Origin of the sequence: Streptomyces sp. CA-243310 (genome assembly GCF_050936775.1) — a bacterium.
Lineage (GTDB): Bacteria > Actinomycetota > Actinomycetes > Streptomycetales > Streptomycetaceae > Streptomyces.
Genome location: NZ_JBNJMF010000002.1, coordinates 1 through 57,671, shown reverse-complemented (window position 1 = coordinate 57,671; position 57,671 = coordinate 1). Strand labels below are relative to the sequence as shown.

The following is a 57,671-nucleotide window of genomic DNA, read 5'->3' as shown; positions in this document are numbered from 1 at the left end:
GCGCAAGAACAAGGAGCAGGAAACGGACAACGAAAGGGAAGCAGGGCGATGAGCAGTCGCGAGACCATCCTCGGTCGCATCCGTGCGGCGCTCGCCGACGTACCGGCCGACGAGACCCCGGACGACGTCGCCGTCCCACGCGACTACCGCCGCAGCCACACCGAGCCCGGCGAGGACACCATCGCCCTGTTCTCGGAACGGGTCGCCGACTACCGCGCCACCGTCACCCGCACCCACCCCGGCGGCCTGCCCGAGGCCATCGCCACCGCCCTCACCGCGCGCGGCGCCGCACACCTGGCGCTGCCGGACGGCTTCCCCGCCGAGACGCTTCCGCCCGGCACCTGGCAGTGGCATCCGGCACCACTCGACGTCCCGACCCTGGACACCCTGGACGGAACGATCACCCTCGCCGCTGCCGGCATCGCCGTCACCGGCACGATCGTGCTCGACACCGGACCCGGCCAGGGCAGGCGAGCCCTCACCCTCGTCCCCGACTACCACCTATGCGTCATCCGCGCCGAACAGATCGCCGACGACGTGCCCGACGCTCTCGCACGTCTCGATCCGACCCGGCCGCTGACTTTCGTCTCCGGCCCGTCCGCCACCAGCGACATCGAACTGGACAGAGTGGAGGGCGTGCACGGCCCTCGCACCCTGGAAGTCATCATCGTCGACCCGGAGCAGCCATGAGGATCGCCCTGCACACCCGAGTCCACGCGGACCGGATCGACGCATACGAGGTCGCCCACCGCGCGGTCCCCGCCGAACTCGCCGCCGCCATCCGGGCCGCCGGAGTGCGCTCCTGGACCATCTGGCGCAGCCATCGCGAGCTGTTCCACGTCCTGGAGTGCGAGGACTACGCCCGCCTGCTCGCCGAGCTGAAACACCTGCCCGTCAACATCGCCTGGCAGACGCGGATGGCCGACCTCCTCGACGTCGTCCACGACTACTCCGAGGCAGGTTCCGCCGCCGGACTCCCGGTGGTGTGGGACCTGTGACCGCCCGCCGGATCATCGACGCGCACCACCACGTCTGGGACCTGACGGTTCGCCCACAGCCCTGGATCACCGGCGAGGCCCTGGCCCCACTGGCCCGAACCTTCTCCGCAGACGAACTCACCGCCGAGGCACGGGCCGTCGGCGTCGTCGGCACCATCCTCGTACAGACCGTCTGCCTGCCGGAGGAGACCCCGGAGATGCTGGCCCTCGCGGCCGGCAGCGACCTCATCGCCGGCGTCGTCGGCTGGGTCGACCTTTCCGCCCCGGACGTCGCCGGCACGATCGCCGCCCTGCGCGAGCGGCTCGGCGGGGACCGCCTCGTCGGCATCCGCCACCAGGTCCAGGAGGAGCCCGACGCGAACTGGCTGCTCCGTCCCGACGTGCAACGAGGCCTGACCGCCGTGTCCGCCGCCGGTCTCGCTTACGACCTCGTCGTCACGCCACGCCAGATCGCCGCGGCGGTCACCGCAGCCGCCAGGCTCACCGGCCTGACCTTCGTCCTCGACCACCTCGGCAAGCCTCCGCTCGCCACCGGCGCGCTCGCCCCCTGGTCTGACGACCTGCGGCGACTTGCAGCCCTGCCGAACACGGTGTGCAAACTCTCCGGCCTGGTCACCGAAGCCGCCCCCGGCACATGGAGGATCGAGGACCTCAAACCGTACGCCGACACCGTCCTGGCCGCTTTCGGCCCGCATCGTCTGCTGTTCGGCTCCGACTGGCCGGTGTGCACCCTGCAGGCCGACTACGCGACGGTCGTACGGACGGCCGAGGTACTCACGGACTCGCTCGTCCCGGGAGAACAGGACGCGGTGTTCCGCCGCAACGCGATCCGCGTCTACGGACTGCGAGGCCACCAGCCGCGTCCGCCCGCGGCGCACTCTCACTGACGGACGCGCGATCGGGGCCTGCCGACCGCGGTCGAGGGCACCTCAGCGCGCGCCGGGCGCAGACTATGCTGCACAGACCAGAGCCACAGGAGGCGTAGCAGTGCCAGTCACCGACGAGGCGATCGAGAAGATCAAGGCCATGATCGTCAGCGGTGAACTCCGCCCCGGCTCGAAGCTCCCCCGGGAAGCCGACCTCGCGGAACGACTGGGGCTGTCGCGCAACTCCCTGCGCGAGGCGGTCAAAGCGCTCTCGCTCATCCGCGTACTCGACGTACGCCAGGGCGACGGCACCTACGTGACCAGCCTGGAGCCCCACCTGCTCCTGGACGCCCTCGGCTTCGTCGTCGACTTCCACCAGGACGACACCGTCCTGGAGTTCCTTGAGGTCCGCCGCATCCTGGAACCCGCCGCCGCGGCCATGGCTGCCCGGGTCATGTCCGACGAGGACATCGTCGCCCTCGGCGGCGTACTGGAAGGCCTGCGCGAAGACGCCACCCTGGAAGAGCTGATCGACAACGACCTCGCCTTCCACCACGGCATCGCCGTAGGCTCGGGCAACACGGTGCTCTGCTCGTTGGTCGAAGGGCTGTCTGGCCCGACCGCGCGAGCACGCGTGTGGCGCGGGCTGACTGAGGAGGGCGCCGTCGAACGCACCCGCCAGCAGCACCGCGCCATCTTCGAGGCCATCGCCGGCCGCCGCCCCGACCTCGCCCACGCCTGGGCGACCGTCCATGTCGCGGGAGTTGAGCAGTGGCTGAGGGACACGCTCGCCGAGCCCGGCTCCCCACTGGGCTGACCTGCCCGAGGGCCTTCCGCGGTTGCGGTGGCGACACAGCATGAGCTGTGTACGGCGATGCCGCTCGCACGAAATAGGGGCCGTGTCGGGACGGATCCGAATCCGTCCCGACACGGTCACCCTGCGTGCGCATCCGCCGGTTGCGCCACCGTGCCCTGACCTCGCCCTCCGGCTCGGTGGTCCGGTCTCGGCTCGACGACGCCGTCACGCCCCGTGCGTCTTGTCGGACGCCGTACACCCTGCGCAGCGCTGGGTGTCGCACGCAGACTCCTCGCCGAGCGAAGGGCAGAGTCGCGGCCTTCATGACCCCTGCCTCCTGCTGCCGACCGCTCCTGACGCGGGGCGGCCGCATCCCCCGCCTCCTCGCGCAGACAGCCACCCGACACCACGGGCTGTCGGGTGGCTGCTGTCACGACTGCCGCACCTGCTGTGCGTGCGGCCTGAGCCGGTGGGGGCCGGCACCGTGGTTGCGGGCGCGCGCGTGAGCTTCTCGGCCGAGGCTTTCGTTTTCGGCTGAGAAGGAGGATCGTCGGAAGAGCCCCGTATGCGCCGGCCCTCGCATCCAGGGCCCCTCCGGGGGCGCCGTCGGCGGCACCGCCACCAGCACGGGAGGCACGCCATGCGCAAGGTCATGGACTGCAGGGAGCAGCCCAGTGAATCGCACTGCACGTTGACGATCGCGGGCGAGGAGGAAGAAGTCCTGCGGGCAGCGACTTCGCACGCCGTCGCAGTGCACGGTCATGAGGACACTCCGGAATTTCGCGCCTCGATGCGAGGTTTTCTGAAGGACGAGGTGCCCCAGCACACCTGAGCACAGCTCGCCACCGGGCAGCCCATGGGGTGGACTGGCCTGAAGGGGGCGGCTGCCCCCGGCAGGCCGGCTTGGATCTCGGCCGGACCATCCGGGCGCGGAGCACGACGCGGGGTGCGGGGCGGCGTGACGAATCCGTTCGAGTCGCCCGTACGTGGCGGCTACTTGATGAGGGCGTTGGCCGCGATGACGGTCAGGCCGATCGTGGCGTCCGCCAGTCCGATGAGGAGCGCGGAGCGGATGCGATGGCCGACTCGGGCTGCCACGAAGGCGCCCCAGCCGAAGAGCAGGGCCGTGTTCAGCCCCAGCCCCACGGCCGTCACCGTGTAGGAATCCCAGTCAGCGATTCCGGCGGCGACCAGGAGCAGGACAGTGGGGAGGACGGCCACGACCATCGGCCACTCGTTCCACAGGGCATGGGAAAGCAGCCGCCATCGGTGACCAGCGCCCCCTTCGTGGTGGGTGGCCATGTGGTGGGAGTAACCGTGCGCGAGGCCGGCAGCGACCGCGGTCACCAGCACCCAGCTGGCGTCGTAGAAGGGGGTGTAGTCCTGGCCCGTCTGGTCCAGTGCGGCGAGCAGGGCGCTGGCCAGCACCGTTCCGTAAACCCCACCGAACATCCAGTCGGCGCTCCGGCGGGGCGCGGGCGGTGGTGCAATGCCGGAGACGGGTTGCGGGCGCTGTTGCTGGGTCACGCGAGATCCTTTGTCACGCTATGGGCTGGTTGGTTCGGTCGCCACCTTAGCGAGATCCCTTGTGAGGGCGCGATCAGTACCTGATGCTCAGCCGGGCGATGCCTGCCGAGCGCAGCCGCATCACAGCACGAAGGCGCCCGGGTGAGGTTCGGCCATCTTCCCCGAGAAGTTCCTGTGCTCGGGCACAAACTCGGGCACAAACACGTCCAGTCGTCGAGGCTCCCTCCCCGCCGGCCAGGGCGCACGAGCGCGGCCGGCGGGGAGAGCTCTCGGTTGCCCCCTCTGGGCCCCTTGGGCCGGTCGTGCGAGATGCGGACAGGTCGAAGAGTCCGTCGAGGTCAGCTGCCGTCCCGCGTGTTCGACAACTCGAGGGTCGTGAAGGTGATGTTCTCGAACACCGCCCGGCAGTCGGCACCGGTCGGTGACTGGGAGAGGAAGCCCACCTCCACCGGGCGGTCGATCGCCACTCCGAGGCTGCACACTCGGACAAGCTGCCAGGTTCGACCGTCGTGCGAGCTGTGCAGCGCGAAAGCATGTCGCATTCGGGAAACACGGAGGCAGACCCTGTTCCCGGGGACGTGCCAGGAGTTCGCGTCGTCCGACACGCCACGGGTCACGACGGAGACGACACTTCCCCGGTGGGCCGGAGAGAACTCGAAACAGAGCTTGAGCCACGTGGACGGGTCCACCCACACCACCAGGACGCCCGCATCGAACCGGTCCCGAAAGTCCACGGTCACCCGCGCGGCCAGTTGGAAGGGCCCCTCCACCTCCCCGGTCAGTCGCGTCAGGTCCGCCGCCGCCTCGCCAGGCGCAGCAGTGCAATCGAGGAAGAGATCGCTCATCGCCGCCGACACGATCTCAAGTGCCTCGCCGTCGGTGCTCCACCGAGCCCCGGATGGACCGCGTGGCATCAGCTTGAATGGCAACGCGGACATACGCACTGGCTTCATCAGGGTTTTCACCTATCGGCGGGGAGCAACAAGAGGTCTTCCACGTCGCACAGCGCCAGTGAGTCGAGGCGCAGCGCCGCATCGCTGAAGTCGTGAGTCCGGGAGAGGACGTGCGGCACGGCCACGCAGAGAGCGCCTGCCGCCGTCGCGGCCCGGACTCCCCGGTGGGAGTCCTCGAAAGCCAGGATGCCCGTAGGGTCGACGCCCAGGCGCTGTGCCGCCCGTAGGTAGAGATCCGGCGCCGGCTTCACCCGCGGCACGTCCTCCGATGTAACGACCACGCTGAAGGAATCGAGGAGTCCGAAACTCTCGAGGTGGGGTATCACGGAGGCGGAGCGGGAGCTCGACGCGATGGCGAGCGGTAGGCCGATTCGTTCCGCCTGCGTCACCAGGCGCCGGACTCCCGGTAGCGGCGCCTCATAGGTCATCCAGGTTCGGAACAGGTTCTCGCCCCGGAGCTCCAGCTCGGCCGCGCTGATCGTCCCGCATCGGGCCGCCAGATCCTCGAAGGGGTTGAAGTCCTGGAGTGTGCCGCCGATGGAGGCGACGTAGCGGTCGTGCGGCAGTTCTTGGGACAGGGAGCGATAGAGCCTGGTGAGGACGGCCAGCCAGAGCACTTCGGTGTCTGCGACGAGTCCGTCGAAGTCGAGCACCAGGGCTCGTTCGCCTGCGTTCACGGGTTGGTCACCGCCCCCGAGCGGTGGGGGACAAGTCGAACATCGGCTTGAAAGGTGGTGTGCCGGCCGAATGTACAGAGTGCGGCCGCCCCGTACAGCGTGCTGATCGCTGCGAACAGCAGCAGCGGATGGGTTTGGAAGAGTACTGCGGACAGGTATCCGGTCGGAATCGACACCACGGCGGTGAAGGTCTGTACGGCCGCGAAGAATGTGGCTCGCTCCGAGGTGTGCACGCAGCTCACCACGCCGGCATCGCGGTAGGACTCCACCAGGAAGGGGCCGCCCGAGGTGAGCATGGTGCACAGGCACAGCAGGGTGAGGTTCCCCGGGCCGAGGGTCAGGAAGAGTGTCCAGCCTGCCAGACTGGCGACGAGTGACCATCGTGCCATGGTGTTCGCCGAGGCTCGTCCCGACGCCCAAGGCATGACGACCGCGTAGCAGAGCAGGGCGGTGACCGCGCCGAGAGCCGGGACCGAGCCCACCACCAGAGCGCTGTACCCGAGGTTCTTCGTGAGGTACACGGCCAGGAACACGTTGAGTTGGACGGCGACAAAACTTAGCATGTACATGGCGACGAGGCGCCGCAGCGCGCTGTGCCGTCCGGCCGCCCACAACAGCCGGCCACTGTCGATCACGCTCCGGAACAGTGGTGTGCCGGCGTGGCGCTGCCTGGCCTCGATGCCCGCCTGCGTCTCGACCGTGTACCAGTGACGCAGACAGTTGTGCAGCAGCATGGCGAGCCCGCCGACAAAGAACAGCACGCGCAGGCTCGGCACCGTGCCGTACCTGTCCATGCAGAATCCCACGATCGGTACGAGCAAGCCCGCGAACATGATCACCACTTTGATGGCGGCGAAGACTCGCGCACGGTCCTCTTCCCGACTGTCCTCGGTGGCCAGTAGCCAGAAGGACACGTTGACGATCTTGGACGACGCGTTGAGGAGATAGCCCAGGAGGAAGAACCAGAAGTTGTTGCTGAAAGCCCACACGAACATCGGGACGACCCAGGACGTCACGTCGAACCAGAACGTGGCACGACGTCTGCCCATCCTGTCGGTCACGGCACCTGCCACCAACTGGAACAGGAACGCGACGTAGAGGTTGGCCGACAGGATCCCGCCGATGGCCACCGTGCTGAGGCCGACGCTTTCCATGTACAGCGTCGCGTAGTACAGGGCGGCGGTACCGAAGATCGCCCAGAACGGCTCCGTATAGATGCAGTACCGGGCGTTGGGGTGAAGACGTGCCACGAAGCGGCGGCGCTTCACGAGCGGATCACCGCCTTGACGGATGTGACCTCGACTTTCCGTCCGGTTTCCGGGTCGTCACCCATGGTCGCCTCGAAGGCGCTTCGGAAGTCCTCCATGTCGACTTCCGTGGTGACCATCCGAGCGAGCTCCGGAAGGTCCGCGGCGAAGTCGATGGCGGGGCCTATGGCATCGTGCAGCGGGACGGCCGCAATGATGCTCAGCCCGTCGTCGATGAGTCTGGTGGGCGCGATCTCGACCCGGTACGTGTCGTCGTAGCCCATGGGCACCACTCGGCCGCCCTTGGCAACGGCCAACATCGCTGCGGTCAGCTGGTTGCCGACTGCGTCGATCACCACGTCGAACTTCTTGCCGTCGGTGAGTTCCGCGATCCTCTCCGGCGTCAGTTCGTCGGGGTGCAGGGCGTGGTGGGCGAAGCGCTCGGCGAAAGCACGGCGGAACGCGTTCGGTTCCGTGGCCACGGTGAGGCGACTCAATCGTCGGGTGATGCTCTGGCACAGAAGTCCGATGGCGCCGGAGCCGATGACCAGGACGGATTCGTGTGGCTGCAGGTTGGACTTGAGGACGCTGTTCAGCGAGCAGCCCAACGGCTCGATGAGACTCGCGACCTGCCAGCTCATCCCTTGGGGGATCGGGTAGAGGTACTGCGCGGAGCCCACGAAGTATTCGGCGAAGGTGCCCGCAAGCGTGAAGCCCACCTGGTGGTCGTCAAAGGTGAAGCAGTAGCAGTAGGCGCCGAGTCGGCAGTTGCGGCAGGTTCCGCAAGACTGGGTGGGGTTGATGATGACGCGGTCGCCGATCTTGAGGTGTTTCACGGCTTCACCGACTTCCACCACCGTGCCCACCCCCTCGTGGCCGAGGATGGTGCCGATCCCGGCCACGTCGAGTTTGCCCGCGAGGATCTTGTGGTCGGTGCCGCAGATGCCTGTCATGGCGATCCGGACCTTCACGTCGGTGGGTGCTCGCAGGATGGGCTCCTCGACATCGACGAGATCCATCCGGCCCGTTCCTGCATAGACGAGAGCTCGCAACTCCCGGCCTCCGTTCAGTTGTGGTGTCCGTAGTCGGTCAAGGCGGTGTCAATGGCACGCTCGACCTCGTCGAGCTGTGCGGGTGTGTGGCGGTCGGAGAAGACGAAGTAGCCCTTGGTGAAGATCCGGCAGCCGGTGAGGACATCCAGCAGGTGCGTGCGGAAGGGGTCCGTCCAGAAATCGGGTGCGTTGACTGTGCCCAGGGAGAAACTCGAGTAGTCGCCCCGAAGCTCGATGTGTCCGCCCAAGCCGAGGACTTCGATCCGGGCCCGGAGGGCTTCCATCATGTCGACGGTCCGTGCGCGCCACGACGGCCAGGTGGGGACCGCGTCCATGAGGTCCTCGCAGGCCAGTGCGGCGGCGAGTGCCAGTGACTCGCTGGAGTGGGCGTTGCTCATGCGTACGTCCTCGGCACGCATCACCAAGCGGCGGTGGCCCAGTATCGCCGCCAACGGGAATCCGTTCGCCATGCCCTTCGAGAGGCACAGCAGGTCCGGCCATACGTCGACTTCACCGCACGTGGCACGTCTGCCCATCCGTATGCCCGACGTGACCTCGTCGAAGATCACGACCGCTCCCACGGTACGCACCGCGTCCACGACGATGCCGAGGTGGTCGGCAGACCAGCGGTTCGGGCACATCACCACTGCGGCAATGTTCCCCGCGTGCTCGCGCAGGAGTCCGAGGAGGCGCTCGGGGTCGCCGGGTGAGGTGGTCAGCGTCAGTGCTGCGACGGCTTGCGGGATGCCGAGGGCAGTGGGCCGTGCGGAGTAGTGCGATGGCGCTGCCCAGTCGTGCCATCCGTGGTATTCGGTCGCCACGACGAGGTCGCGTCCGGTGGCCGCGCGGGCGATTCGTACCGCCCCGCTCACCACATCGGCACCGCTTTTGGCGAACTTCACCGCTTCGTAGACACCGAAGCGGGCCAGGAGTCGCTCGGCCAGGGCCAGTTCGAGGGGGTCCGCCACGGAGAACGCGCTGCCTCGTTCCAGCACGGTACTCACCGCTTCCCCGACCTCGGGGCGGGCATGCCCCCATGTCGCCGTACCCATGGCCATCTCGCAGTCCAACCAGGTACGACCGTCAAGGTCGGTGAACTCGGCGTCCTTGGCCCGCACTGCCACGATCGCGCCCCGCCCCGGAAGGAGTCGGTGAGGTGTTTTGGCCAGGGTGCTGCATCCGGCGGGAATCATGTGGCCGACCGCGCGGAGCCAGGTGAGGCCGGCCGATCCATCGGGGGTGGCCATTTGATCGTTCGTCACCGGACCTTGCACCCCGGCCAGCAGCCGGCGTGGAGGTCCTCAAGACCCACTCTGTTGCCGTGCAGGTCGATGACGATGTCCCCCGTCTGAGTCTGAAGGCGCTGAGCCAGCCACATGTGGTTGTCGAGCAGGCGGACGAAGTTCTCGACCAGGATCAGCAAGGGCTTCGGTTCGGTGAGGAGGGCGGGCGGCAGTAGGTGTGGGAGGAGAATGGGCCTCTCCCCGTCCACTTTCGTCGAGTAGTCGAGCACGGCATGCCGATCGAGGGGCGAGGCGGCGGCAAGCGCTTCCCAGACGCCGGCGGCGTCGGTACGGGTCTCGGCGAGATCCACCGGAACGAAGCGCTCGAGGTCGGGCGTGTTCGTCAGTGCATTGACCAGGCGAGGGATCACGTCGTTGTCGACATGGTTGCCCCAGGTCTTCCAGAACCGTGCGAGGTTGCTCTTGCGGTTCCCCGCCCGGTGGACACCGTTGCGCAGCTCCCAGTGGTAGGAGGTGACCCGCGGGTCGATCACCGTGCGGTAGCCGAGCGCCCTGGCCCGCATCTGGTAGTCGAAGTCCTCGTATCCGTTGAAGTACCGCTCGTCCAGCAGGCCGACGTCGTTTCGGACCTGCCGGGTCATCGCGAAGAGGGCGAAGACAGCCAACTGAACGGTGTACGGCGCCCCGGGCAAGTCTTCGGGTCGGGAGTTGAGAAACAGGTGCCGGCCCAGCGTCTCACTGAACGTGATGCCGCAGTGCTGTACTCCACCGGTGTGCGGGTACAGCAGCACGCCGGCGGTCATCCCGCTTTCCGGATGGTCGTGCAGGGTCCGCAGCATCCCCGATTGCCAGCCGGATGCCAGGATCAGGTCGGAGTCGACGAAGAACACGTGGTCGCCCTCTGCTCTGGACAAGCCCTGGTTGAGGGCTTGTCCGCAACCACGAGGGTTCACGTTGTGCACGGTCTCGACTGTGATGGCGCCGAGCCGTTCGGTCTTCAGAGTACGGGCGAACTCCTCGATGAGCTCGCCTACTTCGGGCCCCGAACCGTCGTTGACCATGATGAGTTCGGTGTCCGGCTCGACGGTCAGCCTCAGCGACTCCAGGAAGAGCGAGAGAACTGTGGGCGATTGATAGATCGGCACGATGATGCTGCTACGCAAGAGAACCCCCACGCGTTGGAGCGACTTCGGAGCACGGTGCGAATCCGGCTTCCGAGTGCGCGAAGTTGGGCTGACGACATGGACAATCGGGGCAAGACGCCAGGATGGCTGGCTCAAACCCCCAGTATTCAACGCGTCTACACAAAATCGATCAACAGGTGGAAGCCTGAACGTACTGCGGGATTGTTGTCAAACAAGCTCCGCGACGCCGCCGAGACGAGCATCCGTGATCCGACCTGCGCGAACCTCCCTTCGCGTGGCATCCGCACCGCAACAGCTCTGGCCGAATGTCGTCTCGATCGCATGGGTTCGTCGGCTTGAATGCCTTGGTTGCCGAAAAGGGGACCATCCCGCCGCAGGAACGCCGGGAGGTCCCACTTCAGAAGGCGGCAGGTACTTGCGAGGCGCGCACATCGGGTGCCTCGCCGGCCGGGCCTTCTTCAGGAGTCGTCGTGCTCCCCAAGCGCGGCCTGTGCGGGGCTGCCGGGAGGCTCCTGGTCAGCGGCGGGCTCGGCCGCAGAGGCGTCTTGCGCCGGTGTCGGTCGATCGTCTCGGGGCGGGGGACAAGGCCTCAAGGGGAGGGGGTGAAGCGACGAACGATCTGCGCATGGCTCGTCAGCGTTCTGGGCGTCGCGTGCCGGACGCGTGGCGTCCGGCACGCGGGCGCGGTCAGAGAAGGGTGAGGGTGAGTGTCGCGGCGTAGTCGCCGACGGGTGTGTACTTGGGAACGTCGAGGGCCACGCCGGCGTCGGCGGTGACTTCGCCGCCGGTCAGGTCACCGTCGGGTGCGGATGCGAGGGTTGCGCCGTCCTTTCCGATGGTCCCGGCGCTTCCCGCCACGCAGGTGGTGGGACTGTCGGGTTTGGTGGTGCAGGTGGGTGTCCAGGTGAGTCGGTCGGCGTCGATTTTGCCCCGGGGGCCTGTGAAGTCGGTGATCTTGCCGGTGAGTGACCAGCCTGTTGTGCCGCCGCGGAAGTCCTTGACGGTGATCGCGTTGAGGTTGCCGGTGGAGGCGCCGCCCTTTCCGAAGGCGACCGGGGGGAGTCGGACCGGATCCGCTGTGGTGGACATGGTGAGCACGCCGGCGTTGACCGAGGTGGTGAGGTGTTGTTCGGCTGTTCCGGGGCTGGTCGGATCGGTGGGGTCCGTGGGGTCGGTCGGCTTGTCGGGCGTGCCGATCTTCCACGCCTGACCGGTCGAGCCATTGCACTCCGACTGGACGATCTTGGCGCCGGTGCCGGTGGACCCGCCCTGGACGTCGAGGCATTTGCTGCTGTGCTTGGAGACGACGCGGACATAGCCGTCCACCAGGCTCTCGAAGCGCCAGCGCTGGTTGTTTCCCCAGCCGCAGTCGTACTGTTTGATTTCGGCTCCGTCGGCGGTGGAGTTGTCGGCGAGGTCGAGGCATTTGCCACTGTGTTGGGCGAGGACGCGGACGTAGCCGTTGTCGTTGTCCGTGAATCGCCATTGGCTGTTCAGTCCGCCGGTACATGATTCCTGGGTGACGGGTGCCTGGTTGTCGGAGACACTCCCGGGGACGGTCACGCAGGCGCTGCTCTTCTTGCCGGTGATCGTGTTGAGGGAGTCACCTCCGGAGCCGGAGACCCGGCCGGTCTGCGTGTCGATGGAGACCTTCGTATACCAGGGGAGGTTCATGGTCGTGGCATCCGGGAATTCCAATGGCAACCACACGTACTTGGAGTCGTTGACCCGGTTCGGATTGGACCACGTACCCGCCCAGCGGTCTCCCATGTAGAGGAAGGAGGTGGTTTCGCTGCCCTCCACAGGAAGCACGAACGTCGTCTGCGAATGGTGTCCGTTGTGGTTGCCGACGTCCCTCATCGGCGACCACGGACCTGCGAGGCTGGTGGCGGTGGCGTACTTCTGCTGGTTCGGGTCCCAGTAGCTGGTGCCGGAGGTGAGCATGAAGTAGACGTCCCCGCGCTTGAACAGGGCGGGAGACTCACGGTGTTGGCCGGGCCAGGGGTTCGCCACCAGTTGCTTGACCTGTGTGTAGTCGTCGCTGAGTTCGTAGATGTGAAGGTCGGCGTTGTGGTTCGCGGCGGAGATCATGTAGGCCTTGCCGGCGGCCTTGTCCTCGTACACCGTGATGTCACGGGACATGTGCTCGGCCCCGGATGCGTCCTTCGGGCGGAAGGAACCTTTCCATTCGTACGGGCCGTCCACTGTGGACGAGACGGCCACCGCGGCCCGGGCCTCGGCATAGGAGTCGTCGGCCTCCTTGTGCATCCACATGACGAACTGTTTGGTCTTGTCGTTGTAGAGGACCTTCGGACGCTCGATCACTGCGGAACGGATCTCGGGGTCGGCTTCCTGGGTCAGGACATGGCCGCGAGGCTCCCACTCCTTGAGGTCCTTGGAACGGTAGGCGGAGACATAGCGGAACTTGTTGTCCTCGCCGCGGTCCTCGCCGAACCAGTAGTAGTACTCGCCGACTTTGAGTACGCCACCACCGTGGGCCTGTACCCCTGCCCCGGTCGTGTCCGGGAACTGGGTGCCCGTTTCGGCCGTGACGGGTGCCGCCATCGCCGCGGGCACGACACTGAGGACAGGTAGAAGCAGGCTCAGGCCTGCCAGGATGGATCGGATTCTTCGCATGCGGATCCCTGACGTCATCGCGCACCCGATGGCTTGTGGCAGATGAGAGGCGTCCCGCCCTGCATTTGCACAGTAACCAACATTTCTGCGCGTGAATCAACATTTGCCCAGAGGTTGGCTCACGAAAGGACGCAATGTCAACAGCTCGTAAACACTTGTGACATGTGGTGTGTGGTGTGTGGTGAAGCTGATGTGTCAGCGCATCCCCAGGTTGCCTTCCGGCCCATTCCTTCCATTTGGTCAACGCGAGCCGGCCCCTGGCGCGCGTCCTCGCGAGCCGTGCGAGGGGCGGAGTAGGCGGGACGTGACGGCACGGCTGGTTGCCGGGCCTCGGCCGAACCGGGGCCACGGCGTCGAGGGCTGACGGCACCGGCCGTCGCGGTGATCAGAGACCTGCGTGGTCATGGAGAAGTTCGGCAGGCCGGCCACGCGCTCCCTGCCGGTGACGAGCCGGGGCCCCGTCACCGGCAGCGAGCCTCATCCTGTTCGGAACTGCTGGTTTGTTCCCCCGTTGCACGTGTACTGGACAGCATCCGCGCCGTTGGCGGGCGAGGCGCCGGCGATGTCGAGACATTTGCCGCTGTGCCTGGCCACCAGACGAACGTAGCCCCCGCCCGCCTCGATCCGTGACCACTGTTGGTTGGGTCCGTTGTTGCAGGTGTACTGGGTGACGGGAGCGGCGTCAGCGGTGGACGCGCCCGTCACGTCCAGGCACTTGCCGCTGTGCCGCACCACAACATTGACGTGACCATCCGGGGTGGCGCGTAGGGACCACTGTTGGTTGGGTCCGTTGTCGCAGGTGTACTGGGTGACGGGAGCGGCGTCGGCCGTGGACGCGCCCGTGACGCCCAGGCACTTGCCGCTGTGCCGAGCTTGCAGTGCCTGCCAGTCGGTCGGGCCGCGGAAGGCCCATCTCTGGTTGCTCCCCGTGGTGGGCGGGTGGACGCCGACCGGGGCGCCGTCCGTGGTGGAGGCGCCGGTAACGTCGAGGAGCGTACCGGTCGCGCTGTTGACCAGTGTGTACTGCCCGTCGCCGGTGGTGGAAAGCATCCACCGCAGGTTTGCCGACGGTCCGGGCGGGGCCAAGGCGAGCGCGCCGCCGACAACGCCGAGGAGTTTGCCGCTCTTGACGTTCTTCACGCGATAGGAAGCGGTGCTGCTCCAGTCGCCGGGCACCGAACGGGTGAAGGCCCACTGCTGCGCCGTGTCGCCGTGGTTCGGCACCTGCTGGACGAGGGTGTTCTTGTCGAGTGTGGTACCGGCCAACGCCATGCCGCTGTTGGCGTTGACGAGGAGGCGGGAAGCGGCGGAGGGGACGGCGGTCGCCTCGGTGTTCACGCCGGATGCGCCTGGTATGACGAGGGTCGTGACCGAGTTGGGCCCAAGGGTCACCGTGAGCCGTTTGCCCGAAGTGGCGAGGTCGGCTTCTCGATGGACGTTCTTGGTCGTGTCCGTGGTGTAACGCTTGACCGGTTGCGGGGAGACCGTCCGGAAGGCGCTGAGGTCCAAGGTCACCGTCCGGGCCGTGTGCGTGGGGTTGGTGTGGACCACCACTGCGCCCTGACCGCCGGGTCTCACTGCGGCCAAAGTGGCTTCGTCGTCCGTGGTGATGACGCGCGCCCCGGGCCGGATGAACCTGCTGTACTGAGCCATCGCCCAGTACTTCTTGTTCTTCCGCAGTGGCTCCCGCGCGGCGTCCGCCGGGGTGAAGTCGGTCTGGATCAGACCCCAGTTGGAGTTCTCGTGGGCCGGGGTCATGTTCTCGTAGTCCTCCACCGCCTGCCACAGCACCCATGCCCGGGGCTCCAGTTCTCTGAGATCGTCGGTGATCCGACCGGCGAGGTCGAGGGCGGGGCTCATGTCGGTGAAGCTCTGCGGACCCCGGCCGCCAAGATCCACCTCCGACATCCACAGAGGGGTGCCCGCACCCTTGGCGATGTCGCGTGGCCCGGTGCGGCCGTTCGTTCCGTAGGTGTGGGTGTTGAGTTTGCCGATGGCGGAGCGGGCCGAGTCGTCGTAGGCATTCCAGTTGGCCCGGAACGTGTTCGGGTTCGTCTCGTCCATGGCTGCGATCGGCGTGCGTAACCCTTTCGCGTCCAGCTCCGAGCGGAGGGCGGTGATCATGCGAGTCTGGGAGTCGAGTGCCCAATGGGAGCCTTCCTGGCGGCCGCCGGCGCGCCAGAAGTTGGTGTTCGGCTCGTTGATCGCCGACACGGAGCCGAAGGTGACGCCGGTGGAGTCCTGCACACGCCGCAACGCCCCGGAAAGGTAGGCGGCGAAGCGTTGGTATTGGTCGGAGCGGAGGTTGTCGTCATTGGGGTTGACCGCGCCAGTCACGAGTCCGCTGTTGGTCATGAAGTAGGGAGGAGAGTTCGAGAACGCCTCGAAGGTGTCCGCACCACGGGCCTTGGCCGCGCTGAGCCACCAGCGCTGGTTGGGGTCGGCGTCCGGGTTCCAGTGATCGGGGTTGTCGGGGTTCCACCAGTTGGGCGTCTCGGCTCCGGGGCGGTTCCAGTAGCCCGGTACGGCAGCGCCGACGCGCATGTAGGGCTCGGTCTCCGGGCTATCGCCACCGCCGATGTTGTAGCGGGCGATGGTGAAACCCAGTCCTTCGGCGCTGTAGAGGGCGTCGGCCAGCCGATTGCGCTGGGCGTCGGGCCAGCCGCCGGTCACATCGGCAAACCAGGCGAGCGAAGTGCCCCAACCCTCGAACGGCTGCTGCTGGTAGCCGGGGTCGAGACGGATGGTCACACCGGGCGGTTCGGGTGGGTCGGCCGCTGCGGGAGGCGACACCGCCCCGCCGACGAGCAGCGTGGTGACGGCGAGGGCCGACGTGGCGATGCCGGTGCGCTTTCGGCGGCGCGATCCGATGGATGTTCTTCTGTTGACAGGCACCACTGTTCTCCAGTCGTGTGGGGGCGGTTGGGAGGAGGCGCGGACGGGATGCGGCCAGGCCGGGCCCGGCCAGGCCTGCCCAGCGGAGGGCAGGCCGACGGACCTGCGTCCACCCTTGACGGGCGGTCGCGAGGGCGTATGTCGGGCCCTTTGACAGGTCAGGGCGTGCCGATGCTTGCTGTGGGCGTAGGCCCGCATGCTCCGCAGCCATGCCGTCGGTGCTTGCCGGCCCGGCGTGTCGAGCCGTTGAAGCCGTGCGGGGTGACGAGCCGGGTGCGCAATGGCCCGGGCGCCCGGGCTGAGGTCCGTGTAGCGGGCCGGCTTGTGCGCGCCTGCGCCGAGTGGGAGAGCACGGCCCGGCGGGCACGGGCACTCCGCCGGTCGCGGGGAGAGGGCGGGAGAGTAAGGGGCAGATGGTTACGTGCGTGTTTCCCCTCTCCGTGTTTACGTTAACATTGCCGGGTGAGGAGAGTGTCGAAGTGACGCCGGGCCGTGTCAAGGAAACTGACGAGTAGAGGTGGAAGTGGTCCTGCCGGTCCGCGGCATCCCCGACCGTTTCCATCCGGTTGCATACCTTTGGCGCAACAGTCGCTCGCCGTCCGGTACTTGGCCCCGACAGAGGTGACTGCCCAGCCCTCCGTGGTGCAGCCCCGGTTCGGAGGTCCGCTTCACATGCCGCGCGGAATCGGATCAAGATCACCCGGATAACGTGGACACGTTCACCCGCGAGCGGGGTACGGGTCGCGATGAAGATGCCCGCCATGTCGAATCGATGGTTCTCAGGGCAGGGAGGTCCACCGGATGTCGCCATTCGCCGGCCGGCAGGTGCTCGATGGCGGGAGCCGTGGCGCTATCCTGAACTTTTTTGCTGGGAGGCATGGGGCAGATGGAGTTCCGGTTGCTCGGAGCGGTGTCGGTCGTCACCGAGACCGGCGGTCTGCCGCTCGGCCCCGTCAAACGGCGCAGCCTGCTGGCCGCGCTGCTGTTGCGCCCCAATTACCCCGTCCTGGTCGACCACCTGACGACCGCTCTGTGGGAACAAGAGCCTCCCGCGCGCGCCCGCAGTGTCATCCAGGGCCATGTGTCGCAGTTGCGGGCCTCGCTGACGAGTGTCGACGCCGGGGCGCACGGCGTCGAGTTGGCCACCCAGGGTCCGGCGTACGTCCTGCGCATGCCGAAGGTCCTGCTGGACGTGCACCGCTTCGAAGATCTGGTGGCTCGGGCACGTGAGCAGCGTGGCCCGGCCGAGGCCGTGACGATGTACCGAGAGGCGCTGTCGCTGTGGCAAGGGCCGGCCCTGGCCGACGTGTGCCCGAGCCCAACGCTGCAGGCCGCCGCACAGGCGTTGGAGGAGCTGCGGCTCGCCGCGGCGGAACAGCTGGCGGCGGGCTGCGCGCGATTGGGTGATCACGCCGGGGCTGCCACTGTTCTGCGCGCCGAGGCACTGGCCCACCCGCTGCGCGAATCGCTGTCCGTCGCGCTCATGGAGGCGCTCCAGCGAGCGGGGCGCCGTTCGGAGGCGCTGGACTGGTTCCATCGCACCCGGAAGTTGCTCGCCGACGAACTGGGCGTGGACCCGGGTCCGGAACTGGCCAACGCCTACGCCTCGGCCTTGCGCGGCAGTGAAGGAGACGCGGCGCGGGCGACCGGAGGAGACGCGGCGCAGGCCATCACAGGGGGCAGGACTGAAGCGGACGTCGTGGTTCCGGTTGCTTCCCCGGTCACCCCCACGGCCGTCCCGCTCCCTGCCGCCGTACCGGACGCCGCCGCCCGGCACGGTGCGCCCGATCTGCTCCCGCGCGCGCCGCGCGGCTTCCACGGGCGGGCGGAGGAGCTCGGCGCCCTGTCCCGGGCCGCCACGGGCGAGGCGCCGGTCTGTCTGGTCACGGGGCCCGCCGGGGTCGGCAAGACGGCCCTGGTGCTCCATTGGGCACACCAGGGCCGCCGCGGTTTCCCCGACGGCCGGCTCCACGCCGACCTGCGCGGCTTCGGCGACACGGGCGCGCCGTCCCTGATGGAGGTGCTGCGCGAGTTCCTGGCGGCGCTCGGTGTCGTGCGCCACCGGATACCGGAGTCGACGAACGGCGCGGCCGCGCTGTTCCGGTCGCTGACCGCCGACCTGCGACTCCTCGTGGTGCTCGACGACGCGCGTGACTCCGAGCAGGTCAGGCCGCTCCTGGCAGGCGGTCGTCACTGCGTCACCGTCGTCACCAGCAGAAACCGGCTGTCCGGGCTGATCGTCACCGACACCGCCCGGCCCGTGGCCGTGGACGTGCTCGGACCGCAGGACGCCACGATGCTCCTCGCCGGGGTACTCGGCACGGAACGGGTGCTCGCGGAGCCGGTGGCCGCGCGGCGGATGGCCGAACTGTGCGGCGGGTTGCCGCTCGCCCTGCGGGTGGCAGCCGCCAGGCTGGCGCAACGGCCCGGCTGCTCGCTGGGCGCGATGACCGCCGAGCTGTCCGACGAGACGCGCAGGCTGAGCCTGCTGGACGTGGAGGACACCGGGGTGCGGGCGGCGCTGCACCTGACGCTGCAGCAGCTCCCCCCGCAGGTTTCCCGTCAGTTCGCCCATCTCGGCCGTCACCCCGGAACGCACGTCGACCGCTATGCGGCGGCGGCTCTGGCGGGCACGGACCCGGCAACCGCCGAGACATCGCTGGAGCGGCTGACCGCGGCCCACCTCGTCACGGAATCGACGCCCGGTCGCTGGACGCTGCACGATCTCGTACGGCTCTATGCGCGGAGCCTGGAGGCCGGGTCGGATGCGCTCAAGCGTGTCCTCGACCACTACATCGCCACGGCCCTCGCGGCCATGACGGCGGCCGAGCCCGGTAACGAGGACTGCTTCCCGCTGCCGGCGGACTACCTGCCGCCCGCCGCCGTGAGGGAGTTCGTCGACCGTTCCGCCGCCGTGGCGTGGTACGCGGCCGAGAGGGACGACCTCACGCCGGCGGTGGCCGCGGCACACGCCGCCGGACTGCACGGCAGGACCTGGCGGATCGTTCTGCTGCTGTGGCCGTTGATCGTGTGGCGCGTGCGGGACGGCTGGGTTCCGCTCCTGGAGACCGCGCTGGAGGCGGCGCGGGCCGACGCCGATCAGCACGGCGAGTCGCGCGTGTTGAACGTGCTCGGCTGGGTGCTGATCGAGGAGGGGCGCATCGAGGAGGCGGTGACTCGTCTGGGGGCCGCCTCCGCGCTCGCCGCCCGGTCCGGTGATGCGATCGCCGAGGCGAACGCGCTGATCGTCCTGGCCGTGGCGCAAGCGGCACTCGGTGGACCGGACGAGGCCGCGCGGGGATGCGAACGGGCGTTGGAGCTGGCGCGCACGGCCGGAAGCCGGACCATCGAGAGACTGTCCATGCAGCACCTCGCCCGGCATCGGGTAGACGCCGGGAAATGGCGCCAGGCCCTCGACACGGCGACCGAGGCCCTCGCCTTCGACGATCGCTCGGACACGGCCGACGTGCCCCGGATACTGCTGCTCATGGTGAGGGGAGAGGCGCTGCTGGGGCTCGGGGACGAGGCTGAGGGCATCCGGCAGCTCGACCAGGCCGCCCGGGAGGCGGAGTCCTCCGGCTACGAGGACGGCGCGGTCCGGGCACTCGGCGCGCTGCTGCGGGTATCGGCGGATACGGGACTCCAGTCACGGTACGACGCGGCGGTCGCGCGACTCACGACGCGAACATGAGGTGAGTGGCCATCACGGCCATGAGGAGGGGAAGGGGCCTGGAAGGTCGGGGGAGACGATGGAATGGACAGGCCGCCCCTCCGGGAAGGAGGGACGGCCGCAAGCGTGCCGGGTACTACTTCGGGCAGGTTTCCTGGGTGACCTTGCCGCCCGCGGTGGTGGCGGTGGCCGGGTCCATCGACAGGCACTTGCCCGTCCAGTTGTTGATGAACGTGTAGGCCGGCCGGGACCCGGTCGCGGTGGCGAGCTTGGTCGGGATGACGTTCCACATCTGACTGCCGGAGAACCAGCGGGTCTCGCAGTCCCACCAGAACAGCTGGGTGCCGGAGCCGGGCGGGGTGCCGTTGTTGTAGGGGACGGTCAGGCACTTGCCGTTGCTCGCCTTGATCCAGTAATGGCCTTTGCCGTCGTACGACGGCTTCTCGGCCCCCCACTGGTGGCTGCCGGGCGGGGTGGACTGGCACTCGCGCTGGGTGACCAGGCCGCCGGTCTTCGAGCTGTCGAACTCGGGGCCCCGCACCATGCAGCGGTTGTACAGACTGTTGACGTAGGTCTTGTTGGCGTTGACCAGCCAGATCATCCGGTTGCCACCCTTGACGAAATTGTCGTCGTTGTGGTCGATGATCGCGTTCACCAGGCCCCAGCCGGGGAAGTCCGTCATGACGATGCCGACGCGGCCGGCACTGTTGTTGAGGTGCTTCATCAGCTGGTAGTCGACACCGAGGATCGCGGCGCCGTCCTCGAGCTGGAAGCCGCCGGCGTAACGGGCCGGCGAGAGGCCGAAGGGGGCGTTGGACGCCGACGAGTACGTCAGGTACAGGTCACTGGAGGGGGCGGTGATCGCCTTGTTGACGTTGCCCTTGACGTAGCCCCACTTCTCCTGGATGTCCGACGGCGCCCAGTGGTCCTCCTTGTGGTCGTTGAAGCCCTTGATCCCGTAGCTGTCGTCCGCTTCGACGCTGTCGAAGCTTCCGAGGACGAGCTTGCCGCGCACCTTGCCGAGCGTGGGAACGTCCGCCCGGCCGGTGCCCGATGCCGCAGGAGCGTAGAAGAGGCCGGGGTACTTCGCCACGTAGTCGGCGAAGATCGATCGGACCTTCTCCGGGGTCACCGACTTCGGGTCGTTCGCGCAGTCGAAGAGGCCGACGTCCGAGTAGGGGCACTCGGCCTTCAGCCGCATCACGATCGTCTCGGTCGGGTGCGCACGGAGGAAGGACTGCGCCTTGGTCAGGACGTCGTCGAAGTTGGCCTGCTGGTAGAACGCGCTGTGGTGGATGGTGAAGTACTGGTTCTCGGTGACGCGGGCCCGGATGTCGATGGCCCGGATTCCGCGTTCCAGCTGCGCCGTCAGCGTGTTCGCACTGTCGCCGTAGTCCTCCTGCGTCTGCACGTCGTCGCCGCCGTGGATGGCGAGCGTGTCGTGGGTGCCGGGGATGGACATGTTCGAGAGCGCGGTGTCGCTCGCGATGCCCCACATCCACTCGGCCCGGTCCGCCTGGCCGAGGTTGCGGTAGGCGTCGCCGTTGGTCGACCCGGCCGCCCCGGCAGTGGTGGGCGCCAGCAGTGCCGCGCCCAAGGCGACACAGACCGTCATCAGACGTACCAACGGGCGGGACCGCCGGCGCGGATCGGCGCCGGCGGCGTGGGGGGTGGTGCGGGGCATGGGACTCCTGTCCGAGTGCGGGGCGGTACGGCACCCAGCCTGATCCCAACCGCTGACGCTTCTCTGACGTACCGCTCACGCCCCGCCCCCCACGGCGAAGGCGGAGGTGACCGACCGCCGCCGTGTCCGTCCGTCAGCCGTTCCGTGGGGCGCCGGACAGGACGCTCGCGGCCGTGGCGGTGCTGACTGGCTGCGCCCTGCCGCCCACCGGATGCGGGATCAAGCGCACCGGGGTGATCGAGAGCGGCCACGCCGCGATCGTCAAGGTCGCCGGGTCCGGCAAGAGTGCTGTCCTCAACTTCGTCTCCAAGGAGGGCGACCGGCTCGTCCCTGCCCCGTTCACCCCGTTCGACGGCCAGACCATCGCGCCCGCAGCGCTCGTCCGCCTGCTGCTGGACGGCCCCATGGGTCGGGCCGGGGAGGCTGGTCTCACCGCGGCGTTGCCGCGGCAGCCCGCCGGGAAGGCGGACGCGGTGACGGTGAGTCCTTACTCGCAGGAGCGAGGGATGACGGTCCAGGTGCCGTTCCCCGTCGGTGACCTGTCGGCGCCGGCCCGCAGGCAACTCGTGTGCACCGTCGGCGTCTCCGCCGTGGCGGACACCCTCAGCCCCGTCGTCCTCCAGCGCACGGACACCGTCCTCCCCGCCGACGAGTGCGGCCTGGCCCGCTGACCGGGCCCTGTCGCCGAAGTGGACCGTAGGTCATCGGCTGCCAGTCAGGATCCGGGGATGCTCGACTCCGTTCCACGGTCCGGATGGCACACCGCTCAACCCGCGCCGGGGAACGTCTTCGCGTAGAGGGTCATCGGTCGGACCGCCTCGACCAGAGCCGCAGCAGTCGAGTTGCCGTGGTTCCGATCCCTGACCCTTGACTTTCCCAGTGGGAAAGTGGGACGCTCACTTTCCTACTGGGAAAGTGAGGTATTGCCATGGCCGACATCACTCCGGAGCAGGCAGGTATGGCTCTTGAGGCAGTCGAGCGCGCCCGCCATCAGGTCGCCGAGGAGGTGGGCCTGCCCCGCAGCTACTGGTGGTCGATGGCCGCCGGCTGGCTCCTGTTGGGGGCACTCGGCAACCTGACGCCCCCATGGTCGGCCGGGCGGCGACCCTGGCCTTCGGCATGGGGCACGCGGCGCTCGCGTCACGGCTGCTCGACGGTCGCCGGCGTACCGGTCAGGTGCAGGTCAGCAGGACGGTCGCCGGCCGCCGCGTCCCCTTCATCGTGATCGGCATGCTGCTCGGGCTCGTCGCGGTCACCGTCGGCGTGGCGCTCGCGCTCGACGCCGACGGCGCCGACCACGCCGGCATCTGGGCGGCCGCGCTGGTCGCGCCCGTCATCGGATTCGGCGGCCCGGACATGCTGCGTGTACTGCGCAGGTGGGTGCGGGCATGACGGACGCGCGTTTCGACGAACTCATCCATCCCAGCACCCGCCTGTCGCTGATGGCGACACTGGCAGCGGTTGACTGGGCGGAATTCGCCTTCCTCAAGGACCGGGTCCAGCTGTCCGACTCGGCGCTGTCGAAACAGCTCACGACACTCGAGGACGCAGGCTACGTCGCCACGGAACGCCGCCTCAGCGGAAGCCGTCACAGGCGCTACGCGCGGCTTTACCGGCGACGGGCGGGAGGCTTTCAAACGGCCATGTCGCGGCACTCCGGGAGATCCTGGCCGGCGCCACGACTCCAGCCGAGGGCCCGCAGGCGTGAAGCGTCGTCAGCGTGTTGCTCGGCGGCGCGGGAGGACGACACTCACTGTGCTTCCGCGTTCTGGATGCGGCACACACGGCTCTGCGCACTGAGGCACCACGTGGCCGGGCCCCTGATGTCGGAGCCGCCGACCACGGCCGCCGGGCGCGGGCCGTCACTCTGGTGGGCCGGACGGCTTCTGAGAGGTCCTCACCCGGGTGGGGGAGGGGGATCGTTCCGGCGGTTGACGCCACCTCGCCGCGGTCGATGCACCGTTGGGAACATGACCGGTGTTGAACGGACGGAGAAGGCGCCCTGGAGCGCTTGGCGGCAGCGATGGCCGCGCTGGGCGGCCTGGGCAACGGTGCTGTGGGCGGTGCTGTACGCCGGCTTCGGCCTGGCGTGCGTGCTGAGCGGGACGTCCTTGCTCTAACCACGGCGCTGGCTCGGAGGCCTCCGAGCTGGGTTGGGCGGTCGTGGTGGTGGGTGCGCTGGCCGCGTTGGCCAGCGGAGCGGTGGTGCGGTTCGGGCTGCGGCCGGCGTTACGGGGAGGGCAGGTGCGGTTACCCGCCCCCTGCCCCGGGTCGCCGTCACCGCGGCCCCGGGGCGGGGTGAGCGAGCGTCGTCCTTGGCCCCGGTGGAGATCCGGCGAGTCCGTCCCCATGGTTTGAGCCGAGTCCGTCCTTCCAGAACCTGCGCGGGATGTGGTGCGGCCGCGTCGCACGTCCTCACGGCACACCAGCCGGCGAATCCGCGCCCGCGCGCTGTTCGCCGGGACGGCCCGAGTGGCGCGCTCGGCCGTGCCCGCGGACAGGTGCCGGCCCGACGCGGTGACGACCGCGGTCGACGCCCCGGACCCGACCCGTCGGCGTTGTTCGAAGCGGTGGTCGGCAACCTGCCGCACTGTTGTTGGCCTGTTTGTCTCTCGCCGGTGCGAGGAACAGGACAATAGGGTCCGGAGGAGACCATATGGTGATCTTCCTCCACGCGAAGGAACTCAGTGTGATCAGTCAGCGCTACGGTGATCTGGAGCTGCATTACACCGGCAGTGTTTCGACTGCCTGGCCGCTGGCGATCAGGCCCAGAGGCGAACGTGTGAGCACCCACCCCCGGATCATGGCCGGTCAACGACAGGACGGTTGGTGGCCCGCGGGATTCCAGTTCTCGAACGGGACGAACCTCGCGGACGCGGGGTCGCTGTTGTTGCGGGACCTCTCCGCCGACGGGAGCCTCTTACGGCCGGCTGCGGGGTGGGACAAGGTCGGTGACCTCCCGATGATTCTCAACGACGAGCGCGAACTGTCCTTCGCGATCTGGCGGCCGGTACCTCCGACGGGATACGTCGCCCTGAGCGACTGCGTCTCCGGCGCAGGGGGCCCGCCGGAGACCGCGATGTGCGTCAGGCAGGTACACAACGGACGGACGTACGCACGTCAGGGCGAAGTCGGCGAGCAGTTGTTCGAGTACGCCGGGATGCGGTTGTGGTCGGTGCTGACTCCGCCCTACCCGGACGGGGACCTCGACGAACGTTTGTTCCTGCCCGTGGGCGGGTTGACCGCCGTGCGCACTGCCGGGCGGCCCAACCCCACGCCCACGACCTGGATCCTGGACCTGCCCGCCGTCGTGGAACGCCAGAACGGCCCCGGCATCCCGGTCCTGACGTCGCCCGCCAGGCCCCCTGCGCAGACGAGGGTGACCGACCGCACGGTGACCGTGCCCTACGTCATGGTCAACGACCCCAACCGCACTGTGGCCTGGCAGATCGAGAACTCGCCCTTCTACCGGATTCGCCGCCACCGGATGTTCGATCTCGTCCTCTTCCGCGACAATCGCGCCGGAACGTTGCCCCAGCCGGAGTCACAGAGCATCACCACGGGGGTGACCCGTGAGGCGGGTTCCGCCTTCAGCGTGACTACGGGCATCACCGTGGGCGCGTCGGTCGGTGTGGAGATGTCCGCCAAACCGTTCGGCGTGGGTGCCAGTACCACCGTCACCGCTTCTGTCTCCGCCTCGGTCGAGGTGGGATACGAATCCCGCCGCAACGTGTCGACCATGGTCGAGGAGACCCTGGAACGCGGGCTCGTCATTCCGCCGCAAAGCACCGGCTGTCTGTGGATGGAGCAGCACGAACTCGTGCCCATCCGCGCCGACGGCAGCACCCTCAGCGCCCAGGCGTCCCTCGGGTTCCGTACGGACTACTACGTGACCGGCGAATTCCCCGGCGGAGCCGGCGTCATCCCCTTCACCAGCGACGCCTCCGGCAGGCGCACCACGCTGCCCGCCAGGCACCTGCCCCCCGACCGCCCCCGGGCCGCTGCCGACACGCCGACAGCCGACGGCGAACCGGCCGAAGAACAGTAGGAAGACAGTCCCACCGTGACGAAGGGGATGACACCACCGCCAGCGCTCAGGTGCCCGTCTGTGGGACATCCCACAGACGGCGACCGCCCGCAGCTGTGCGACATCCCGCGCGGGTTCGCACGCCCGAGGGCACGCGCGGAAGCTCGTGCCGCAAGTGCGCCCAAGGCCGCCGCGCAGCCATCCGCTCTGGCCCTACGGGCTCCAGGGCTCGCGCGGAACGTCGGCGAGGTGAATGGGCATCCACGGAAGGGCTTCCGCCCGTGAGGTGAAGACGGCCGCCAAACCGATCTTGGTCCAAGGCGACGAGCAGCTCCCAGCCGGCGCGGGCGGCGGTGGCCGCCGTGATGGTGGGTGTGCCGGTCCGGGGTGGGTGAGGTCTGCGGCGCTGAACGGGCGCGTGGCGACCATCGATCGTGCCACGGGTCGCGAGGTGCACCCCTGTCTGATCACTCGGGCGGGCAGGGAAGAGTTCAGTGAACTGGGTGCTGACCCAAGTTGATCCGCAGGCCTGCCTGAAGCGGCTGCGGTCGCTGATCTCAGCGAATCCGTACGAGCTGGAGCCGGTGCGCCCACTCGTCACCTTCGACTTGAGCGAGTACCGGCTGATGGGCAGCACGGACGTCCTGGCCGGCCTGGACAGCCGTCCCGTGCTGATGGACCTCTCGCCTCGACCTCTGGCCCGCGGAATTCGAGTACCTGGTACGGCAGTTGGTTCGAGGCCATCGGCCTGGACAGCCTCAACACCGCGGCCGTCGCAGGAACGAGGGCGTGGACGCGGTGGCGATGAACACCGACCCGGTCATGCGGGGCCTGTGCGTCATCCAAGCCAAACGCAGCGCCAAGGTGGTGGCCTTCGAGTCGGTCCTCCGCCCTGGCCGGCGTCGTGGAGCACAAGCGGGCGGCCAAGGGCATCCTGGTGACGACCTCGTGGTTCGGCCAGGCGAGCCAGGCGTTCGCGAACGACCACGGACGCCTCGAACTCCTCGACGGCGCCAACCCGGTCCACCTGTTCAAGGAACATCTCAACCTGGATGTCATCCCGGGCCCCGTTCCTCCCAAGCGCCGGCCCCGCTGACGACGGGCCTACGGCGTGAGCCCGGGCGCTCCACGATGGACTTCGGCGCGCCGCCGAGGGCGAGAAGGGCCGCAGCTCCAGAGAGGGCTGTCAGGACGGCAAAGAGCAGGCCGGCCGGTCACAGTTTAATGGGACGGGCCGGTTCGGATTAGTGGGACGGGCCGGTTTCGGACGGCCGGCAGACTTGGGCAGGGACGCACCAGGGCGGGGGCCGGCCTGCCGGGACGGTGGGGCCGAGCACGCAAGCGGGGGCTTGAGTGCCCGGCTGTCGTGAGGTCTTCGCGTCGTCACAACGCGGGTGGGGGCATGGGGAGCGACGACGAGCTGTGGCGGAGGCGCGAGCTGATCAGGCTGATCAGTGAGCAGGCGGTCGTGGTGCGTACGGAGGGCAGTGGGTTCGGCACCGGTTTCCTCGTGTCCGGGGACACGGTGCTGACGTGTGCGCACGTCGTCCACGGGCACACGTCCGTACAGGTGCTGACCGGTGCGGGAGCAGTCGAGGCCGAAGTGGTCGCCACCGCTCCGGAGAGCCGTGGCACCGGGGCTGTACACGACTTCCCCGATCTCGCGTGCCTGCGCCTGCGGACCCCCGTGCCCGGCATCGGGGTCTGGCTCGGCCACCAGACTCCGCCACCCGGCGACGAGGTGGTGGTGCACGGCTTCAGCAGGCCACACCTTGGAGCCGGGTGAGCAGCCGCGATACGCCTGCATCTGGTGGTCGCCGGGCAGAGCAGCCGGTTCGTGCGGCTGCAATGGGACCTGGTCGTCCAGGGTTTCAGTGGCGGTCCGGTGCTGGACTTGCGCACCGGGCAGGTTTGCGGCGTCCTCAAGGCGTCCCGCGACGAGCGCAGCCCCCAGGGCGGGTGGCTGGTACCGGTGGAGGCCGTCAGGGACCATTTCCCGGACCTCGCCGAACGCAACAGCCGAGCCCACGTGCCGGTACGCCCTGGTGCGATGCGGCCCTCGGCCGGGCCCGTCGGCAGAACGCGCTCTTCGGGGCCTCTCGCGGGGGCCCGCGGGAGCTCGCGAGACACTTCCGCGCAGGCAACCCCGGCCCAACTGCTCGCGCACGGTGCCATGCCCTTCGTGGACCGCCCCGAGCGTGCGGATCTGCTGGCGTGGTGTGAGGGCGAAGCGGACCGCCGGCTCCGGCTGCTCCACGCACCCGGTGGGGCCGGCAAGACGAGGCTCGCCGCGGAGGTGTGCAGTGCTCTCAACGGGGCGGGGGTGGATCGCCGGGTTCGTACCGAAGGACGCCCCGGTGCGTCAGGAGTGGCTGGAGCAGCTGGCCGACGCCCTGGACACCGGGCTGAGTGCGCTCGTCGTCTTCGACTACGCCCAGGCCAGGCTGGAGGAGATCGTCGCGCTGCTGGAGCATGTGGACCGGTACGGCCCCGAGCGCCATGCGACTGCGGCTGCTTCTCCTCGCACGATCCGACGAACCGCTCTTCGAGGCCTTGCGCAGCAGGGTCGACGACCCGGCGCTGCCCGAGAGACCAGTGTGGTCGCCCTGCCCAGAACCATCGACGCAGAAGGAAACCCCTCGTTGGCGCGGCGGGCGTTCGGCGTGTTCGCCGACCGTCTCGGCTGTGGATGGCTCTCGCCGCCGGGACGCCTGGCAGCAACGCGCCGAGTGGCAGGACTCGGTTCTGGACGTACTCGCGCTCGCCCTGGACGCCGTGCTCACTCTGCGCCAGGGGCACACCTGGCTCGACCGGGGAGACCCGCTGGAGCGCGTCTGCGACCACGAACTGCGCGGCTGGCACGCGCTGGTCGCCGCCGAGTTACCGGGGCAGGCGGCGCTGGCGGGTCCGAGTGGGCGCGCGCCTGTCCGACGGGCTGTTGCTCGTCCCACCCTGGCCCAGGGGCTTGCCGGTCCCGCACTCGTCGATCTGCTCCAGCGGGTCCACGCCGCCGCCTTTCCCGGGATGCCCCCCGTACACATGATCGGGGTCCACGGGTGCCTCCGGGCGCTGTACCCGCCCCGGACGGTCGGGTCGCTCCACTGGAGCCGGACCGGATCGGCGAGATCCTGGTACGCCGGGTGCTGCAACGGCCGGAGAGTTCGGGCCGGGCCTCGGCCTACCTCGCGGAACTCCTGGATGCGAGCACCTCCGGGTCCCCGGCGGTGCGGGTCTCGGCAGCGGCGGACACGATGGAAACCCTGGCTCGTGCCCGCGGGTGCACGGCCGTCGGCCGGATCGAGTCCCACCCGTCGCACACGGCAACTGGACAGCGCTCTGCGGGAGGCGATCGCCGGGCGGCCCGAGGTCCTTCTGCCCGCCCTGACGATCACCGGTGGGCTGGTGCCGCACGCCGAGCCGCTCGCCGCGCTCGCCCTGCCGTTCGTGGCGGACGCCAGCCGGGAACTCCTCGAGTCGGTGGACAGCCACCTGCCGGACTATCCGTCCGGCCTGTCCGGGGTCGCCGTGGCGGTGCTCAGCCGTCTGCTGGCCTCGACAGAAGCCGAGTTCACCGAGGACCGGCAGCTCCTGCGGCTGCAACGGCTGATCCGGTACAGCCTCCGCAGTGACGACGTCGGCGGCCGGGACACCGCGCTGGCGGCCGCCCGCGAAGCGGCCGACCTCAGCCGTGACCTCGTCCAGCGGACGGGACGGCATCTCGCCGAGTACGCGACGGCGCTGAACAACTGAGTCTGCTGCTGCACCGGGCGGACAGCAACCGTGTCCGCGCTCGCCGAGAGCAGAACGGCGGTCGCCTTGTACGAGCAGCTGCTCGCGCAGACGCCGCCCGGTACCGGCCAGGCCGCCGCCCGGCGCCAGGTGTTCCTTCTGAACACCGCGGCCGCGCTGAGCACGCTCGCCCTGCTGCGGCTGACGGACGGCCAGGTCCACGCGGCTGAGGAGGAGGCGCACCGGAGCGTGGACCTGTGCCGGACGGCGTTGCCCGGCGTACGGCAGGAGGATGTGCTCCTCAGTTGTCTCGAAGTGCTCGCAGAGTGCCGGCAGCGCACGGGAATGGTCAGCGAGGCCGTGTACACGGGGGGCGAGACGGTCGTCCTCCTGCGGGATCTCGCCGAACGCCAGCCGGAGCGCTACCTCGACAGGCTGCCGACCGCGCTTTACCGACACGGACGCGGTCTGATCAGGGCCGGTGCGTACCGTGAGGCCTATCTGGTGCTGAGGGAAGCCGTGGTGATGCTCGGAGGACTTCCCGGCAAGGGCTTCGCTCCACAGGGAGACACGGCTGCGCTCGCTGAGGGCACTGGCCGAACTCTGCACCGAAGTGGCCGAGTTCTCCCACGAGCGCGTCACATGGGTGACGCAGTTGGAGTCCCTCAACCCACCAGGCACCGTGATCCGGCACGCCCCTGGGAGAGCGGGCGCCGACACGCCGGCACAGCAGGCAGACTGGGGTCGCCCATCGAGCAGCGGCCCGTAACGACTCCGAGGAGAGCAATGCCCACCCAACACACTGTCCCCGGCACACCGGCGCCGATCCGGCAGGAGCGCGCCGTCGAGGTCTTACGCCAACCCCTTCGGCCATCTGTACAACGACGAGGTCGTCTTTCCCGGCGGGACCGAGGGCCGGTACCTGCGGTGGCAGTGGAGCCAACAGGGGGTCGTGGTCGTACCGGTGGGGCCGCAGGGGATGGCGCTCCTGCCCATGTACCGGTATCCGGTCGGAGCGGTATCCTGGAATTCCCCCGCGGCGGCTGTGCCCCGGGGGAGGCTCCGGAGGTCGCGGCTGCCCGGGAACTCGCGGAGGAGTCGGGTCTGGTCGCGGCCTCGGTACGGAGCATCGGACGGCTGCACGCCGACACCGGTCTGATCGGCACGCAGACGCACGTCTGCCTGGCGGAGGTGCACCCGGTGCAGCGGTCCTCCGCGAGGCCTGATGCATCGGAGTCGGTGGCCGAACCGGTATGGGCGTCTCGGGACATGATGACCGAGTGGCTCCAGGAGGGCCGGATCACCTGTGGCATCACCATCGCGGCCTTCGCCGTCGCGACGGCGGCGATGGCTGGGACGGCCGGGACGGGAGTTCCCTTCTCCTCGTCGCCCGCCGTCCCTCCTCACCCGACTCCGGTCGCTCCGCCTAGGCCCGGCGCCGTCAGAGGGTGACCAGCCGGTTCAGGGGGTCCAGGTCCTGAATGCGGGCGCCGGGGCCTCGGCACGCCCGCAAGCCCCGCATCCTCTGCTCCGGGGTTTGTCCACCGCGCTGCTGAGGACGTGGAACGAGAGGGCCCCCGTCCGGCCGCCGGGAGCGGGCGCCACTTCCAGGCCGGCGCCCAGCCTGCCCGCCGTGGGATCCTCCTCCAGGCCGAAACGCATCAGGCGGTCCTCTCCCTGGAGGTGCTCCCATGCCCTGCCGCCCTGGCCGCGGAACACACGTCTACAGGCCGCGGCCATCCAGGCACTGAACTCCTCGGCCGAGGCGCCGAGAACGGCTGCGTCCGGCTGCTGCCCCCGGCGTATCCGGGCCAGTTCTCCCAGCAGTGCGTTGCCGTGACGACTGGCGCGACCGCCTCCAGCAGCACGTCCACCGGCAGCAGCGACAGCAGCAAGGCCGTCGAGCAGGGCCGGAGCCAACCCGGGCCGGTCCAGCAGTCGGTGGCGCCGGGCCAACGGGATGACGTCCGCGTCGTCGCGTGGGCCGGCCACGGCTGCCCCGAGCGCTCGCGGGAGCGCCTGACGATAAGACTCCCCGGCCCACTGGTCCACCGACTGCAGGGCGAGCACGACGTCGGCGCTCGCACGCGGGCGGCCGGCTCGATGCTCGGACAGCCAGTCCCGGATCGCCTTGTACTCCAGCGGATCTTGCTCCCGGCCCCACTCCTGGGCGGCGCGGAGTGTGTGCCGCGCCTCACCCCGGGTGTGTTCCAGCGCCCCGCGTGATCCGCTCCAGCACGCCGGACTTGAAGGCGGCCGAGACGGCCGAACCGTCGTACGGCAGCACCCGGTCGCTCGTCATGGCCTGCAGTTCGTCCACGTAGTCCGGGCGCGGCACGTTCTCGGACGTTCTTGGCCGCGTGTGCGTTCCGGATGTCATGGAGTGTCCATCCGGTGCGCAGAGCCACGCGAATATGGCCTCCCGCCAGAAGCGGTGCCAGATCGTGCGATCCCGGCGGCTCGCCGTGCCCTCCGCCTCGGCGACTCAACCTGATGCTCCGTCACCAGAGTGCGGAAAATAACGGTTGGTTGAGGCTCTGCGAGTCACCGATCAGTAGAGTGTCGCAGAACAGTACGTGCAGGAGAATCCGCGCCCGTAGGTCCGCTGCGGCCGTCGGATTGGCGCAGCGGAGTGGGGCTCCACATCCGACAGATAGACGTTCTCCACCAAGCGATCACTCATACCGACCACCCCCTGCCGGGAACCTAGCGCACGAGGGAGAGACATGTCGGAGATTGTCGAAGTCCAGACCCCGGACGGTGGGACGCTGTGGGTACGGGTCGAGGACGAGGGTGGCCCGCGCGACACCTCGTTCACCAGCGTCCAGGCACCGGCTGGACGACCTTCCGCAGACATTTGGAGACGGTCGTCACCACGGTGCGGTCCGGGCTGAGGAATGCCGCTCCGGACGAGGTGACACTCGAGTTCGGCATCGAGCTGTCCCTGAAGTCCGGCCTCCTCGTGAGCGTCGTGACGGCATCGGGAGGAAAGGCGACCCTGAAGGTGTCCGCCACGTGGCGCAAGAACGGCGATGCGGCCGTCTCGACCGTCTCCGCGGAGACAGCGGAGGCCAGCGGAGCCGGCAGAGACCGCGGAGACCGCAGAGACGGCCGCGCCCACGGAGCAGGCCGCTACGGCGGCAGACAGCCGGTTGATCCGGCTTCGCACCCCGCGCGGCAGGCCGTGCGCCGACCAGGGACGCCATCCGATCCGACGAGGGACGAGACGAACGACGAAGAGGGGAAATGATGGGCTTGGTTGCGCCTGAACGGCGATGTGGAGAGGATCTACCTCTCCGATGTCGAAGCCGAACCCGTCGGCCCGTTGGCCTACGCCGCGGATCTGCGCTCCAGGGTGCTGCTGCACGTACTCCTTGCCGACGCCCTGCTGGTGGGGGACTCGCAATGCCTCAACAACAAAGTACTTCCGGTGCCTCATCTCTCCGGAGGAGCGGGACGGCGAAGCGGAAAGCACCGCAGGTTCAAGCAGGTGGAGGTCCTTTCCGACCTCGCACCCCTGCTGCGAGAGGGGGCCGCATCAGGGTGGCGCAGCGCGCCGGAAGCACGCTGCCTCGGCGATCCCGTGACGAACACGCCCCGCAGGCAGGTCAACAACGTTCCAGACCGGGCGTACGTCGACCATCTGGACGCCCTCACGTCGGCGCCATGCCGTCCCCTACGACCTCGCGGAGGTCGGCGAGGCCTTTCCGCAGGGGGGTGCTGTCCCGCATCGACACCGCCCTCGACGGCGTGACGGGACCCGTACGGTCGCGCGTTGTCCGACGCCCGGCGGTGGGTGACGGAACAGCCGCAGCTCCTGCACATCGAACTGCGCTCGTGGATCGCGTCCTACCGCTCCGTTGGGAGTACGGCAGCAGCACACAGGTGTCGTACTGGCGCTTGCAGTCCTTGGACGACTGGGCCATCGATGCGTACCGGCGTGCCGCTTCCCCCTTCGTCCTGGATTCCGGTGTGTGCCAAGACCCCGGGAGGGGCGCGACCTGCCCACGGGAAGCGAATCGGCGGCTCCTCGCCCAGGACGCGCTCCCCCGCAGCCCTGCTCGATCCCTTTTCTTCTCTCCCGGCTGCCCGTGGGACCTCGTCCTGGAGATCCGTGGCGCAGCCGGCCAGGAATGCCGTGGTGCAGGAGCTGCTCGTGTGCGCCGCGGTCTGCGCCCGGACCTCCCCGTGCTGGGCGGAGGCCGTTCAGGAAGTTCCAGCCACTGGGCTTCGGGACGCGTTCGAGCGGGCCTTCCGGCCGCGGAGGGCAGGGAGTGGGACCACCTCCGGGGCGTCACCCGCCTCATGCGCTTCGGGCTGGAGGAGGACCCGGTCACGGGGCGCCTCGGCGCGTGCCTCGACGTGGGCGTCACCGCCCGCGGAAACACGGCACCTCCTCCCTTCGCCGTTGCCTACGGGGCCGGCGCAACCGGCCCCGGTCGCCCGGACACGGCCGGACGCGGCGGCCGATCCGTGCGACCGGCTGGTGTGCGGGTGATGCGAACTTGGTCCGCGCCGGCCGGCTGTCCATTCGGAGGTGTACTCGCGGAACTGCATCGCGCCCGTATTCCCGGTGAGCTCGGCCTTGCTCTGGTTCACACAGGGCGGTGAAACCTCGGTCGAGAAACGTGTCGCCGGCGGCCGCATCATCACCCTGCCCCGGGTCTGTGGCCCCGTCAGTACGTGGGGCAGAGGTTTGGTCTGTACGGCGGCGAGGATGAAGGCGGCCCTTGGTGGGGCCGAAGCCGTCCGGATGGTTGGGGCTGATGAAACCGCCGGTTTCGTGGACTCGACACGCTTGGTCGGGTCCTTCTCGTTCTTCATGGACTGGCACTGGCTCAGCCCGCGGCTGATGGCCTTGTCGTCCTTGCCGTTGACGATCTCGGGGTCGATCTTGTTGAGCGCGGCGAGGTAGATGGTGCGCTGCTCGGGGGGCGGGGCTGGGCGGGATGCCGGCGGCTGCGGCGGCAGAGCTGAGCGCCTCGGGAGCGATGTTCGACTGCGATGCGGACGGCGAGGCGGCGACCTTGTCGTCGGCCTTGGGCTCGCTGGTGACCTCGGAGCAGCCGGTGAGGGCGAGGAGGCCGGCGGGCGAGGAGGGTGACGGTGTGGTGAGTACGCATCGCATCATGGTGTCGGCGCCAGGACCGGTATGGGTGGGCTGTGACTGATCCGTGACGCGCGAGACCCGCGATGCACCGGGGTCACCTCGGAAAGCGATCCTCGGCATCCCGCTCACCAGTGTCCTCAAGCGGGATCGCCTCCTGCCTGGGCTGGTTGGCGCGGAGAGGGCAGCCACCAGCCTGCAGGACCTGGCCGAACGAGAATGGCCGACAAGCTTCTTGGCAGCCCGGCTGGAAACCACACCGCACACGCTCGCCGCCATCCGGGGCCGGTAACGCCGGTTCATGTACACCGTGATCGACAGGCAGCAGCATGCGGCGCGAGAACGAAATCACGCTGCTCGCAGTGCAGGCGCTCCCATGTACACCCTGGGCGAGGCGATCGAGCCGGACAGAGGGTCCGCCTCCCGAAGGAGGCCTGCTCAGTCCCGCGAGAGGCGGGGGAGCGGGTGGGTGAATCCTGCGGTTCGCCGATGCTTTCGAGGCCGGCATTCGTTGGTCGACCGAAGACCCCGTGCCCGGAATGTAGCCGTGGCCCCGCCGCCGGGCAGGTCGCCGGCACCGACCTTGTGGAGACCCGATGACGGCGAACACCATCCGAGCGGTCCCAACGGCGACCGGAGGCCTGCCGGTGATCGGCCACCTCGCTGTCCGTCGCCCGTGATCCCCTGGGGCTGCTGAACTCTCTGACAACCCACGACGGCCTGGTCCGGGTCCGTGCTGGCACCTTCGCAGTCACATCGTCGTCTGCGACCCGGGCCCTCACCCATCAGGTTTTCGTCAACGACCGGCTGTTCGACAAGACCGAGTGCGTCAACGCCTACCGGACACTGCTGGGCACCGGACTCTCCTTCTGCCCGCACACCTCGCAACCGGCGGCTGCGGCGAACTGGTCCAACCGGCCTTCCGCCCCGCTCGGCTGGACGGCTACGCCTGCGTCATGACCCGCCAGGCCGATGCACTCACCCAAGGCTGGAAGTCGGGACAGGATTTCGACGTCTCTCCGCCGAGATGACCAGGCTGACCACGCGCATCATGCTGGAGACCCTGTTCTCCCAGAGCCCGTCGCCGGCGGTCCTGCAGCAGATCACCGACGACATGGCGACCCTCATCAGGGGCACCTACCTGCGCACCGGCATGCCACGGGCCGCGGCCTGGCCTGCCCCTGCCCGAATCACCGCCGCTTATCAACGGGCCGAGCGCCGCCTGCGTCAAACTCGCCTGCGAGATCCCTGTCCCAACCGCCGTGCCGATGGCATCAGCCCAGGAGCCCCAGGAGCCCCAGGAGCCCCAGGAGCCCCAGGAGCCCCAGGAGATCCCGGTGACCACGAGGACTTTCCTCTTCCGTGGTGCTGGCCGCCGAACCCCCTGCCCGACCGGACCAGGCGCTGACCCGACGCCGAGATCCACGGATCAGCTTCTGAACTTCCTCGGGGCGGCCGTGGACAACAGCGCCGCGAACCTTGCCTGGGCCCTGCACCTGGTGGCCGCGCACCCCGACGTCGAGGAACGGCTGCACGCCGAGGTCGAACACGGTCCCTGGCTGGTGCCCCCGCCACCCCTGGAACACCTGCCGCCGATTGGCCGTGACCGCCCGCGTGATCACCGAGACACCAGCGTCTTTTCCCGACACCGTGGGTGATGCTCCGCACCGTCACCTCCGACACCCTCCTCGGCAGCCCATCGTCTCCCTGCCGGGACCGGCCTCGTACTCAGCCCCTACCTCATCCACCGCCGAGCGGGACCTGTACGAACGCCCCGAACGCTTCGACCCCGACCGTTGGGACCCCGACCGCGGCACCCCGCCCCCACGAGGCGCCCACATCGTCTACGGAGCCGGGGGCCCGCCAAATGCCGTCGGCGACCGGTACGCCACCCTTGAGGCCATCGTGGGCGCTGGCCACGATCATCCAAGCCGCTGGCAGCTGCGCCCCCTGACCGCCGCACCCCCGCGTACCGCCGTGTCGAGCGCGCTCAGACCACGCGGACTCCGCATGCGGGCGCGTGCCACGTGCGCCCCGTCCGCGGACCGCCAACCGACAAGGCCCCGGCAGGTGCACGAATGAACGCCATCCTCACCGTCACTCCCGTGCGGGGCCGCCGCGACACACCACCACGTTCATCCCGCTTCCCCCACACCCTCTATATCGCAACGACCCGCTGGTGGGTCGCCCCACTGGAGCGGCGGGCAGCGCGCCTTCCTCGACGCGCGCCGCAACCCTTCCACGAGGTGGCACGGGTCGAGCTGTTCCTGGCCCGCCCGCCAGGGCGAAGATCGTGGGACGGATCGCCGCCGTGGTCGACCCCCGCTTCCAGGAGCGGCACGATGTGCGGTGCGGCCAGTTCGGCCTCTTCGAGTGCATTGACGACGACGCGACCGCCGCGGCTCTCTTCGACGCGGCGAGCGGCTGGGCCGCCGGAAAGGGCATGAGCAGGATCCTCGGCCCACTCAGCTTTCTCCACGAACCACGAGTTGCGGGCTGCTCGTCAACGGCTTCGACCGCCCGCCCAACGATGCTCTAATGCCGCACAAACCCGCCTACTACCAGGACCCTTTTCACCCGCTGCGGCTTCACCAAGGCCAAGCGACCTGCTGTCCTGGCGCGTCCCCATGCCCGCCGACGGAGAGCCCCCCGCCCGTGGTCCGCCGGGCCGCCGAACGCGCCCTGAACGCCCCCGGAGTGGTGGTACGTCCGCTCGACCCCCACCGTTTTCGGCGCCGACATGGCCGCCATCAAGGACATTTACAACGACTCCTGGTCCGGAGAACTACGCCTCCGTTCCCATGACCGAACGCGCGAATTCGACCACCTGATCAGGCAGATGAAACCCTTCATGCGCCCGGAGCTCGTCCAGATCGCCGAGGTCCACGGCCGGCCCGCCGCCTTCACCCTCGTCATGCCCGACACCAACCAGGCACTGGCAGCCGCCCGGGGCCGCCTCACCACCTACGGTCTGCCCCTTGGCCTCCTGCGCATTCCGCCAGGCCCGCCCGCCGTAATCGACCGCATCCGCGCCATCGCCACCTGGGATCAGAAAGGAACACCGCGCCCCGGGGCCTTGGCCGCCGCCCTGCTCACCCAGGCCCAGCGCACCGCCTTCCGTCTCGGCTACAACCGAGACCCGAACTGTCCTGGGATGCTCGAGGACAACCGCGGACGCCAACCGCTCCACCAAGGCCCTGGGCGGCATCCACTTCCGTAACCCACCGTCTCTACGAGCGGCCCGCATCAATGAGGTATCTCGTGACCGGCGCCACCGGATTCATCGGGCGCCGGCCTGGTCGGCCACCTCATCGGACAGGGGCACGACGTCACAGCCCTGGTGCGCGGAGGCCCGCCACTCCCCGGCGCCCGGACGGTCCGTGGGGAGCTCACCACCGGGATCGGGACTCCCGGCAGCCCTGGACGGCGTCGACGCGCGTCATCCACCTCGCCGGACGCACCAAGGCCCCCACCCCCGCCACCTACACGGCGGTCAACACCGAAGGCACCCGCCGCCTGTGTGCGGCGGCCGCAAGCCAAGCCGCCACCCGCCGTCCCTGGTCCACTGCTCCTCGCTCGCCGCAGCCGGCCCCCGGTCGGTTGCGGAGCGAACTGGACCCGCCGAACCCGGTATCCGCCTACGGGCGCAGCAAACTGGGCGGGGAAGCAGGCGCTGCGGCGACACCCCCCGGGTGCCGGGAATCGTCGTGCGCCCGCCCATCGTGTACGGAACGGGCGACCGAGAGTTTCCTGCCCCGTCTGGTGTTCCGCGGTCCGGGCCGGGATTTCTGCCGGTCCTGGGGCCCCGGGGCCCGCGCCACTACTCGCTCATCCACGTCGACGACCTGTGCGCGGCCCTGCTCACCGCGGCGGAAGACCGGCACCCCGGGGCAGACCTACCACGTGGAGTGATGGCATTGAGCACCGCTGGGAGGAGATCGGCGCCGCCGTCGCGGACGTCCTCGGCCAGACGGCGCCCACGGGTTCGTCCGCATCCCAGCCGCGGCCGGCCGCGGCCCTGGCCCGCGCCCTGGGCCGTACCTCCATGCTCAACCCCGACAAGGTCACCGAACTCCTGCACCCCGCCTGGACCTGCGCCACCGGCAGGGCTCCCCTTCACCCCCCGCATCCCTCTCCTCCAAGGCCTGAACCACAAACCCTGCTGCCGAAGCCGTCCCCGACGCCGTGAAGGACACCCCCATGCGCCGGCAACTCTCCCCGTACGAGCGTCCTCGTGTGGGCGGCGGGGCATGTGCTGCCCGTCAACATCGCGGTGATCGCCCGTGTCGAGGGCCGCGCCGACCCCGCCCGCATCCGCGCCGCCCTCACCGCGCGCCCGCAAGACGCCACCCCCTGCCTCGGCGGTACGGATCGCAGACCCCCGAGACGGTGGCGCGCCTGGCTTGACCACCGAATCCGTCACCGTACCCGGACCTGCGCATCGTCGAAACCACCGCCCCCGACGCCCTGGGCCCGAGTGGTCGAAGAGGAACTGCCCCGCAGGTTCGACACCGCCACCGGCCCTCCTCGCCGCGTTCGTCCTGGTCGACGCGGGGGACACCTTCGATCTCATCGCCGTCTGCCACCACCCTCATCTGCGACGGCACCTCGCGGGCATCCTCATCGACGACATCCTGCGAGGTCCCACCCACGACGTTCCCCCGCCCCGATCCGCCCCGGCCGCCGACGACCTGCTGCCGACGCCCCCGGCCGGACTCTCCGACCTACGCAAACTCGCCCGCGCCCTCGGCGGATCCACCCGTCCCACCCGACACACCGGAATCCCTGGCTTTCACCACCTGGTCGCTCTCCGCCGAGGAAGACCACCGCCATCCTCACCCGCCGCTGCCGTGACGAAGGGACCACTCTTCAGGCAGCCCTGTGGCACAAGCCTTCGCCCGTACCTTCTCCCACCCGACCGACACTCGCCGTCCCGTCGACCTGCGCCGCATCCTCGCCCCCGCCGCGCACCACGCCGTCGGCCTCTACGCCCACGAGCATCGTGCGACCGGTCCGACGCCACCGCCCACCGGCCGACTTCTGGACCCCTGGCCCGTCAGGTCGGAGGCCGACCTCCCGCCACCATGTTCGCCCCCGAACGAACTCGGCCCCCTCGTCCGCGCCTTTCCGCATCCTGGCGTCCTCCTGCCCCACAAGACGATGGATCGCTGCTCCGACGGCAGCGAGGCACGAGGAGCACGCTTCGACGTGTCCCATCAGCAACACCCGCCTGCCCACCGCCCGGACTACGGCCCGCTGCGCCTGTCCGCCGTGTCTACGGCGCGGCACACACCAGCCTCACCGCGCGCACCGCTGGTCACTGCGCTCGGCGGATATGACGGACAACTCTTCCTCAGCGTCACCGTCCGGCGACGAAATCGGCCTCGACGCAACGGTGCGAGCGTGCCATGTCCCACCTGGCGGCCGGCCCTCACCTCATCCAGCGCCCGTAACAGCGCACATTAACACCCGCGGAGCGGTGACCGAACCAACCGTCGACGTCGTTGACGCGGTACAGCTGCCATTGATCAACTCTCCGGCCCCGGGACGCCGGGGAACCGGCGCCAGATGGCCCCCGCCGGATCGATACACATTGAGGTGAACCCGTTGCCCGACGTGGTTGGACAAGGCCCGCATCTGGACCCCTGAGCATCTGGTGGCGCGACCGGGCGCCAGCCTACTTCCGGCCGGTGAGCGACTGGCTACGGGGGAACGGAGGTGCTCTTCGAGGGCAACCGGCTCATTCATGACTGCCGTCCCACGACTACCTGGCCTGTCGGCGGACCCCCGGGTGCGGGAGGCGGCCGTCGAAGCGGTCCCGCCGGTTCGGCACCTCCCTGGGCGGCTCCCCGGATCATCAACGGCTCGCTGGAACTCCACGAGCAACTGGAGGAACGCCTGGCCGTGTTCCTGGGCCATGAAGCGGCACTGGTCCTGCCGTCCGGGTTCCAGGCGAACCTGAATGCTCGCCCACGCTGATGGACGCGGACACCGCCGTCTTTCACCGACTTCGCCAACCGACACGCCTCGCTGCACGAGGCTGTACGCCTCGGGCTCCCCGATCACACACACCCTACCTGCACGGCAACATGAAGCACCTGGAGGCGCCGGCTCGCCGAGGCCGACAAGCCGCCTGGCCAAACTGATCCTCACCGACGGCGTGTTCCTCCGTCGACGGAGACGTCTGCGACCTGCCCGCCCTCACCGAACTCGCCCGCACCCACGGCGCACGGAATCGTCCCTGGACAGTTCCCACGACCTCGGCATGCTCGGCGCCACAGGAGGCGGGCGCCGCCGAACACTTCCGCCTCCCCGTGGACCTCGTCACCAGCGCCCTGTCGAAGAGCCTCGCCTCGGTAGGCGGCGTCATCGCCGGCCCCGAACACGTCATCCGCTACTGCGCCACAACGCCCCGGCCGCGATCTTCACGGCGGCGGCCGCCCCCGCCGGCGTGGCCGCCGCACTGACCGCCCTTGACATCCTCCAGGCCGAACCGCAGCGCCGCACGCGGCTCCTCGACCTCGCCGAACACCTCCACAACGGCCTCCGCGCCCTCGGCTTCGACACCGGGAAAGTCGACCACACCCATCGTCGCGGTGAAGGTGAGCGGCCAGGAACGCTGCTTCCGCACCTGGCGGCGCCTGTGCGAGGCCGGCGTGTTCACGCGGCCCATCACCCACCCCGGCGTCGCCCGCGGCCGCGAAGTCCTGCGGATCACCCTCACCGCCGCCCACACCGACGCCCACCTGGAGCGCGTACTGACCGCGCTCGAAATCGTGGGACGCAAGGAGGGCATCATCCCCGACAGCCCGCCCGGCACCCACACCCCGTCACCCTCACCCGCCCGCCCGCCGGATGACAGGGGTGGTGTCCGCGCCGGCCCCAAGTACGGGCGCGGGGGCGGCGTCATGGAGAATCCGGCCTCGTCCTCGAAAGACGATCCAGCCCCACACGCCGCCGCGAGCCTTTTACCTGGGGCCAGCACCTCCTTCTTCCACAGCTCCACGGCGTGCTCGTCCCGCTCGAGTGCTCTGCGGGCCGGTTGCCTGCCAGGACCAGCCGTGCCGCTTCAGCAGCCGCCAGACCGTCGCTACTGAGAGACACACTCCGCAGCCGGCGGCGGATCACCGTCTGGAACCCGGACCAGAGTCCACCGCTTCATCCTCGAAGCCGTGCGCTGACGGGCCCTTGCGCGAGTTCCTCCTCGAGCCACGGCGAACTGGGCCTCGGTGACGGTCGGGGAGTTCCGCCGGGCCCGTCGAGTGCAAGGGCCTCGATTGCCGCCCTCGCGCCAAGGCACGACGCCAAGCGTTCCACCGACCGCACACTCACCCGCGGGTCCTTCGCGATCACGACGGTCTTCCTCACCCGCCGCGAAACCGCTCCCCGGCCTGAAGCCGGATCCCCTCACGAAACGCCCGACGCTCAGCGGTCAGGCCCCCACCCCCCGGATAACGCATACCACCGGCATACCGCAGGGATCATGAACCGTCCACCACCCGAACGACAGCACGAAAAGCTCAGTAGTACTCCAGCCGTAGATCGTGATCATGGGATGCCGAAGCCGATCGTCGGTACCTGCGCGTGTGGCTGAGACCTGGGACGAAGTGCAGCTGATGGCGGACGGTATTCGAGCAGCGTGTTCGTCGAGTTGGAGTGGTACAGCGGGCCGCGCGCCGGCCTCGGCGATGTCCGACGGCAAGCCGCACTTCTTCCAGGGCGACGAACTGGGATGACGCCGACGATGCCGACGAGTAACCCGTCTGGCCCGCGAGCGACGCGGCGGTTGGAACTGGGAGCGCGAGCAGTGGGCGATCTTCGCGAGGTGGAAGGAATGCCATGGAGGCCGGGGCAGTGGAGCTGGAGACCCATCCGGGCCAGGGCGGGATCGACGCCCGTTACGGACGAGCTGGCCCTGCTGCGTGGCGCCGTACCCGTCAGGCACCGAACGACGCGAGACGACTGGCGGGCGAGGTGCCGCTTTGACGAACCTGGACTCAACACCCCCCCCGCGGCCGGACACCGCAACATCGCCGCAGGCCTGCGCGAGGTCTCCTACCACCCCTTCACCCGCCCACTCGACCTCATCAGCCTCCCCTGAACTGCACCACCACATGATCACCAGGACTTTTGAATCAGCCCTGCGATCGGCCCTCCCGCCGGATTCGGGAAAACGCGAGAGGGGAGGAGTGCGGAAACCCTACGATGATATTCCATGAGGTGCGCTGATCTTCCTCCTGTCGCTCGGCACCAGTCTGTCGCGTCACGACGATTCGTCACCAAGGACGCCCTCCGCCTGCGGGGTTCCGCTCCCGGATCGCCGACCGTTCGGCGAAGACTCCCACCCGGCCTATCTGGTCACCTGCGGATGGTGCGTCAGCATCTGGGTCGCGGGCGCCGTCACCGTGCTCGCCCACTGGGCCGGCGAAGGAAACGTGGTTCCAGGCGGGCGCCCACGGCGCTTAACCCTTTCCTACCTCACCGGCCTCGCGCGCCAACTGGCTTGACTGACCGGCGCGTTGGAATAGTCCCCATTCATTGCCGCCACGTATAAATATGACTATACGGCGGCGAGTGTCGGCGTGCGGTGCCCGGGGATAAAGGGTAAAGGGAACGAGCCGGGGGCTCGGTCCTGCCCCGGAAACTCCCCCCGGCCCTCCCCTTGACCGGCCGCCGAAGCGGCCGACACAGAAGGAGGAAGACCATGGCATGTGCAACTGCGGACGCGCGCCAGCCGGTCCACGCCTCGGTTACCGGCTTGGTCCTGCCCAAGCGGGGTCACGCGCCAGTACCCCACGCGGCAGGAGGCCGACGCCGCCAACAAGAAGGGCCAGGCGGGCAAGGTTCCATCACGGCGGTCCGCCAGTAGGCCCGCCCACTCCGGCGGACCGCCGGAAGGGCGACGCCCCCACCAACAGCCCCTCGGCGTAACCGGACAGCCGGTGCACCGGGGGGCTGCGGCGTGCCGTGGTACCCCTGGTATTGCACAATGCCGCGAAGGGAATAACGATGATTCACTCAGCGCGGAATCCTTTCTCTTACGTCCGTGAGTCCGTCAGACTGTCCTGAGAGCGTGAGTACACCCCGGCACCGGCCCAGTTATGTGCCCGGGAAAACAACCGAAAGGGAATCCTTTCCTCTCGCGAGAGTGCACCAAGGCGCCGCATAATCCGGGTTTATCGCCTCTCGCGCGCCTGAAGTGCGCTGAGCCGAACGAGTGGTGTTCTGTTTCACCTCGTCTAGCCGAAGTCCTCAGCCGGAAAGGCCTACTGCTGATATCAGGCAGGTGATGTGCCCCGACTTCCGTGTGGACAGGGGCTCCTTAAAGGAACGTCCCACCAGCGTTTTTCCCCGTGCGTTTCCGTGCTTCGCCAAGCGCCATACGGGCGAGGAGAGATTCATCTGCTTTCCGCGGGTCATCCGAAAGGGAGCCCAACAGCATGGCCAGTTCGCACACCACCGTGACCTCGGCACCGGATCCGTCCGTCTTCCGGACAGTCGGTCACCTTCACCGCCACCGTCCAGCCGGAAGTCGCCGGCCCCACCCCGACCGGCAGCGTCGAGTTCGTCGTCGACAGCACGCCCGTCGTGACCGTGCCGCTCGACATGAGCGGCACGGCACAATACACGACCAGCGATCTGGAGGTCGGTCTCCCACGGGATGGAGGCCAACTACTCCGGCGACGCGGTGTACGACCCGTCCATGGGCGCGGACACCCAGGAGGTCACGCTCGCGAACACCAACCAACCACGCTGGCCTTGCGCCCCCCCGAACCCTCCGTCTGGCGGAGAGGACGGTGACCGCCACCGCCCAGGTGACCCCCGTTCCGCCGGGCGCGGGAACTCCCACCGGGCTGGTGTCCTTCATCGTCAGCGACCGACGGTCGGTACTGACCGCCCCCGTGGCCATAAACGGGCAGGCGCAGGTCAGCTTCAGCGGCCCTGGACGTCGGCCTCCACCAGGCAGCCGCCTTCTACACCGGCGACGCGGACTTCAACGGGTCGAACTCCCCCGACTGACGCTCCAACGTCGTCAACCCTGCGCCCCGTCTCGGTCACGGTCTCGGTGGTGCCCAACCCGTCGGTGTGCGGTCAGACGGTGAACGCTTCTGCGCCACCGTGGCACCGGTCTCCTCGGGCGTCGGCAATCCCGTCGGGCTCGGTGACCTTCACCGGCCCGGCGGACTCAAACCCAGACGGTGACCCTGGACGCAGGCGGCACGGCCCTGCGTCAACCACGACCGCGCTGGAGACCGGCACGGTCACCGTCGTCTACGGCGGCGCGACGAGTGCTACGCGAGCGGGACCGGCACCTTCGACGTGACGGTCAACCAGGCGTCGAGCACCGGTGTCGGTGACGGTCGAACCCGACCCGTCGGTGTGCGGCCGAAGACCGTGGAATCGGTGTGCGCCACCGTCAACCGCGGTCGCACCCCGGCAGCGGCACCCCCGCTTGGAACCGTCACCTTCACCGGCCCCGGCGGAACTTCAACTCAGACCGGTGCCCCTGGACGCCGGCGGCACGGCCTGCGTCCACCACGAACCGCCCTTGGAGCCGGCACGGTCACCCGCCACCTACAAACGGCGACGATTGCTTCTCCGCAATCGACCGGCACCGCGCCGGTGAACGGTCAACCAGGCGTCGAGCGTGGTGTCGCGTGAACGGTCCGAACGCCAACGCCGTCGGTGACAATGCGGTGAGACCGGTGATCGGTGTGCGTCGACGGTTAACCGCGGTGGGCACCCGGCAGCGGCACCCCCACGGAACCGTCCCACCGTTCAACCGGCCCCGGCGGACTCAACACGACGGTCGCCCTGAACGCCGCCGGTACAGCCTCTGCGTCACCACCAGCAGCCTCACCAGCGGCTACCGTCACCGCCGTCTACAACGGCGACGGTTGCTTCTCCTCGTCGACCGGCACCTTCGACGTGACGGTCAACCAGGCGTCGAGCACGGTGTCGTGACCGTGGACCCAACCCCTCGGTATGCGGCCCAGTCCGTGATTCGTGTGCGCGACGGTTACCGCGGTTGGCACCCGGCAGCGGCACCCCACCGGAACGGTGACCTTCACCGGCCCGGGCGGACTGAACGAGACCGTGACCCTGGACGCCGGTGGCACCGCATGCCTGACCACGACCGCACTGGAGACCGGCACGGTCACCGCCACCTACAACGGCGACGGATGCTTCCTCCTCGTCCAACCGCACCGCGCCGGTGACCGTCAATCAGGCGTCGAGCACGGTGTCGGTGACGGTGGAGCCCAACCCGTCGTATGCGGCGAGGCCGTGACGGTGTGCGCGCGACGGTCACCGCGGTGGCACCCGGCAGCGGCACCCCCACCGGAACGGTGACCTTCACCGGCCCGGGCGGACTGAACGAGACCGTGACCCTGGACCGCCGGTGGCACCGCATGCCTGACCACGACCGCACTGGAGACCGGCACGGTCACCGCCACCTACAACGGCGATGAATGCTTCTCCTCGTCCACCGGCACCGTGGATCTCGGGCGGTCACCCGGCATCCAGTACGGTGTCGGTGACGGTGGAGCCCAACCGTCGGTGTGCGGCGAGACCGTGACGGTGTGGGCGCGACGGTCCACCGCGGTGGCCCACCCGGCAAGCGGCACCCCCACTGGAACCGTCACCTTCACCGGCCCGGCGGACTCAACGAGACGGTGACCCTGGACTCCGGCGGCACGGCCTGCGTCACCACGACCGCCTTGGAGACCGGCACGGTCACCGTCACCTACGCGGGTGACACCTGCTTCCTGCCGTCGACGGGCTCCACTGGACGTGACCGTCAACCCGGCATCCAGTGGTGGTGTCGGTGACGGCGGAGCCCGCCCCGTCGGTGTGCGGCGAGACCGTGATCGTGTGCGCCACGGTCACCGCGGTCGCACCCGGCAGCGGCACCCCCACCGGAACCGTCACCTTCTACTGCCCGACGGCAAGCACTCTTGTCGCGGGGCTGGACGCAGGCGGCACGGCCTGGCGTCCACCACGACCGCCTTGGAAGGACCGGCACGGTCACCGTCACCTACGCGGGTGGACACCTGCTTCCTGCCGTCGACGGGCTCACTGGACGTGACGTCAACCCGTGCGCCAGCGGTGGTGTCGGTGACGGCGGAGCCGACCGTCGGTGTGCGGTGAGACGTGATCGTGTGCGCGACGGGTTACCGCGGTGGCACCCGGCAGCGGCACCCCCACTGGAACCGTCCACCTTCACCGGCCCGGCGGACTCAACGTGACACTGACGCTGGATGCCGGCGCGCCATCGGCCTGCCTGACCACCAGCAGCCTCACCAGCGGCACGTACCTCGGCCACCTACAACGGCGAGACACCTGCTTCGCGCCGGCTCGGGCGCTCCCTTCGAACGTGGACGGGTCCAACCAGGCCGCCAGCACCACCACCGTATCGGTCACCCCCAACCCCTCGGTATGCGGCGAGACCGTGACGGTGTGCGCCACGGTCACCGCAGTCACTCCCGGCAGCGGCACCCCCACCGGAACCGTCACCTTCACCGGGGCCGGGCTGAACACGACCGTCCCCCTGGACGCAGAAGGCACCGCCTGCGTCACCACCAGCAGCCTCACCAGCGGCACGGTCACGGCCGTCTTACAACGGCGACGGATGCTTCACCTCATCGACAGACGTCGCAATGGTGGCGGTCAACCCGGCATCCAGTGGCGGTGTCGGTGACGGTGGAGCCCAACCCGTTCGGTGTGCGGTGAGACCGTGATCGTGTGCGCCACCGTCACCGCGGTCGCACCCGGCAGCGGCACCCCACCGGAACCGTCACCTTCAACCGGGGCCGGGCTGAACACGACCGTCCCCTGGACGCCGCGCGGCACGGCCTGCCTGATCACGACCGAGCTGGAGACCGGCACGGTCCACGGCCGTCTACAACGGCGACGCATGCCTCTCCTCGTCGACCGGCACCGCACCGGTGACCGTCAACCAGGCATCCAGCGCGGTCTCGGTGACCGTGGACCCCGACCCGTCCGTATGCGGCCAGTCCGTGACGGTGTGCGCCACCGTCACCGCAGTCGCACCCGGCAGCGGCACCCCCACTGGAACCGTCACCTTCACCGGCCCCGGCGGACTCAACACGACCGTCCCCTGAACGCCGGCGGCACGGCCTGCGTCACCACCAGCAGCCTCACCAGCGGCACCGTCACCGCCGTCTACAACGGCGACGCATGCCTCTCATTCGTCGACCGGCACCGCGCCGGTGACCGTCCAACCAGGCGTCGAGCGTGGTGTCGGTGACGGTCGAACCCGACCCGTCGGTGTGGCGGCGAGGCCGTGACCGTGTGCGCCACGGTCACGCGGTCGCACCCGGCAGCCGGCACCCCCACCGGAACCGTCACCTTCACCGGCCCCGGCGGACTCAACCAGAACGGTGACCCTGGACGCAGGCGGCACGGCCTGCCTGACCAACCAGCAGCCTCACCAGCGGCCACGTACTCGGCCACCTACAACGGCGACACCTGCCTTCGCCGGCTCGGGCGCTCCCTTCGACGTGACGGTCAACCAGGCCCCGCCAGCACCACCACCGTATCGTCACCCCCAACCCCTCGGCTATGCGGCCAGCCCGTGACGTGTGTGCGCCACGGTCACCCGCGGTCCGCACCCGGCAGCGACACCCCCACCGGAACCGTCACCTTCACCGGGGCCGGGCTGACACACCGACGGTCCCCCTGGACGCCGGCGGCACGGGCCTGCCGTCACCACCAGCAGCCTCACCAGCGGCAGCCATCACGGCGCGTCTACAACGGCGACGCATGCCTCTCCATCGTCGACCGGCACCGCGCCCGGTGACCGTGCAACCAGGCCGCCTACAGCACCCACCACCGTGTCGGTGGCCCCCAACCCCTCGGGGTGTGCGGGCCAGTCCCGATGACCGGTGTGCGCGCGACGGTCACCGCGCGGTGGCACCCGGGCCAGCGGCCACCCCCACCGGAACCGTCACCCTTCACCGGCCCCGGCGGACCTCAACACGACGGTCCCCCTGAACGCCGCCGGCACAGCCTGCGTCACCACCAGCAGCCTCACCAGCGGCACCGTCACCGCCGTCTACAACGGCCGACGCATGCTCTCTCATCGTCGACCGGCACCGCGCCGGTGACCGTCAACCAGGCGGCAGTGCAGTGGCGTTCGGTGACGGTGGCCCCAACCCCTCGGTGTGCGGCCAGTCCGTGACGGTGTGGCGCTGACGGTCACCGCGGTGGGCACCCGGCAGCGGCATCCCCCACTGGAAACCGTCACCTTCACCGGCCCCGGCGGACTCAACACGACGGTCCCCCTGAAACGCCGGTGGTACGGCCTCGCGTCACCACCAGCAGGCCTCACCAGCGGCACCGTCACCGCCGTCCTACAACGGCGACGGATGCTTCAATGCCGGTGCAGGGCGCGGACGAGCGTGACCGTGAACAACGCCCACGACCGCGACCGCGCTCACCATTCACCCCCAACCCCGCAGTCCTGCGGCCGCCCGGTGACGTTCTGCGCCACGGGTCACCACCCGTCGCGCCGGGCAGCGGCACGCCCCGCCGGGACGGTCGACGTTCACCGGCCCGGCGGCTTCGTCCAGACCGTGACACTCAACGCTGGCGGCACGGCCTGCGTCACCACCACCGCGGGCGCCAGCGGCCACGGTCACCGTCGTCTACAACGGTGGTACCTGCCACAGTCCCTCGGCCACGTCGCGCCAACCTGACCGTGAACCCGGCTCCCACGACGCTGACGGCGGCCCCGGGCGCAGATCCGCCTGCGGGACGAACGGCACGTTCGGTCATCCGTCGATGAGCGCCACGCCTCAAGGTCTCACCTCCACCACGCCGCTCCGCTCCCGGGACAACTGGTTCACCTTCCAGGGCGAACACGACGCTCGGGCCCGTCGTCCTCGGGACCGCACTCACCAACGCCGGCGGGGTGGCGACACTGGCCCGCGACGGCTGACGGTTCCCAGCACGGTGATCCACGGCGACGAGCTACACCGCGTCCTTCGCGGGGACGAGTTGCTACGCCGCTTCCTCCGTGACTGCGCCGCTGGCACTCGTCCCTCGTCCCGCTCCTTCCCTGACCGAAACACCGGTCACCGCTCCGGCCCCGCCACGGGCCGGGGGCGGGCCGGCTGTACCGGGGCGGCGGCCGTCGGCGCGCCGGCCCCGGACCGCACGTGGACGGGTGGTTCTTTCCGCGGCGGTCGGCCGCGGAAGCGACCATGATCCGGGCCGCTCGCGGAGCGGCAAGTGGACGCAATACCGAGTCCCCTGCAAGACGTCAGGGCTGATTCAAAGTCCTGGTGATCATGTGGGTGGTGCAGTTCAGGGGAGGCCTGAATGAGGTCGAGTGGGCGGGTGAAGGGGTGGTAGGAGACCTCGCCGCAGGCCCGCGTGTCGGCGCGCGTACTTTGCCTATGTGCAGAGGCGCGTACGGATGAACGTGCAGAGCAAGTAGCCGCCCGCTGCGCTCATCGCCCTGCCGAGAGGATGGGGCAGTGGACCCTTCGATACTTCAATCAGACCGGCTGGACCGCGATCTCTTCAATGGCACCGAGACCGAGGTCGGCCGCATGGTGCGGGTGGAGGCATGGGACCCGGCAACGGAACGGCGCTTGTCGTCGACCCCAAGCGAGGCGCCATTGCGTCCCGTCCACGGACTACGAGGACTTTTCCCACCTTGAGAAGGCCGACCAGGTCGTAGTCGCAGTTCCTGGTGGCGGGTGGCGGGCCCACTGGAAAGACGAGGGCCCGGGGAACACCCGCCTCACGGAACAGTACTCGCGTGGCTGATCACCTCGCAGGCCGGGCACGGCCATCACGATGGACGCTCACGCCATGCGTTGACGATGCCGACAGGGCCGACGCCTTCATCCCCGCCGGGCGAGGAGCTGGGCCAGGATTGACTCCCGGATCAGGGCGACTTCCGTCTCGCGCTCGATCGCCTTGAGGTGGTTCTTCAGCCGGTAGCTGGGACCCGGTTGATGGCGACGACTTCGCAGTGGTGCAGGAGGCGGTCGAGGATTAGCGTGGCGAGGACTTCGTCGCCGAAGACCTGGCCCCATTCGCTGAAGGTCTTGTTCGAGGTCAGGATGATGGAGTCCTTTTCGTAGCGCTTCGAGATGACCTGGAAGACCAGGTTCGCCTCGGCGCGTTCGAGGGGCTGGTAGCCGACTTCATCGACCACGAGAACGCTCGGCCGCAGGTAGGAGCCCAGCTTGCTGCGTCAGACGTCCGGCCGCCCTCGGCTGCCTTGAGGTTGCGGACCATGTCGTCAAGGCTGGTGAAGTAGATCGAGTAGCCGGCCCGGCAGGCCGCGACCGCCACGCGCGATGCGATGTGGGTCTTGCCGACGCCGCCCGTTATCGGCGGTTGAGTGCTTCCCTCCGGGTGTTTGCCCAGCTTTGGGACGGTGCTGAGATAGCAGCAACAGCGAGCTATGGCGTCATGCCAGCTCGGCCGTAGGATCGCGGCATGCCTGCCGATGAACGCGTGACCCGGTCCTCTTTTCTGGACCACCTCCAGCGGGATCTCTGCTCCCCCGGCCCGCTGTCACTCTGCCGGCCCGGATCTGGTCAGACGAGGAATGGGAGCGCATTCAGCTGGGCCTACTGCTCCCCGGACATGGACGAGAAGTGGGACGTCTTCGCCCGAGAGGAACGTCGTGTTCTTGCACCGGAGCTGGACGGGCCATGGGTTCGTCGAGGCCACCTTTTGCTCCGGTCGATGACGGTGGCTGGCAGGCTGCCCAGGCGTGGTGGAACGTGAATCAGGAGCGCTATATCGGGCAAGGACGACGAGTACGACTGCCTGATGCTGGAGCTGGTGCTCAGCGCGATCGTGGCTCGGCGAGCCGGCGCAGGAACTCCGCTTGAACTTGCTGGAGTTGGACCCGAAAGGCGTCCGGGTGCTGCAGACGTCCCGCTGGGATTGTGCAGCACAGCCGCCTTGGGCCTGCGCTCGGGTTCGTAGTTCCGCCCGCCGGCTCAGGTGGGCTGGATGCCGGAGCAGCCCCGTCGAACGAGCTCGCGCCGGAGGTCGAGGTTCTTCGCCGTGGGCTTGTTTCGAGCGCGTCCGTAGTGCCTGTACTTCTTCGCGGTGCTGCTTCTTCAGGCGGTTGTTGGAGGTGTCTGTGGAGGACGGATGGGTCACCGCCGCGACCGAGAGCCTCGCCCAGGACTCACCGACCGCCGCCATCAAAGCCGCCCGCACTTTGGAACTCATCGCCCGACGCACCGCGTACTGGCCGGCTCACGACGCCCGCGACCAGGACCCGCAGACGGTGGCCGCCGATCTCGGAGACTGTCGATGGATGCCACCGCGGCTGCTGGCCCGCTCCCGGAGGCTGGCACGCCCCACGGCTGGACCGGCCTGCCATGCCGACCGCCTTCCCCGACGTCGTCCCACTCCGACGGGCTCCGTGACAGCATCCGTCCAACGGGTCGGCAGCCTGATATCCGGCTGCCGACCGTAGGGCCCTGATGGCCACAGTTTGCCCATGGTCTTCTTTCAGGACGGAAATAATTCAGCCTCGCGGGTGGAAATCCAATCAGGGCCTGCAGCGCGGGCATCTCATAGCCAAATTCTTGGCGGATCTGGAGAAGACCTGCGAAACCTTGGTCCCTCTGTACAACAAAGCCATTCTCCGGACATGTCCAACTACGAGAGGGACCATCGCAAGGCGCGTGCAAACCAGCGATACGGTGTACTGTAGCGTAACCCCTGAGTATGTTGACGATAGCCCAATTCCGGCTTCGCGTTCATATTGGATGGGTCGGCAATCGCAAAGGTTCTGGCTACGCCTTTGGTAAATATGTCGCCGATAGACGGTGAGGTTCATTTCTGTGAGCTGGGTTCCCTCAAATCATCGAATCCCTCCAATGGGAGCCCCGTTTCCGTTGAAATTCCCGTGGAGTGTCGCCGAGGCTGAACTTCAGTGCACACTCCCCGAGGATTTTAAAGAGCTCGTCGAGACTTTCGGGCGGCCGGCGGTGTTCAGTGGATTCTTGGAGATTGCGATCAGTCGATGCGGTCGAATTACCCTGCTGGGACGAATGGCATATCGCTACACGCATCGCCAGCGTGCAACAGCTTTGCGGCTGTTGACCTGGCATCCTATGGGTATATGAGCCTTGGAGGAATCAGGTTTGCTTCCCTGGGCTAGCATTTACTCGGAATGTCAGATCTATTGGCTGGCCGATACCGGATCTCCTTCCAAATGGCCGATCGCGGTCCAGGACTCGGAAGGGATTGGTCGATTCTTCGAGATGTCCGTCTTCCGAATTCGTTTTCCGATCTCTAACTGACATCGGCTTCAAGTTCGGCGTAGCAGAGTACGGCCCGCCTTCTATGAGTCGCGTCCGGGTCTGAGCATCTGGAAATTCGCGAACTGAGCACGCCCACCAGCGATGTACGCAGGCAGTTGTTGCGGGTGGCTTTAACAGGACGGCGGCCTGCCCGTTCGGACCGTCAGTCCCGCGAGGGCGCGGGCCGCTTCGCGCACTGCGGCTTCGGCCTAAAGTGTCCGGTCGCCGAGCCAAGGTGGGCCATGAAAGTCATCAGGCGCGAGCCCGGGGGAACGCGACGGCCGGTCCCCAGATGGCGTCCTGCATGATCGCGGCCAGCGAACAACAAACTCGCAAGGGGGGCGGACGAACACCCATTCTTTTCGCCGTGGGCGGGGTCCTCGAAAACGTAACCCTACTTCAACGTCGTCGTCCGCTCTTAAACGCACGACAATGGCCCGCTCCCGTCCAGAACCGGCTTTGTTTGCCGCCAGGGCACCATAGGGAATCGATACGGTCCAGGTACGGGTAAGCGTCGAACCGAAACACACAAGCCCGGTCCAGACAGGCGAGGCTGTGGGGGACGAGACCGGTCAGCTTCCACATCTGGGCGCCCAAAACGGCAACCTCCCGCATTGAATCACTCGTCGCACGGCCCCACCCGAACCGTCCCATTCCTCGGCGCTGTCGGACCGGTGTGGTACGAAGTGGCCTCCCCGTCAGCTATCGCGGCGCTGCTGGTGGCCCATGGCTGCAACGTCAGCTAATACCCCCGTCATAGCAGGGTTGGCGCGCTGAAGTCATGGGCGGTTGTTCCACGTCGACCAGAACGTTCTGCGGCTGGCGACATACCGGGCCGAGAACGCCAACACTGGATCGACTGCCAGGCGGCGATCCCGCTCGATGGCGTAGCACCCGAAGTGCGGCAGGCGCTCCCACCGGGAGATCTAAACGTTATCCGGTGTTGAGGGCTTTGGTCGTCAAGGGGACGATACCAGCGCTACCGGCCAGCCGCGCGCCTGACAAGAATCAGACGCCGCGGACACCACCGAAGCGACCCACCGGGCCCTCACGAGCGCCCCGCGAACTCCTGATCCTCGGCCGCCACGACCAGGCCCAGCTTCAGCGTCTCCACCTCGGTGCGAAAACTCCGCGGAACCCGGCTCGGGCGCCTTGGTCGGGAAGCCGCCGAAGCGCAAGGAAGTCACCGATGTCCCGCGCCGAGCTGCTGCGGGTGGCTCCGAGGCCGAGGAGGGTCTGGCCGGCCGCGAAACTTGTACTGGGATGCCCAGAAGTCCTCGGTGGGCATGGCGTCGAAGAGCACCCTGGCCTGGTCGAGAGCGGCCTTGCCGGGCTGGGGCGTCCGGTCCTCGAACGACTTGTAGTACAGCTCGCGTTGGGTCTTGAGCGTGAAGGTGAAGATGTCCGCGCCGAAGTCCGGCACGTTTGTGCTCGCGGCCTTGCGAGAAACTCAGCGAGGAATAGGGCTTGTTCCGCCGTGTTGACCTTGTCCATGCGCCCCTGGTCGGCGCCGGCGTAGGCGTAGCCCGCGTCGACATCCCGTTTCTGGGGCGTTGATGGTCGGTTCGTAGTTCCAGTACATGGCGGCCTGGCGCAGGGCCGCGGGCGGCCCTGACAGATCGGCGTTGGCCAGGGCCTTTACCTCCGGGCCCCCGTAATGGACAGCACCGGAAACCAGGCACCGATCCTTCCGTTCCGTGGCACCGAGGCTGATGCGCAGGGTCCGCAGCCAGGGGGTCGGTCGGGTGGTCCCCCGGCTCCTCGGCGGCCGCGGGAACCGCAGTCACCATGCCCCCAGGAGGGCTGCCGCCGTCGTCAGGACGATGCCCGACGTCCAACGTCTCGCGGGTCCGACGCGCTTTGGCGCGCCGGATGCCCGGCAGTATCGCTTTTCGCACTTCACAACCTGTCGTGTCGACATCTCGGTCTGCGCGGGAGGAAGCACGGAAAAGCGCCCCGGATCGGTCATGCCGGGTCGCCGCTCATTGTATGTGGCGGGTTGCGAGGGATATGGCTGGTCGGAGCGTTTCCCTCGGACGTGCGTGCTCCCCACATTACGCTGTTTCCCCCACTTTCCCCCCGAAAGCTTCGTGATCATCGCACGGGGACCGGCGCCGGGGAAGGAGGATTCCTACCGGGGGTACGGTGAGGGGCCGCACCCTCTGCGTGACGGGCGCCGTGGATCCTTCAGTGCCTCACGACAAGGGTGGTGCGTTCAGATCGCGGGGGTGTTGAGCTGGGACTTTCAGTGCAACATGTCGTTCTGCTACTGAAGGCCGGTGGCGTTTTCCCGCTGAAGGTTGGCTGTCGCGCGCGTGTGGGATTGTCGTACAGGTCTGGGCGCTCGGACCTCTTGGTGTCCGTGGACGCGCCGCCCGCGAGTACAGATGCGAAGCGTTCCTGGGGCCCGTTGACCGAGGGGTTGAGGGTGCCCCGGGACCTGGACCTCGGCGACCAGGCGAAGGCGCTGGAGCAGCTCGACGTGAGCCGGCTCGCGCACGCCGCGCTCTCAAGGACATGCTGCCCGAGTCGGAGGTGGGTCTCCTGGTCTGTTTTCCGCCAGTGGCCGCTGCTCGCGGCCCGCATGGACCGGATCCGCGCCCAGGGCGGGTACTGGTCTCCTCGGCGCGCACCTGGCCCGCCTAGGCGAGGACACCTCCTGGAAGGACGGCCCCACCTCCACCACGGTCGGGCGTCTCGTGGACACGACCCTATACCACAGCCTGACCGGCGAGAAATGCCGGGAAGCGGATGGTGATGACGGGCAGGCAGCGCCGGGCCACGGCTACCCGCGTACCTGAACCGGGTGGGCGCCGTTTCCAGAATTCGTGGAACGGCGCCCACCCCGGTCACCGGGCCCAGTGGATGCCGAGTTCGGTGAGGGCTGCGAGTTGTGTCGGGTCGAGGCGGTTGCGGCGGGCTTTGGTGTTGGCGATCCAGATTCCCGTCCGGTGCTCCACCCCCGTCGGGCAGGACTTCGACGACGCCGCGTCCCGGTAGCCGGCCCTCCCGCGCGACGTACTGCGTCAGGGCCTCCAACCCCTTCTGGAACGCCCCGCCGCCCGTCCCCGGCCCGGAGGCCACGGTGGCCTTCGCGGGGGCCTTACGCGCCCGTGCGGGCTTCCTCACGCCCAGCTTGCCGAGCCTGCGCTGCTGCTCCTCGTTGAGCTTGTTGAAGTCCCGGCGCTGGGTGGTGAGCCAGCGTCCGATGTCGTCGCCGTGCAGGGTCACCCCGGGCACCACGTCGGCGAGCCGGGCGCCGTCGGCGAGGAGCTGCGCGAGGTAGGCGTGGTGGCGTTGCCAGTCGACGGTCCACCCGTTCTCGCGGGGGTTCCAGTCCGGGTCGACGGCCGCGAGCTTCTCGGCCCGCCGCGCGGCGCGTTCGGGGTCCTTCCCGAGGCCGCCGGGGCGTCGGATGTTCGTCAGCCACTGCCCGATGGCCCGGTCCAGGGCGGTGGCGTGCCGAGGGGCGGCCAGGGTCCCGTGGAGTTCGAAGTAGGGCGCGCGCGGCGGCGAGGTTCTCGGCGGAACCCTTGGTCGGCGGTGTCCCAGAGCGATGCCCAGCTCCTCCAGCTCGGCCGCCCGCTGGCCGGTCATCTGGCCGGCCCGGTAGGCGCGGCGCTGGTCGGAGAGCCACCGCCCCAGCGGGTAGGCGCCCTCGGTGTGCCTCGTACGGCACGTCCAGGTGTTTCCTCGCGCTGTCGGTAGCGGTAGGCCGGCCTCGACGCCCCGTTTCCAGTCTTGGCGTTCGGTGTTGATGACGGTGTGTAGCTGATCCACTTCGCGATAAGGACAGGGTCGCGGGGGGTCGCGAACCGGAGCAGCAGCCGGTCTTCCGGTTCTCCCTCGGCGGGCTCCGGACCGACCGGTAGCGACGGATCGACAACCTGTTTCTGGTTCTCCTGTGGAATGGCCAGCATTTCCACAGCCTTTTTCATCGTACGCCCGAAGGCCTTCCAGTACCCGGATCAAAGGCCGGTACGAGTTCGAGGTGAGCATGTCTTCCGGCTTCTCGTCCTCGGCCAAAAAAACCGGAACGATCAACGTCGCCATCTTGCCCTGACCAGGATTCTGCCGCAGTGCCCGGCCGATGGCCTGGACGATGTCCACAGCCGATCCCTTGGGGTCGATCAGGGCAACCGAGTCGGTCGCTCGGATGTCGACGCCCTCACCCAGGACCCGGCAGTTCGACAACACGGCGCGCCCGGCCCTGCGCCCGAAGTCGGCGAGCACGGACTGCCGGTGGGAGCCCTCGTGCTCCCCGCACAGCCACCCCGCCCACACCCGCTCGGGGTGCCGCTCCGGGTCTACGCGGCGTGGAGGCGGGCCGCGACCCGGGGCAGACCTGCGGCGAAGGCCTCCGCCTCGACTGTCCGGTTGTGGAAGGTTGATCGTGGTCTGCAGCCCGTGCGCGGCCATCGTCTCCAGCAGCGCGGTCTGCGTCGCAGCCAGCCGCTGCCCCCGCAACGGCTCCTCACGCCGCTCCTCGCTGACCAGCCGCTTCGGCGTGACCCACGGGTCGGTCAGCTCGGCAACGACGATCTGATACCTCGCCAGCAGCACCCCGGGAGACCGCCGAAGCAAGCGACAGCTCGTAGACCACGGGCCCGAACACCGCCTCGTCGTCCATCGAGCACGCCAGCCTCCTTCGGCAGCCGGTTCCACACCCGCCCCGTACGCCCCGTGCGCCCCGCCCCCTCCCCTTCCACGACCGCCTGCTGCGCCTCGTACAGCTCCTGCTCCGCCCGCGACCGCGGCGGCCGTTCCTTCCAGATCCTCGGTGTCGCGGTCATGTAGAGCCGGCGCCATGGCGGGGATGACCTCCTGGTGGTGGATGTCCGCCCACGCCTTCCCCGCCGACCCCGACGTCCGGTGCGCCTCATCGACGACCACCAGGTCGAAGACGTCCATCGGCAACCCGTACGCGCCCTCGTGCGCTTCGGCCAGCACCGGCAGGGACGCGTAGGTCGCGTAGACGGTGACCGGCCCCCGGCCGTGCCAACAGCCCGAGCTGCGGCGCCGACGTCGTCGCGCGCACCCTCAGGGGGACCCAGGGGCCGATAGACGGGAGAGTCCGTCCTTCCAAGAGGAACCACCACCGCCCCG

At 68.8% G+C, this 57,671-nt stretch carries 39 protein-coding genes and 6 pseudogenes (1 of these 45 running past the window's edge); 28 read left to right on the top strand and 17 right to left on the bottom strand.

Features of this window, described 5'->3' with window-relative positions; genetic code table 11:
• The 6 genes and pseudogenes from ACQEVM_RS17790 to ACQEVM_RS17765 form a co-directional block, all read left to right on the top strand.
• A pseudogene (locus ACQEVM_RS17790) lies at nucleotides 1-52 on the top strand (lactate utilization protein B) (it extends 1,434 nt beyond the left edge of the window).
• Nucleotides 49-690 carry a LutC/YkgG family protein gene (locus ACQEVM_RS17785; RefSeq protein WP_433080161.1) on the top strand — a complete coding sequence of 214 codons (642 nt, stop codon included), beginning with the start codon at nucleotides 49-51 and terminating at the stop codon, nucleotides 688-690. The pseudogene ACQEVM_RS17790 and the gene ACQEVM_RS17785 overlap by 4 nt, the downstream one beginning before the upstream one ends.
• Nucleotides 687-998, top strand: coding sequence for an L-rhamnose mutarotase (locus ACQEVM_RS17780; RefSeq protein ID WP_433080159.1), 312 nt, complete (start codon nucleotides 687-689; stop codon nucleotides 996-998). The genes ACQEVM_RS17785 and ACQEVM_RS17780 overlap by 4 nt, the downstream gene beginning before the upstream one ends.
• Entirely contained in the window at nucleotides 995-1,885 is an 891-nt protein-coding gene (locus ACQEVM_RS17775; protein ID WP_433085235.1) for an amidohydrolase family protein, read from the top strand. The genes ACQEVM_RS17780 and ACQEVM_RS17775 overlap by 4 nt, the downstream gene beginning before the upstream one ends.
• A gap of 100 nt (nucleotides 1,886-1,985) precedes the next feature.
• Complete coding sequence (locus tag ACQEVM_RS17770; protein ID WP_433080157.1) at nucleotides 1,986-2,681, top strand: FadR/GntR family transcriptional regulator; 696 nt, start codon at nucleotides 1,986-1,988, stop codon at nucleotides 2,679-2,681.
• A gap of 619 nt (nucleotides 2,682-3,300) precedes the next feature.
• A complete protein-coding gene (locus ACQEVM_RS17765) occupies nucleotides 3,301-3,492 on the top strand; it encodes a DUF1059 domain-containing protein (RefSeq protein ID WP_433080155.1) in 192 nt (63 codons plus the stop codon).
• 161 nt (nucleotides 3,493-3,653) lie between these two features.
• Here ACQEVM_RS17765 and ACQEVM_RS17760 read toward each other — a convergent pair whose 3' ends face one another.
• The 9 genes from ACQEVM_RS17760 to ACQEVM_RS17720 all read right to left on the bottom strand — a co-directional run bounded on the left by ACQEVM_RS17760 (nucleotide 3,654) and on the right by ACQEVM_RS17720 (nucleotide 16,037).
• Nucleotides 3,654-4,187, bottom strand: a complete 534-nt coding sequence (locus ACQEVM_RS17760) for a hypothetical protein (RefSeq protein WP_433080153.1) — start codon at nucleotides 4,185-4,187, stop codon at nucleotides 3,654-3,656.
• A gap of 338 nt (nucleotides 4,188-4,525) precedes the next feature.
• The gene (locus ACQEVM_RS17755; protein WP_433080151.1) at nucleotides 4,526-5,140 is read right to left on the bottom strand and encodes a DUF1349 domain-containing protein; all 615 of its coding nucleotides are present in this window, start codon (nucleotides 5,138-5,140) and stop codon (nucleotides 4,526-4,528) included.
• 8 nt (nucleotides 5,141-5,148) lie between these two features.
• Nucleotides 5,149-5,793 (bottom strand): HAD family hydrolase, encoded by a 645-nt coding sequence (locus ACQEVM_RS17750; RefSeq protein ID WP_433080149.1) that lies wholly within the window; start codon nucleotides 5,791-5,793, stop codon nucleotides 5,149-5,151.
• A 20-nt stretch (nucleotides 5,794-5,813) separates the two neighbouring features.
• Nucleotides 5,814-7,085: an MFS transporter gene (locus ACQEVM_RS17745; protein WP_433080147.1), complete on the bottom strand. Its 1,272-nt coding sequence runs from the start codon at nucleotides 7,083-7,085 to the stop codon at nucleotides 5,814-5,816.
• Complete coding sequence (locus ACQEVM_RS17740; protein WP_433080145.1) at nucleotides 7,082-8,083, bottom strand: zinc-dependent alcohol dehydrogenase; 1,002 nt, start codon at nucleotides 8,081-8,083, stop codon at nucleotides 7,082-7,084. Before ACQEVM_RS17740 ends, ACQEVM_RS17745 begins: the two co-directional genes overlap by 4 nt.
• Before the next feature lie 47 nt (nucleotides 8,084-8,130).
• On the bottom strand, nucleotides 8,131-9,363 hold the full coding sequence (locus ACQEVM_RS17735; protein WP_433080143.1) for an aminotransferase class III-fold pyridoxal phosphate-dependent enzyme: 1,233 nt from the start codon (nucleotides 9,361-9,363) through the stop codon (nucleotides 8,131-8,133).
• An 11-nt stretch (nucleotides 9,364-9,374) separates the two neighbouring features.
• Entirely contained in the window at nucleotides 9,375-10,523 is a 1,149-nt protein-coding gene (locus ACQEVM_RS17730; protein WP_433080141.1) for a glycosyltransferase family 2 protein, read from the bottom strand.
• A gap of 669 nt (nucleotides 10,524-11,192) precedes the next feature.
• Nucleotides 11,193-13,082 (bottom strand): RICIN domain-containing protein, encoded by a 1,890-nt coding sequence (locus ACQEVM_RS17725; protein WP_433080139.1) that lies wholly within the window; start codon nucleotides 13,080-13,082, stop codon nucleotides 11,193-11,195.
• A 537-nt stretch (nucleotides 13,083-13,619) separates the two neighbouring features.
• Nucleotides 13,620-16,037 carry an RICIN domain-containing protein gene (locus ACQEVM_RS17720; RefSeq protein ID WP_433080137.1) on the bottom strand — a complete coding sequence of 806 codons (2,418 nt, stop codon included), beginning with the start codon at nucleotides 16,035-16,037 and terminating at the stop codon, nucleotides 13,620-13,622.
• A gap of 886 nt (nucleotides 16,038-16,923) precedes the next feature.
• On the opposite strand from ACQEVM_RS17720, the gene ACQEVM_RS17715 reads away from it, so the two are divergent.
• The gene (locus ACQEVM_RS17715) at nucleotides 16,924-19,728 is read left to right on the top strand and encodes a BTAD domain-containing putative transcriptional regulator (protein ID WP_433085233.1); all 2,805 of its coding nucleotides are present in this window, start codon (nucleotides 16,924-16,926) and stop codon (nucleotides 19,726-19,728) included.
• Between the two features lie 115 nt (nucleotides 19,729-19,843).
• On the opposite strand, the gene ACQEVM_RS17710 is transcribed toward ACQEVM_RS17715, so the two are convergent.
• A complete protein-coding gene (locus ACQEVM_RS17710) occupies nucleotides 19,844-21,391 on the bottom strand; it encodes a phosphatidylinositol-specific phospholipase C domain-containing protein (RefSeq protein ID WP_433080135.1) in 1,548 nt (515 codons plus the stop codon).
• Nucleotides 21,392-21,564: 173 nt separating this feature from the next.
• Between ACQEVM_RS17710 and ACQEVM_RS17705 the strand changes: the two genes are divergently transcribed.
• The 10 genes and pseudogenes from ACQEVM_RS17705 (at nucleotide 21,565) to ACQEVM_RS17660 (ending at nucleotide 30,599) form a co-directional block, all read left to right on the top strand.
• Nucleotides 21,565-22,062, top strand: coding sequence for a hypothetical protein (locus ACQEVM_RS17705; protein ID WP_433080133.1), 498 nt, complete (start codon nucleotides 21,565-21,567; stop codon nucleotides 22,060-22,062).
• 415 nt (nucleotides 22,063-22,477) lie between these two features.
• On the top strand, nucleotides 22,478-22,783 hold the full coding sequence (locus tag ACQEVM_RS17700) for a hypothetical protein (RefSeq protein WP_433080131.1): 306 nt from the start codon (nucleotides 22,478-22,480) through the stop codon (nucleotides 22,781-22,783).
• Nucleotides 22,780-22,932, top strand: a pseudogene (locus ACQEVM_RS17695) (transcriptional regulator); the annotation flags it as partial. The gene ACQEVM_RS17700 and the pseudogene ACQEVM_RS17695, both read left to right, overlap by 4 nt.
• A 429-nt stretch (nucleotides 22,933-23,361) precedes the next feature.
• Nucleotides 23,362-23,511 (top strand): hypothetical protein, encoded by a 150-nt coding sequence (locus ACQEVM_RS17690; protein WP_433085531.1) that lies wholly within the window; start codon nucleotides 23,362-23,364, stop codon nucleotides 23,509-23,511.
• Between the two features lie 662 nt (nucleotides 23,512-24,173).
• Nucleotides 24,174-25,439, top strand: a complete 1,266-nt coding sequence (locus ACQEVM_RS17685) for a hypothetical protein (RefSeq protein ID WP_433080129.1) — start codon at nucleotides 24,174-24,176, stop codon at nucleotides 25,437-25,439.
• Between the two features lie 708 nt (nucleotides 25,440-26,147).
• Nucleotides 26,148-26,231 (top strand): annotated as a pseudogene (locus ACQEVM_RS17680) (hypothetical protein); the annotation flags it as partial.
• A 79-nt stretch (nucleotides 26,232-26,310) separates the two neighbouring features.
• Nucleotides 26,311-26,514, top strand: coding sequence for a restriction endonuclease (locus ACQEVM_RS17675; protein WP_433085231.1), 204 nt, complete (start codon nucleotides 26,311-26,313; stop codon nucleotides 26,512-26,514).
• Nucleotides 26,515-26,820: 306 nt separating this feature from the next.
• The gene (locus ACQEVM_RS17670; RefSeq protein ID WP_433080127.1) at nucleotides 26,821-27,204 is read left to right on the top strand and encodes a trypsin-like serine peptidase; all 384 of its coding nucleotides are present in this window, start codon (nucleotides 26,821-26,823) and stop codon (nucleotides 27,202-27,204) included.
• A 1,481-nt stretch (nucleotides 27,205-28,685) separates the two neighbouring features.
• Entirely contained in the window at nucleotides 28,686-29,168 is a 483-nt protein-coding gene (locus tag ACQEVM_RS17665; RefSeq protein WP_433080125.1) for a hypothetical protein, read from the top strand.
• Nucleotides 29,169-29,492: 324 nt separating this feature from the next.
• Nucleotides 29,493-30,599 carry an NUDIX hydrolase gene (locus ACQEVM_RS17660; protein ID WP_433085229.1) on the top strand — a complete coding sequence of 369 codons (1,107 nt, stop codon included), beginning with the start codon at nucleotides 29,493-29,495 and terminating at the stop codon, nucleotides 30,597-30,599.
• Nucleotides 30,600-30,608: 9 nt separating this feature from the next.
• On the opposite strand, the gene ACQEVM_RS17655 is transcribed toward ACQEVM_RS17660, so the two are convergent.
• Complete coding sequence (locus ACQEVM_RS17655; RefSeq protein WP_433080123.1) at nucleotides 30,609-31,139, bottom strand: hypothetical protein; 531 nt, start codon at nucleotides 31,137-31,139, stop codon at nucleotides 30,609-30,611.
• Nucleotides 31,140-31,341: 202 nt separating this feature from the next.
• Entirely contained in the window at nucleotides 31,342-31,527 is a 186-nt protein-coding gene (locus tag ACQEVM_RS17650) for a hypothetical protein (RefSeq protein ID WP_433080121.1), read from the bottom strand.
• 477 nt (nucleotides 31,528-32,004) lie between these two features.
• On the opposite strand from ACQEVM_RS17650, the gene ACQEVM_RS17645 reads away from it, so the two are divergent.
• The 4 genes from ACQEVM_RS17645 to ACQEVM_RS17630 all read left to right on the top strand — a co-directional run bounded on the left by ACQEVM_RS17645 (nucleotide 32,005) and on the right by ACQEVM_RS17630 (nucleotide 38,166).
• Nucleotides 32,005-32,397: a CU044_2847 family protein gene (locus ACQEVM_RS17645; protein ID WP_433080119.1), complete on the top strand. Its 393-nt coding sequence runs from the start codon at nucleotides 32,005-32,007 to the stop codon at nucleotides 32,395-32,397.
• A gap of 3,125 nt (nucleotides 32,398-35,522) precedes the next feature.
• Nucleotides 35,523-35,912 (top strand): cytochrome P450, encoded by a 390-nt coding sequence (locus ACQEVM_RS17640; RefSeq protein WP_433080117.1) that lies wholly within the window; start codon nucleotides 35,523-35,525, stop codon nucleotides 35,910-35,912.
• Nucleotides 35,913-36,994: 1,082 nt separating this feature from the next.
• On the top strand, nucleotides 36,995-37,474 hold the full coding sequence (locus ACQEVM_RS17635; RefSeq protein ID WP_433080115.1) for a hypothetical protein: 480 nt from the start codon (nucleotides 36,995-36,997) through the stop codon (nucleotides 37,472-37,474).
• A gap of 29 nt (nucleotides 37,475-37,503) precedes the next feature.
• Nucleotides 37,504-38,166, top strand: coding sequence for an NAD-dependent epimerase/dehydratase family protein (locus tag ACQEVM_RS17630; protein WP_433080113.1), 663 nt, complete (start codon nucleotides 37,504-37,506; stop codon nucleotides 38,164-38,166).
• Between the two features lie 2,482 nt (nucleotides 38,167-40,648).
• Here ACQEVM_RS17630 and ACQEVM_RS17625 read toward each other — a convergent pair.
• Nucleotides 40,649-40,918, bottom strand: coding sequence for a hypothetical protein (locus ACQEVM_RS17625; protein ID WP_433080111.1), 270 nt, complete (start codon nucleotides 40,916-40,918; stop codon nucleotides 40,649-40,651).
• A gap of 170 nt (nucleotides 40,919-41,088) precedes the next feature.
• Nucleotides 41,089-41,714, bottom strand: a pseudogene (locus ACQEVM_RS17620) (winged helix-turn-helix domain-containing protein); the annotation flags it as partial.
• Nucleotides 41,715-43,731: 2,017 nt separating this feature from the next.
• Here ACQEVM_RS17620 and ACQEVM_RS17615 point away from each other — a divergent pair.
• The 5 genes from ACQEVM_RS17615 to ACQEVM_RS17595 all read left to right on the top strand — a co-directional run bounded on the left by ACQEVM_RS17615 (nucleotide 43,732) and on the right by ACQEVM_RS17595 (nucleotide 47,378).
• Complete coding sequence (locus ACQEVM_RS17615) at nucleotides 43,732-44,055, top strand: Ig-like domain-containing protein (protein ID WP_433085227.1); 324 nt, start codon at nucleotides 43,732-43,734, stop codon at nucleotides 44,053-44,055.
• Nucleotides 44,056-45,261: 1,206 nt separating this feature from the next.
• Nucleotides 45,262-45,606: an Ig-like domain-containing protein gene (locus ACQEVM_RS17610; RefSeq protein WP_433080109.1), complete on the top strand. Its 345-nt coding sequence runs from the start codon at nucleotides 45,262-45,264 to the stop codon at nucleotides 45,604-45,606.
• Nucleotides 45,607-45,836: 230 nt separating this feature from the next.
• The gene (locus tag ACQEVM_RS17605; protein ID WP_433080107.1) at nucleotides 45,837-46,085 is read left to right on the top strand and encodes an Ig-like domain-containing protein; all 249 of its coding nucleotides are present in this window, start codon (nucleotides 45,837-45,839) and stop codon (nucleotides 46,083-46,085) included.
• A gap of 413 nt (nucleotides 46,086-46,498) precedes the next feature.
• Nucleotides 46,499-46,954, top strand: a complete 456-nt coding sequence (locus ACQEVM_RS17600; RefSeq protein WP_433080105.1) for an Ig-like domain-containing protein — start codon at nucleotides 46,499-46,501, stop codon at nucleotides 46,952-46,954.
• 247 nt (nucleotides 46,955-47,201) lie between these two features.
• Complete coding sequence (locus ACQEVM_RS17595) at nucleotides 47,202-47,378, top strand: hypothetical protein (protein WP_433080103.1); 177 nt, start codon at nucleotides 47,202-47,204, stop codon at nucleotides 47,376-47,378.
• 2,751 nt (nucleotides 47,379-50,129) lie between these two features.
• Here the strand turns inward: ACQEVM_RS17595 and ACQEVM_RS17590 are convergent.
• From ACQEVM_RS17590 to ACQEVM_RS17580, 3 genes and pseudogenes are all read right to left on the bottom strand, one after another.
• Nucleotides 50,130-50,616, bottom strand: a pseudogene (locus ACQEVM_RS17590) (ATP-binding protein); the annotation flags it as partial.
• Between the two features lie 3,132 nt (nucleotides 50,617-53,748).
• Nucleotides 53,749-53,988, bottom strand: coding sequence for a hypothetical protein (locus ACQEVM_RS17585; protein ID WP_433080101.1), 240 nt, complete (start codon nucleotides 53,986-53,988; stop codon nucleotides 53,749-53,751).
• A gap of 1,763 nt (nucleotides 53,989-55,751) precedes the next feature.
• Nucleotides 55,752-56,984, bottom strand: a pseudogene (locus ACQEVM_RS17580) (Helicase associated domain protein); the annotation flags it as partial.
• Here ACQEVM_RS17580 and ACQEVM_RS17575 point away from each other — a divergent pair.
• A complete protein-coding gene (locus ACQEVM_RS17575) occupies nucleotides 56,959-57,111 on the top strand; it encodes a hypothetical protein (protein WP_433085529.1) in 153 nt (50 codons plus the stop codon). The pseudogene ACQEVM_RS17580 and the gene ACQEVM_RS17575 overlap by 26 nt on opposite strands.
• Before the next feature lie 261 nt (nucleotides 57,112-57,372).
• A complete protein-coding gene (locus ACQEVM_RS17570) occupies nucleotides 57,373-57,531 on the top strand; it encodes a hypothetical protein (protein WP_433080099.1) in 159 nt (52 codons plus the stop codon).
• The last annotated feature ends 140 nt before the right edge of the window (nucleotides 57,532-57,671 follow it).

Excerpts from the sequence above, each read along its gene's own strand:
- ACQEVM_RS17785 (WP_433080161.1), top strand. The coding sequence starts at position 49 with ATGAGCAGTCGCGAGACCATCCTCGGTCGCATCCGTGCGGCGCTCGCC.
- ACQEVM_RS17780 (WP_433080159.1), top strand. The coding sequence starts at position 687 with ATGAGGATCGCCCTGCACACCCGAGTCCACGCGGACCGGATCGACGCA.
- ACQEVM_RS17765 (WP_433080155.1), top strand. The coding sequence starts at position 3,301 with ATGCGCAAGGTCATGGACTGCAGGGAGCAGCCCAGTGAATCGCACTGC.
- ACQEVM_RS17755 (WP_433080151.1), bottom strand. The coding sequence starts at position 5,140 with ATGAAGCCAGTGCGTATGTCCGCGTTGCCATTCAAGCTGATGCCACGC.
- ACQEVM_RS17740 (WP_433080145.1), bottom strand. The coding sequence starts at position 8,083 with ATGGATCTCGTCGATGTCGAGGAGCCCATCCTGCGAGCACCCACCGAC.
- ACQEVM_RS17735 (WP_433080143.1), bottom strand. The coding sequence starts at position 9,363 with ATGGCCACCCCCGATGGATCGGCCGGCCTCACCTGGCTCCGCGCGGTC.
- ACQEVM_RS17715 (WP_433085233.1), top strand. The coding sequence starts at position 16,924 with ATGGAGTTCCGGTTGCTCGGAGCGGTGTCGGTCGTCACCGAGACCGGC.
- ACQEVM_RS17710 (WP_433080135.1), bottom strand. The coding sequence starts at position 21,391 with ATGCCCCGCACCACCCCCCACGCCGCCGGCGCCGATCCGCGCCGGCGG.
- ACQEVM_RS17700 (WP_433080131.1), top strand. The coding sequence starts at position 22,478 with ATGGTCGGCCGGGCGGCGACCCTGGCCTTCGGCATGGGGCACGCGGCG.
- ACQEVM_RS17690 (WP_433085531.1), top strand. The coding sequence starts at position 23,362 with ATGACCGGTGTTGAACGGACGGAGAAGGCGCCCTGGAGCGCTTGGCGG.
- ACQEVM_RS17670 (WP_433080127.1), top strand. The coding sequence starts at position 26,821 with ATGGGGAGCGACGACGAGCTGTGGCGGAGGCGCGAGCTGATCAGGCTG.
- ACQEVM_RS17660 (WP_433085229.1), top strand. The coding sequence starts at position 29,493 with ATGGTCAGCGAGGCCGTGTACACGGGGGGCGAGACGGTCGTCCTCCTG.
- ACQEVM_RS17650 (WP_433080121.1), bottom strand. The coding sequence starts at position 31,527 with ATGACATCCGGAACGCACACGCGGCCAAGAACGTCCGAGAACGTGCCG.
- ACQEVM_RS17640 (WP_433080117.1), top strand. The coding sequence starts at position 35,523 with ATGGCATCAGCCCAGGAGCCCCAGGAGCCCCAGGAGCCCCAGGAGCCC.
- ACQEVM_RS17635 (WP_433080115.1), top strand. The coding sequence starts at position 36,995 with ATGGCCGCCATCAAGGACATTTACAACGACTCCTGGTCCGGAGAACTA.
- ACQEVM_RS17630 (WP_433080113.1), top strand. The coding sequence starts at position 37,504 with ATGAGGTATCTCGTGACCGGCGCCACCGGATTCATCGGGCGCCGGCCT.
- ACQEVM_RS17570 (WP_433080099.1), top strand. The coding sequence starts at position 57,373 with ATGGCGGGGATGACCTCCTGGTGGTGGATGTCCGCCCACGCCTTCCCC.